The 55,482-nt window shown below is 44.5% G+C and carries 49 protein-coding genes and 3 pseudogenes; 21 read left to right on the forward strand and 31 right to left on the reverse strand.

Annotated elements, in window-relative coordinates; translation table 11 throughout:
• Positions 1-138: 138 nt before the first annotated feature.
• The 7 genes from DSM107010_RS22005 to DSM107010_RS22035 form a co-directional block, all read right to left on the reverse strand.
• Positions 139-1,458: a DUF2254 domain-containing protein gene (locus tag DSM107010_RS22005; protein ID WP_106171548.1), complete on the reverse strand. Its 1,320-nt coding sequence runs from the start codon at positions 1,456-1,458 to the stop codon at positions 139-141.
• A complete protein-coding gene (locus DSM107010_RS22010; protein WP_199755687.1) occupies positions 1,455-2,477 on the reverse strand; it encodes a mechanosensitive ion channel family protein in 1,023 nt (340 codons plus the stop codon). The genes DSM107010_RS22005 and DSM107010_RS22010 overlap by 4 nt, the downstream gene beginning before the upstream one ends.
• Positions 2,478-2,507: 30 nt before the next feature.
• Positions 2,508-3,473 (reverse strand): mechanosensitive ion channel family protein, encoded by a 966-nt coding sequence (locus tag DSM107010_RS22015; protein WP_106167033.1) that lies wholly within the window; start codon positions 3,471-3,473, stop codon positions 2,508-2,510.
• A gap of 100 nt (positions 3,474-3,573) precedes the next feature.
• Positions 3,574-4,848, reverse strand: a complete 1,275-nt coding sequence (locus DSM107010_RS22020) for a DUF389 domain-containing protein (protein WP_106167032.1) — start codon at positions 4,846-4,848, stop codon at positions 3,574-3,576.
• Positions 4,849-4,916: 68 nt separating this feature from the next.
• A complete protein-coding gene (locus DSM107010_RS22025) occupies positions 4,917-5,141 on the reverse strand; it encodes a hypothetical protein (protein ID WP_015155823.1) in 225 nt (74 codons plus the stop codon).
• Between the two features lie 231 nt (positions 5,142-5,372).
• A complete protein-coding gene (locus DSM107010_RS22030) occupies positions 5,373-6,179 on the reverse strand; it encodes an ion transporter (protein ID WP_106167030.1) in 807 nt (268 codons plus the stop codon).
• Positions 6,180-6,297: 118 nt separating this feature from the next.
• A complete protein-coding gene (locus tag DSM107010_RS22035) occupies positions 6,298-7,749 on the reverse strand; it encodes a hypothetical protein (RefSeq protein WP_106167028.1) in 1,452 nt (483 codons plus the stop codon).
• 392 nt (positions 7,750-8,141) lie between these two features.
• Between DSM107010_RS22035 and DSM107010_RS22040 the strand changes: the two genes are divergently transcribed.
• Positions 8,142-10,658 carry a glycoside hydrolase family 31 protein gene (locus DSM107010_RS22040; RefSeq protein WP_127023940.1) on the forward strand — a complete coding sequence of 839 codons (2,517 nt, stop codon included), beginning with the start codon at positions 8,142-8,144 and terminating at the stop codon, positions 10,656-10,658.
• 142 nt (positions 10,659-10,800) lie between these two features.
• Here the strand turns inward: DSM107010_RS22040 and DSM107010_RS38625 are convergent, their stop codons facing one another.
• Positions 10,801-10,941 carry a hypothetical protein gene (locus DSM107010_RS38625; RefSeq protein WP_158631838.1) on the reverse strand — a complete coding sequence of 47 codons (141 nt, stop codon included), beginning with the start codon at positions 10,939-10,941 and terminating at the stop codon, positions 10,801-10,803.
• 267 nt (positions 10,942-11,208) lie between these two features.
• Between DSM107010_RS38625 and DSM107010_RS22045 the strand changes: the two genes are divergently transcribed.
• Positions 11,209-11,802: an SH3 domain-containing protein gene (locus tag DSM107010_RS22045; protein ID WP_158631839.1), complete on the forward strand. Its 594-nt coding sequence runs from the start codon at positions 11,209-11,211 to the stop codon at positions 11,800-11,802.
• 168 nt (positions 11,803-11,970) lie between these two features.
• On the opposite strand, the gene DSM107010_RS22050 is transcribed toward DSM107010_RS22045, so the two are convergent.
• The 4 genes from DSM107010_RS22050 to DSM107010_RS22065 all read right to left on the reverse strand — a co-directional run bounded on the left by DSM107010_RS22050 (position 11,971) and on the right by DSM107010_RS22065 (position 14,467).
• Entirely contained in the window at positions 11,971-12,213 is a 243-nt protein-coding gene (locus DSM107010_RS22050; RefSeq protein WP_015155816.1) for a WGxxGxxG family protein, read from the reverse strand.
• A gap of 101 nt (positions 12,214-12,314) precedes the next feature.
• Complete coding sequence (locus tag DSM107010_RS39930; RefSeq protein WP_181245439.1) at positions 12,315-12,689, reverse strand: WGxxGxxG family protein; 375 nt, start codon at positions 12,687-12,689, stop codon at positions 12,315-12,317.
• Positions 12,690-12,980: 291 nt separating this feature from the next.
• Positions 12,981-13,901 (reverse strand): metallophosphoesterase, encoded by a 921-nt coding sequence (locus tag DSM107010_RS22060; RefSeq protein WP_106167024.1) that lies wholly within the window; start codon positions 13,899-13,901, stop codon positions 12,981-12,983.
• Positions 13,902-14,002: 101 nt separating this feature from the next.
• Positions 14,003-14,467, reverse strand: coding sequence for a hypothetical protein (locus DSM107010_RS22065; protein WP_106167023.1), 465 nt, complete (start codon positions 14,465-14,467; stop codon positions 14,003-14,005).
• A 346-nt stretch (positions 14,468-14,813) separates the two neighbouring features.
• On the opposite strand from DSM107010_RS22065, the gene DSM107010_RS22070 reads away from it, so the two are divergent.
• The 3 genes from DSM107010_RS22070 to DSM107010_RS22080 are packed head-to-tail and all read left to right on the forward strand — an operon-like array spanning position 14,814 to position 17,040.
• Complete coding sequence (locus tag DSM107010_RS22070; protein ID WP_127023943.1) at positions 14,814-15,731, forward strand: sterol desaturase family protein; 918 nt, start codon at positions 14,814-14,816, stop codon at positions 15,729-15,731.
• 47 nt (positions 15,732-15,778) lie between these two features.
• On the forward strand, positions 15,779-16,288 hold the full coding sequence (locus DSM107010_RS22075; protein ID WP_015155811.1) for a DUF6653 family protein: 510 nt from the start codon (positions 15,779-15,781) through the stop codon (positions 16,286-16,288).
• Between the two features lie 11 nt (positions 16,289-16,299).
• Positions 16,300-17,040 carry a DUF4336 domain-containing protein gene (locus DSM107010_RS22080; RefSeq protein ID WP_106167035.1) on the forward strand — a complete coding sequence of 247 codons (741 nt, stop codon included), beginning with the start codon at positions 16,300-16,302 and terminating at the stop codon, positions 17,038-17,040.
• Between the two features lie 185 nt (positions 17,041-17,225).
• On the opposite strand, the pseudogene DSM107010_RS22085 reads toward DSM107010_RS22080, so the two are convergent.
• Positions 17,226-18,410 (reverse strand): annotated as a pseudogene (locus DSM107010_RS22085) (cation:proton antiporter); the annotation flags it as partial.
• Positions 18,411-19,240: 830 nt separating this feature from the next.
• Positions 19,241-20,074 carry a M48 family metallopeptidase gene (locus tag DSM107010_RS22090; RefSeq protein WP_127023945.1) on the reverse strand — a complete coding sequence of 278 codons (834 nt, stop codon included), beginning with the start codon at positions 20,072-20,074 and terminating at the stop codon, positions 19,241-19,243.
• A gap of 828 nt (positions 20,075-20,902) precedes the next feature.
• Between DSM107010_RS22090 and DSM107010_RS22095 the strand changes: the two genes are divergently transcribed.
• Positions 20,903-21,610, forward strand: coding sequence for a general stress protein (locus DSM107010_RS22095; protein ID WP_106167923.1), 708 nt, complete (start codon positions 20,903-20,905; stop codon positions 21,608-21,610).
• A 281-nt stretch (positions 21,611-21,891) separates the two neighbouring features.
• On the opposite strand, the pseudogene DSM107010_RS43065 reads toward DSM107010_RS22095, so the two are convergent.
• The 9 genes and pseudogenes from DSM107010_RS43065 to DSM107010_RS22140 form a co-directional block, all read right to left on the reverse strand.
• Positions 21,892-22,225, reverse strand: a pseudogene (locus DSM107010_RS43065) (four-helix bundle copper-binding protein).
• 308 nt (positions 22,226-22,533) lie between these two features.
• Complete coding sequence (locus DSM107010_RS22105) at positions 22,534-23,394, reverse strand: hypothetical protein (protein ID WP_106167924.1); 861 nt, start codon at positions 23,392-23,394, stop codon at positions 22,534-22,536.
• A 128-nt stretch (positions 23,395-23,522) separates the two neighbouring features.
• Entirely contained in the window at positions 23,523-24,176 is a 654-nt protein-coding gene (locus tag DSM107010_RS22110; protein WP_106167925.1) for a hypothetical protein, read from the reverse strand.
• A 104-nt stretch (positions 24,177-24,280) separates the two neighbouring features.
• Positions 24,281-24,727, reverse strand: coding sequence for a PRC-barrel domain-containing protein (locus DSM107010_RS22115; RefSeq protein WP_106167926.1), 447 nt, complete (start codon positions 24,725-24,727; stop codon positions 24,281-24,283).
• 526 nt (positions 24,728-25,253) lie between these two features.
• The gene (locus DSM107010_RS22120; RefSeq protein WP_106167927.1) at positions 25,254-25,820 is read right to left on the reverse strand and encodes a DUF3611 family protein; all 567 of its coding nucleotides are present in this window, start codon (positions 25,818-25,820) and stop codon (positions 25,254-25,256) included.
• Positions 25,821-25,919: 99 nt separating this feature from the next.
• Complete coding sequence (locus tag DSM107010_RS22125) at positions 25,920-27,098, reverse strand: HhoA/HhoB/HtrA family serine endopeptidase (protein WP_106167928.1); 1,179 nt, start codon at positions 27,096-27,098, stop codon at positions 25,920-25,922.
• Between the two features lie 669 nt (positions 27,099-27,767).
• Positions 27,768-28,136 (reverse strand): response regulator, encoded by a 369-nt coding sequence (locus DSM107010_RS22130; protein ID WP_015155802.1) that lies wholly within the window; start codon positions 28,134-28,136, stop codon positions 27,768-27,770.
• 310 nt (positions 28,137-28,446) lie between these two features.
• Entirely contained in the window at positions 28,447-29,334 is an 888-nt protein-coding gene (locus DSM107010_RS22135) for a DUF3267 domain-containing protein (protein ID WP_106167929.1), read from the reverse strand.
• Positions 29,283-29,486 carry a hypothetical protein gene (locus tag DSM107010_RS22140; RefSeq protein WP_127023948.1) on the reverse strand — a complete coding sequence of 68 codons (204 nt, stop codon included), beginning with the start codon at positions 29,484-29,486 and terminating at the stop codon, positions 29,283-29,285. The genes DSM107010_RS22135 and DSM107010_RS22140 overlap by 52 nt, the downstream gene beginning before the upstream one ends.
• A 238-nt stretch (positions 29,487-29,724) precedes the next feature.
• Between DSM107010_RS22140 and DSM107010_RS22145 the strand changes: the two are divergent.
• From DSM107010_RS22145 to DSM107010_RS22160, 4 genes and pseudogenes are all read left to right on the forward strand, one after another.
• Positions 29,725-31,900, forward strand: a pseudogene (locus DSM107010_RS22145) (hybrid sensor histidine kinase/response regulator).
• A gap of 120 nt (positions 31,901-32,020) precedes the next feature.
• The gene (locus tag DSM107010_RS22150; protein WP_106168083.1) at positions 32,021-33,184 is read left to right on the forward strand and encodes a response regulator; all 1,164 of its coding nucleotides are present in this window, start codon (positions 32,021-32,023) and stop codon (positions 33,182-33,184) included.
• 495 nt (positions 33,185-33,679) lie between these two features.
• Complete coding sequence (locus DSM107010_RS22155) at positions 33,680-34,945, forward strand: fasciclin domain-containing protein (protein WP_127023951.1); 1,266 nt, start codon at positions 33,680-33,682, stop codon at positions 34,943-34,945.
• A 91-nt stretch (positions 34,946-35,036) separates the two neighbouring features.
• Complete coding sequence (locus tag DSM107010_RS22160) at positions 35,037-35,447, forward strand: hypothetical protein (RefSeq protein ID WP_106168085.1); 411 nt, start codon at positions 35,037-35,039, stop codon at positions 35,445-35,447.
• Here the strand turns inward: DSM107010_RS22160 and DSM107010_RS22165 are convergent.
• On the reverse strand, positions 35,417-35,773 hold the full coding sequence (locus DSM107010_RS22165; protein WP_015155795.1) for a hypothetical protein: 357 nt from the start codon (positions 35,771-35,773) through the stop codon (positions 35,417-35,419). The two genes, DSM107010_RS22160 and DSM107010_RS22165, sit on opposite strands and share 31 nt — an antisense overlap.
• Positions 35,774-35,996: 223 nt before the next feature.
• Between DSM107010_RS22165 and DSM107010_RS22170 the strand changes: the two genes are divergently transcribed.
• Positions 35,997-36,869: a DUF2382 domain-containing protein gene (locus DSM107010_RS22170; protein WP_106168086.1), complete on the forward strand. Its 873-nt coding sequence runs from the start codon at positions 35,997-35,999 to the stop codon at positions 36,867-36,869.
• A 211-nt stretch (positions 36,870-37,080) separates the two neighbouring features.
• Positions 37,081-38,103, forward strand: coding sequence for an AI-2E family transporter (locus DSM107010_RS22175; RefSeq protein ID WP_106168087.1), 1,023 nt, complete (start codon positions 37,081-37,083; stop codon positions 38,101-38,103).
• 56 nt (positions 38,104-38,159) lie between these two features.
• Here DSM107010_RS22175 and DSM107010_RS22180 read toward each other — a convergent pair whose 3' ends face one another.
• The 4 genes from DSM107010_RS22180 to DSM107010_RS38635 all read right to left on the reverse strand — a co-directional run bounded on the left by DSM107010_RS22180 (position 38,160) and on the right by DSM107010_RS38635 (position 40,716).
• A complete protein-coding gene (locus DSM107010_RS22180) occupies positions 38,160-39,038 on the reverse strand; it encodes a hypothetical protein (protein ID WP_106168088.1) in 879 nt (292 codons plus the stop codon).
• 142 nt (positions 39,039-39,180) lie between these two features.
• Positions 39,181-40,107, reverse strand: a complete 927-nt coding sequence (locus DSM107010_RS39940) for a hypothetical protein (protein WP_199755690.1) — start codon at positions 40,105-40,107, stop codon at positions 39,181-39,183.
• The gene (locus tag DSM107010_RS38630) at positions 40,074-40,253 is read right to left on the reverse strand and encodes a hypothetical protein (RefSeq protein ID WP_158631840.1); all 180 of its coding nucleotides are present in this window, start codon (positions 40,251-40,253) and stop codon (positions 40,074-40,076) included. Before DSM107010_RS38630 ends, DSM107010_RS39940 begins: the two co-directional genes overlap by 34 nt.
• 298 nt (positions 40,254-40,551) lie before the next feature.
• Positions 40,552-40,716 (reverse strand): hypothetical protein, encoded by a 165-nt coding sequence (locus DSM107010_RS38635; RefSeq protein WP_158631841.1) that lies wholly within the window; start codon positions 40,714-40,716, stop codon positions 40,552-40,554.
• A 132-nt stretch (positions 40,717-40,848) separates the two neighbouring features.
• Here DSM107010_RS38635 and DSM107010_RS22190 point away from each other — a divergent pair, with 132 nt between their 5' ends.
• Positions 40,849-41,652: a hypothetical protein gene (locus tag DSM107010_RS22190; RefSeq protein ID WP_106168089.1), complete on the forward strand. Its 804-nt coding sequence runs from the start codon at positions 40,849-40,851 to the stop codon at positions 41,650-41,652.
• Positions 41,653-41,680: 28 nt separating this feature from the next.
• Here DSM107010_RS22190 and DSM107010_RS22195 read toward each other — a convergent pair whose 3' ends face one another.
• Complete coding sequence (locus tag DSM107010_RS22195) at positions 41,681-42,484, reverse strand: DUF1206 domain-containing protein (RefSeq protein WP_106168090.1); 804 nt, start codon at positions 42,482-42,484, stop codon at positions 41,681-41,683.
• A 122-nt stretch (positions 42,485-42,606) separates the two neighbouring features.
• Between DSM107010_RS22195 and DSM107010_RS22200 the strand changes: the two genes are divergently transcribed.
• The gene (locus DSM107010_RS22200) at positions 42,607-43,329 is read left to right on the forward strand and encodes an eCIS core domain-containing protein (protein ID WP_106168091.1); all 723 of its coding nucleotides are present in this window, start codon (positions 42,607-42,609) and stop codon (positions 43,327-43,329) included.
• A gap of 28 nt (positions 43,330-43,357) precedes the next feature.
• Here DSM107010_RS22200 and DSM107010_RS22205 read toward each other — a convergent pair whose 3' ends face one another.
• Together DSM107010_RS22205 and DSM107010_RS38640 are read right to left on the reverse strand one after the other, a co-directional pair.
• Positions 43,358-44,404, reverse strand: coding sequence for an AI-2E family transporter (locus DSM107010_RS22205; protein WP_127023954.1), 1,047 nt, complete (start codon positions 44,402-44,404; stop codon positions 43,358-43,360).
• A gap of 119 nt (positions 44,405-44,523) precedes the next feature.
• Positions 44,524-44,697 (reverse strand): hypothetical protein, encoded by a 174-nt coding sequence (locus DSM107010_RS38640; RefSeq protein ID WP_158631842.1) that lies wholly within the window; start codon positions 44,695-44,697, stop codon positions 44,524-44,526.
• Positions 44,698-45,014: 317 nt separating this feature from the next.
• Between DSM107010_RS38640 and DSM107010_RS22210 the strand changes: the two genes are divergently transcribed.
• From DSM107010_RS22210 to DSM107010_RS22240, 7 genes are all read left to right on the forward strand, one after another.
• Positions 45,015-45,290, forward strand: a complete 276-nt coding sequence (locus DSM107010_RS22210) for a hypothetical protein (protein WP_041462532.1) — start codon at positions 45,015-45,017, stop codon at positions 45,288-45,290.
• 90 nt (positions 45,291-45,380) lie between these two features.
• Positions 45,381-46,187 (forward strand): hypothetical protein, encoded by an 807-nt coding sequence (locus DSM107010_RS22215; protein ID WP_106169891.1) that lies wholly within the window; start codon positions 45,381-45,383, stop codon positions 46,185-46,187.
• Positions 46,188-46,244: 57 nt separating this feature from the next.
• Positions 46,245-51,110 carry a translocation/assembly module TamB domain-containing protein gene (locus DSM107010_RS22220; RefSeq protein ID WP_127023957.1) on the forward strand — a complete coding sequence of 1,622 codons (4,866 nt, stop codon included), beginning with the start codon at positions 46,245-46,247 and terminating at the stop codon, positions 51,108-51,110.
• Between the two features lie 14 nt (positions 51,111-51,124).
• Positions 51,125-52,900, forward strand: a complete 1,776-nt coding sequence (locus DSM107010_RS22225) for an alpha/beta hydrolase (protein WP_106170155.1) — start codon at positions 51,125-51,127, stop codon at positions 52,898-52,900.
• Between the two features lie 36 nt (positions 52,901-52,936).
• Entirely contained in the window at positions 52,937-53,116 is a 180-nt protein-coding gene (locus DSM107010_RS22230; RefSeq protein ID WP_051033266.1) for a flavodoxin domain-containing protein, read from the forward strand.
• Positions 53,091-53,417, forward strand: coding sequence for an NAD(P)H-dependent oxidoreductase (locus tag DSM107010_RS22235; protein ID WP_106170158.1), 327 nt, complete (start codon positions 53,091-53,093; stop codon positions 53,415-53,417). Before DSM107010_RS22230 ends, DSM107010_RS22235 begins: the two co-directional genes overlap by 26 nt.
• A 393-nt stretch (positions 53,418-53,810) precedes the next feature.
• Positions 53,811-55,355: a DEAD/DEAH box helicase gene (locus DSM107010_RS22240; RefSeq protein WP_199755691.1), complete on the forward strand. Its 1,545-nt coding sequence runs from the start codon at positions 53,811-53,813 to the stop codon at positions 55,353-55,355.
• The last annotated feature ends 127 nt before the right edge of the window (positions 55,356-55,482 follow it).

Here is a 55,482-nt window from a genome sequence, read left to right on the forward strand (position 1 = left end):
GAGACTATTGTGTGTGTATTTTGAGCATAGGTCTCAGTTTTCTTTTTGGCTAGTTTTTCTCATCGAACTCACGTTGAGCTGGGTAGAACAATATTGCTTCTGCCAATGAGAATAATTTTGGCGATCGCCACAAGTCATCTAAAGCACTTCCAAAACTGCCTGATATCGCTGTTCAATATCTTGCTTATCCAACTCCTGAGAAACAGCTTGGTGGCTATCGTGCCGAATCATTTCGGCGTGGCGGCGTAGTGCCGCACGGTCTTTTTCATTTTGGGTATAACGCGCAATCGTAGCGATCGCTTCCAAAAGCCGAATCACTACTCCTACATCTGATTTCCCATATTGACGAATTTGGTTGAAAGCAGCATCGGTCAATCCGGCAAACGTGAACGGTTCGGCAATGACACGCAGGTTGTTATCGTCGTCGTAGCGGTAAGCAGAAGGAATCTCCCTTTGAGCTAAATGAGACAACCCAGCACTTAGTTGGTCGATACACTCAATCGCAGTTGTCGGATCGTTGATCCCAGGAGAAATGGCACGTAGGGCAATATCAACTAATTGATTCACGGGAAACTCGACATCCTGTTGTTCGGTGCGTTGTCTGCCAAACATAAAAGCATCGTTAATTCGATCGCTCAGTTTCCGATTGACCTTATCTCCTGGAAACACCATGACTAAATCGCTACCCTTGACCACAAACCTACCTGGTCGAGATTTTATTTGCAATAATAGTTGGCGATCGCAGGCAATTTGCATCAATTCTTCGTTATCAATTGCTTGGACATAACCGCTATTATTAGCTTTGACTGGATAAGCATCCCAATCGAAATTAGCTGGAATTGCATGTTCGTGCGGCTTGGGCAAACTCCGCCCTAACTTTTCGGGAAACAAGCGATCGATCGCGCCGTGAAGATCGTTACTAGCGTCCATAATGATATGGGACACTTGAATGATTGTGGCGGCATGATGGATGAAATAAATCAGTACGCCAATACTGGCAAGTCCTAACAGCAACCCGACTGTAACTGACAATTGCGGTACAAAAGAGTCGTAATCATCGCCGTCACCGCGCACAGTCCGCAGTACCAGCAAGCTGTAGACGAACGTAGCAATAAATGTCCCTAAGACAACTTGATTGCCTCTATCTTGCATAAAGTTACGCAGCACGCGAGGACTGTAGTTAGACGCAGCCAGCTGAAGCGCCACGATGGTAATTGAGAAAGCAGTAGCCGCAACAGAAATCACCGAACCAGCTACAGATGAAAGTACCTCTCGCGCCCCGTTAGCACCACCCGCGTAGATCCAGCCCCATTTTTCCAACGGTCCGTAGAAACCAGCGCGATCGAGGTTCAGCATTGTAAATGCCAGGGCGATCGCGATCGCTGCCATAATTGTGGGCAAGAACCAGTAGCTAGAGTGCAAGTTATCCCAAATTTTCCCGATTTTGACGTTTTTCATCTGTTATCGTCCGCTGCCAGATTTCGATCGCTGCCATTACCGTTTTTTGAGGCTTGGATTTGGGCTATTCGTTTAAGAGAACCGCTGATACTGCGTGGTTTTGGAACTTCGTTGCTGCCAGCGGGCCATCCTTCACGCTGACGAGTGCGATCGCCATCTGTCTCTTCGGTTTGGTCGTGGAATAAAATTTGGCGTGTCGGATAAGGCAAGTCAATGCCATTTTCTACATAAAGCTTTTGCTTAATCGCAGAAATTACCTTGTCTCGCGAATTGAGATCGTCTATTCGCCTTGGCGGTTTAATCCACCACCTGGCACGGATATTGACGCTACTTTCAGCTAATTCTAGTACCAAGACATCAGCAGCAGGATCTCGTAATACATCATCCACGCCATAAATTGCTTCTAGCATCAACCGCTTTGCTTCATTCACATCGTCACCGTAACCGATGCCGACATCGTATTCGATGCGACGAGCATCAAATGCAGTGTTAACAGTGACCGAATTTGTAAATAGTTCGGAATTGGGAATCACAATTCGGCGACCGTCGTAGGTTCTAATTGTCGTAGCGCGTGTCTCGATATTTTCCACCGTGCCTTCAAAGTCTTTGAAAACAATTTGATCCTCAATTTTGAATGGTTCGGTCAACAGAATCAGAATCCCAGCTAGGAAGTTTTGCAAAATATCGCGGAAAGCGAAACCAATTGCTACACCACTAATCCCGAGTAGCTGAACTAAATCTCCGGCTCTAAATGTGGGGACAACGATTGATAGTGCGACAAATAAGCCCAAGAGAATCACAGCTCCTTGAGCCAATCGCCCTAGTACCATACCTAAATTTCGTGCCTGCCGATGCCTGCGGGTAAGGCGTTTTACTAATAGCTTCAGCCAGCGAGCCACGAAGAAAAATATGAAAAAAACAATAGCTGCCAATATAATATTTGGCAGCATGATAATAAAGCTGTCAATCTGTCCCCCAATTTTCTGCCATGCTGCTGTTATTGCTGCTTGAATATCCATAGCTGTTTATCCTAATGCTTAAAATGTAGATTAGTGTTGCGAATTTTCTTTTGGATTACTAAAGCTATTCTCGATCTGAAGTGGAGGAAATCCGACAACGTTATAAGTCGTCGTGGCAATTCTAATTCCAGCCACATCGAAAGCTTTGAGGATATCGCGGCTAACCGCATCTTTGAGATCGCGAATTCCGTGTTCTCTGACGACAAAGCGGACGGTCATTTCTAGCCAGTTATTAGTAATGCGATAGTAAACCTTGGGTGTTAAGTCGTGGGAATGGAGAAAATAGCGATCGCGCATCACTTTTAGAGATTCTTGACTCATCTGATTAATACTTTCTGTATGACGCTCAGCACATTCTAGTAAAATTTGTTCGGCGCGATCGCGATCGGCTGTATAAGAGATCGGCACGCTAATTTCTTCCCAAAGATAGGGGAAATCTTGCGTGTAGTTGTAAACTGGTTGGTCAAAAATTTTGTCGTTGGTGATACTAACAACTCTGCCAGTAAATTGACGGCTTTTCACCCAACTTGGAGAAGTTGTATCTTGAAATGAAACTGGCTGTCCCATTTCCATGATTTTCGTGTGGATAAAACCTAGAGCAATGACATCGCCGCGCACCCCACCCATCGTAATCCGATCGCCAACGCTAAAAATATTGCTCCGCAAAATCACAAAGTAACCCGCGATCGCCGTAATCAGTTTTTGTAGGGCAAAGGCTACACCTGCTGTGACTAAACCGATAGCAGTAGCAAGTCGATTGGGGTTGTCAAACCAAATTTCCAGCAACCCTAAGATTAACAATACTGCTGTAACTAAATTTAATCCCTGCCCTGCCCAGAACCAAATCCGTCCGTTGTAGCGATCGCGAATTGATTCTCTGATAAAAGCATTCGCGACGCGACGCAGTAGCCAGAGGACAATCAGGAAGGCAAGCGTGAATAATACCTTTAGCCCGATTTCGGTATTGAAGCTAATCAATTTAAAAACTTGCTCCAACTGTTGCCTCCTGTTTCAGCTGCGATCGATAACGGATATTTCCAGCAGATGTATAGTCATAGTGTTCCACAAGTGCTTGAGGGGCTGAATAGCTCAAGTTTTAGGGTGCTTCTAAGACATTGACATCAATCAACGGTGTGACATTAAAACCTTGTTCTAATAAGCGCGTTTGGATCTGACGGGTGAGCGTATTGCGAATTTCCTCCCCTGATGCGGTGACTCCCGATCGCCGTTGGACGTAAACCACACCCAGCAGCGTATTCTGCCCTGGAACTTCCGAGCGAGTGAAACGGATATTAGCCTCAACCAAATTGGTAGTATTATTTGCTTCTACCACTTGCTGAATTTCAGCCGTAGCTCTTTGGGCGCGGGTAGAACGTTGAAATTCTGGTGGGTTGCTCAACTGCCAAGTTAATAATCCTACCAAAGCTGCCACAGTCACAGCCAGAGTAGCCGCAAACACCCATTGCTTACCCCGCCGATAGCGAGAACCTTTTGTGGACAAGCCAAAGACGCGAAACAACAGCGCCGCAGTCAAATTGATTCCTACCAGTTGCAGCAAGAGGACGAACAATCCACTCGCGACCATATCCCACCTGCCGATCGCCACAGCCATCCCCACGAGTCCGGCAGGCGGTGCAAGCGAAGCAGCGACGAGCATTCCTACTGATGCACCCGATACCAGGCTACTTCTTTGAGATTGTACGAGATTGAGCGCCCCAGCTGCGCCAGCTGCTAACGGTAGCAATACCGCCACTGAAGATTGTTCGCTCGTTTGCACCATTTGAGTTGTGGGAATCTCCTGTTGCAGAATCAGGCTGAGTGCTAGAGCAACTAAAATTGTCACGCCCAGGGCGCTAAAGTAACGGATGATGCTACGCTTGAGCAAAGTTAGATCGCCCCGTGCTGTGGCGATCGCCAAATTCATTGCTGGACCTGCAAACGGTGCAATCAGCATCGCGGCAACCAGCAGATAATTCGTATTTGTATACAAGCCAATCCAAACCACCACACCCGCAGCCGCCGCATATCCTAAAAAGCCTTTCCACGAACCGACGCTTTGTAAACCAGCCAGAAAGATTTCAATCGGGCTGCGAAGTTCTACATTTGTGACTTGCTGCGGTGCTTCTTCTGGTGGTGGCTGTAGCGCCATCACTCCCTGCGGGATCAGCGTGACGTGTAGTTGCGGCAAAGATTGCAACTCTCCCAGCAGTTCCTCAACCTTGCTATTGGAGATGTGGGCGATCGCTAAGTCAATCGCGCCATCGTTCCCAGTCGCTTCAATTAGTGTTAAATTCGCTCCGTCAAAAGCTTTGGCAGTTGCCAACACTTGTTTGCCACAGCCACGCGGAACCTGTATTAGTAACTGACGCACGTTATCCTTTTATTTAGATGCGATCGCGTAAATGTCAAAACCGTTGTAGTACTTGAATCTATTATCGTTCAGAGAGTCATTGTTTGTGCTTGTGCTGACAACCCACTACCAAAGACAGCGACACCTGTGGCTATTGGTGCTAACAATGCTAGACTCAGCGAAAGTTGCCGCGAAAAAATACTATTCATAGTGCCGATCGCCTCAGTATGTTGTGTTTGAGTAATAAAGAGCGTTGCGCGATCGCTTTGGCGATTTAGCCATTTCCTAGTGAAAATCTTGACTAAATCGCTCATAAGACACGCAACGCCAGCATTTGTTGAAACAGGAGTTATGAACAACAGTTACTCGGTTTAACTGCCTCTTTTTTTGAAGTTAGATTTAAATAGTGGAAAAGTCGGGGAGATTTCAGCGAAATTCCGAAAAAAGGAGACAGGAGAAGTATTGTCGCTGCTGTAGGAGCATTTGCAGCTATTACAGGTTTTACTAGCTCCGTGTTCAGTTCGTTCACGGATGAGTCACCAAATTTACTGTTCCGATTGCTGACGAGATAGCGCCTGAATCTCTTGACGCAAAGCTGTAATTTCGGCGTGTAGTGCGGCGATAGATTTAGCCCCGGCGATTTCTGCCTCGTCATCATCGGCATCGCGACCGATAAAAAATGTGGCGATCGCGGCTGTCAAGTAACCAAATACGGCAAAAGCATACAGCGCCAGGAAAAAGCAAAGCACTCGCCCTTCAGGAGTCTGGGGCCAGTATTCCGAACCCATCGTAGTCATGAGCATTGCCGTCCACCAGAGTGCCGAGCCGTAGTCATTTAGTCCCTCACCGTTGGGAATATTACTTTCAAACGCATACATCCCTGCTGCTCCGACTAGGGTAATTACCAACGTTGTTGCTACAACATATCCGAAACCGCGACGACCTAAACTAGCACCGATCGCCCGCATCCCCCGATTCGTGCGAGTAATGACACGTAGCAACCTAATACCACGAGCCGCTCTTGCAGTATTTAGCACCCGTAAAACGCGCACGAACTGGAACAGGCGCAATGCTGGTAGTGGTAGAGCAATAACTGTCAGCCAGTTGCGTCGAAGATAGGCAAGTTTATGTGGAGCTAGGGTAAATTCGAGAATGAAATCAAGAATAAAAATTATCCAAACAACTGTACCGATCGCTTGGAGTAACGGAGTCAAACCCCAAATTAACTCAACGACAAACAACGCCAACCACGCGAAGCCTAACAGCAGCATGGGTGTTTCCAGCCAGTCTTCTAGCTGTTGCAAAATCTCCTGTCGTTCTCGATTGAGTACGTGTTTCTCTGAGGATTTCATCTAGCAACTTTTGCTTTTTTGTTAGAGTTCATAACTTCTGTCCTTTTGTCATTGTTGTTGCAATTCAGTTGCGATCGCCTGCTGTATTTTAGGGAAAAAAGGTGCAAAACTCGTGGAATCAGTTAACCTGACAATACCGATCGATCCATTGCACTGGATAGCGCGCGCCTGCTTGCGATAAAAATTTATCGAGTTGTTGTATTGTCAGCGATTCTGGTATTGGGTAGCGTTCCTCAAGTTTCTTCAAATCGGTGTAGTGGCGAGTATACGATGCTAAATCTCCAGGATATGTCTGCTGGTTTACCCCAATAAATTGACCGCGAGTACGGGCGCGACTGAGAATAGATTGCCATTCTTCAATGGAAGCCTGACCGAGTGCTTTCAAACCATTCGAGAACAAAGTCATGTAAATTTCATCGTAGGGCTTGGCAGTATCTAAATAGTTATTGAGCCGCTCTGCCGACATGCGATCGTTAAATACCGTCCAAAATGGCACTAATCCCAGGCGTAACGCCAACCAAGGCTGAAGGTAAACGAACGATTCCACCAAGAGGCGATCGCTTGGTAGACCCCGTTCCTGATACCACCAGCGATATAAGTCAGCAACTAGCGGACTCAGATCTTGGGGAAAATCGAAAACAATCCGACGAACGCGAAAGCCGTGCTGACGGGCGAACTGCTCTACATCGTCGCGTAAAGCCCCTTCAAACCCCCACTCTGACTCTGGCAATCTACCATCTGGGGTAGGCGGTTCCCAATATCGGTGTTGAGATCCGTTCTGTTGCAGGAAGTCAGCGATCTGCTGGCTGTGCTGAAAATAATCATCTGGAGCTAATTTGCCTTTGCCACCAAATTGAAAGACATGGCGATCGCTAACTTGTGTGGACAACCAGCTATATTGACACTCAAGTAAGAATAGCGTCGCCCCTGGCTCTAAATTCTGCTGGAGAAACTGCTGGAATTGCGTGCCGAGACGAGTGCGCTTCAGCCGAAAGTAAGTGACGCGAGGAACCTTTAAGCGATCTTGGTTCGGGTCGTGCATTTGGTACACGCACAAATCGGGATTCTTTGCTAGCAGTTGTTGGGCTGGTGCTTTAGCCCACTCTAGTTCCTGTTTTGGTTCATCGGGGTCAACGGGGTGTCGCAAAGAGATGAGAAGTGTTTGCGGCAACCAGGGGATACCAAGTGCGGCACACAGATGCACGGCAGCACCATTAGAAGAACCAATGACGGCAGCAGGATAACGCCGTTGAGGATATTGGTTTACTACCCATTGGGACATGGTTTCTGCCCGCACGTCGTTTACAACGTTGGGCGAGGAGGCACTAAGCCAGCCCGACCGAGTAGACAGATTTTTCCCAAGTTCTTTAGGGAGATAGCTAACGGCATCTGTGATTGAAGCGGCAAGAGATGGTGCAAAGCCCCCCGATCGCAACTCTTTGCCATGCAAGAATTTAGCAGTTGCACGTAATGCCGTCGTTGCCGAATCAAGATCCGTAATATATTTGGGCTTGACTCCCAATGATGCCAGTTGATTAGTTATTGTTAAATAGGGTGAGGAAAATTGCATACGCCTTCCTTGTAACTTACTGGCTATTTTGTAATAACCCAATACGCTCGTTGCGCTAAGAACACTTGACTTCTCAATCGCGCAAAATTTACCTAGAAGTTGCTCGTTATTTGTAGTATCTAAGTAAATGTTCTCATTAACTATGTATAGAAGAGTAGGCTTAAAATTGAATCGCTCCTTAGATAGATGGATAATTAATTCTTTGAGGAGAAGAACGACAACAACTCAGTAATTAATCTGACAAGAATGACTCAGTAAATCGCAATCGATAGTTAAAATTCTGAGTTATATGAAGTAATTTATAGAGAGTCAAGAAAAAGAAGCCCTTTGTTTCTCTTGAAGTTCGTAATTAGGGCGAACGCAAGTTCATAAGTCCAAATTATTTTGACATCATGACATTTTTCAAACAGCTATCGCTGCAAATAAATTACGTTTTCAAGTCGCTATTTTTTCTCCAGTATATACCGCACGCATTTTTCTATTCTTTAAAACGCGATCGCCTCCAGCGCCAATATCTTCCCGATCCATCTGCCAATCCGGTTATCCAACCTGGAAAATTACTTCAGGCTCAAGCAATAGACCGAGGTGCATATTTCTATTTCAAGCAAGCTGAACTAGAAATTTCTTTTCTCACTGCCGATCTGGTACGAGTGAACTGGTTTCCCGATCTGCCACCGCTCCCCTATGCTGTTGTCGATCGCAACTGGGAGACTGTTGAAACAACCCTATCAGAAATAGGTAACGGTTGGGCGATCGCCAGTGATGCATTGAGCGTGACTGTTGGTATAGATGGCAGCCTCAAATTCTGCGATCGCACGGGGCAAATCCTCAGAATAGAATTACCACCCCAGCGACAAGGAGAAAAATGGGTGCATCGATCGCAATTGCGCTCGGAAGAACGCATTTATGGATTAGGAGAACGAGCATCATCTCTAAATTTACGCGCTACTAAGGACGAGCTACAAAAGCCTAAAACCTACCAGATGTGGAATCGAGATCCTGGTGGTAGGTATGCGCCAGGGACAGATCCAATTTATATCTGCATTCCAGTTTACTTAGGATTGCACGATCGAGGCAGTTACCTGATTTTTTATGAAAACTCGTTTCGGGCTGAATTTACATTTGCAGACATGGCGATCGCCAACTTTGCTGGTGGGTCTCTGCGTTACTACATGACGATTGGCGAACCATCACAACTAAGCGATCGCTATACCCAGTTAACAGGACGTGCGCCGCTACCCCCGCGCTGGGCATTAGGCTATCACCAATCGCGTTGGGGATACCGCACAGAAGCAAACGTGCGCCAAGAAGTCAAGGCGTTTCAAACTTACAATTTACCGTTAAGCGCCGTTCATCTCGATATTGATTGTCAAGTCGGACATCGCGCTTTTACGATCGACCCCAAACGCTTTCCCAAAATCGACAGTTTCACTCAAGAACTGGCAGAGACAGGCGTGCGATTAATTGCCATTAACAACCCTGGTATTAAGTTCAGTCGTAAAAGTAATTTATTTTTAGAGGGACAAGTCCTAAATGGCTTTTGCACGTATCCTACCGGAGAACTAGCGATCGCCTCAGTCTGGGCGGGCGCGATGGCATTCCCCGACTTTACTAACCCCAAAGTGCGGGCGTGGTGGAGCCGTCAATATGCCTATTTGCTGGATGTAGGAGTCGCGGGATTTTGGCACGACATGAACGAACCTGCGGCATTCGTTTCCTGGGGCGATCCCTCCTTACCTCAAGTCGCACAACATTGTTTGGAAGGCAGGGGGGGCGATCATCGCGAAGCGCATAATGTCTACGGGTTACTAGAAGCTGAAGCTGCCTACGAAAGCATTCGTCAATATCGACCGCAACAACGCCCCTTCATCGTATCGCGATCGGGTTGGGCGGGATTACAGCGTTATGCGTGGACTTGGACGGGGGATACCATCTCGACATGGGAAGCATTGCGCCAGACAGTAGCAACAGTCGTCGGATTGGGATTATCAGGTATTCCCTATACTGGTCCCGATATTGGCGGTTTTCAAGGCAACCCCTCAGCCGAACTCTATCTGCGTTGGTTTCAGATGGCAACGTTTTTGATGTTTTGCCGAACCCACAGTTCCACTAGCGTTGCTCCGCGTACACCTTGGACTTATGGCGAACCTTATTTAAGTATCGTCCGTAGCTTCTTACAGTTACGCTACCGATTGATGCCTTACTTTTATACCATAGCGTGGGAAGTAACCCAAAAAGGATATCCACCCGTGCGTCCTTTATTCTGGGGCGATCGCCGCGATCGCTCGCTTTGGGATATAGAAGATGCTTTTTATTTGGGTGACGCGCTGCTTGTCTGTCCAGTTGTCCAAGAAAAAGAGCAATCGCGATCGCTTTACCTACCTCAAGGATATTGGTACAACTTCTGGAACGATACGGCGATCGAAGGAGGAAAGACAATCGAACTAGATTCCCCACTCGAACAAATTCCCTTATTAGTAAAGGCAGGAAGTATTTTACCAATGGAAGAAGATCGGCAACTCATTCTTCACCTTTACCCACCTATGAAGAAAGCTGAGGGGGCAACTACCAATTCACAATTCACAATAGACGCTATCGCTACACTTCGTGAACACAATTCACAATTAACTCACCACACCCTACACCCTACACCCTACACCCTATACACTGACGCGGGAGATGGTTATGGAGAATCTCGGCGCGATCGCTTCACTCTGACTCAGTATGAAGACAGTTTAGAACTGACATGGGAGCAGCAGGGAAACTATGACTTCCCTTATCAAAGCGTACAATTGCACGTACATGGCGTGTCGTTGCAGCAAGCCTGGGTAGACGATCGCGAAACACCCGTACAGGGACAACAACTACAATGCCATTTCTTTCACAGAGTTCGATTTCGCTGCGATTGATGAACTTATTATCGTCGTGAAGTGGCGATCGCGGGTTCGTATTTCAAAGTCTCGCTGCACTTCTGGGCAATGTAGCTCAAAATCGCTCCCTAAATCACCTTTGAAGTAATGTCTGCAACGGTATAGATAACCTGTCGCGTCACTACACCCCAAGCTGACCTGGCGCTGCTTTAATCGCATCAGGCAGAAGGGGATTTTGAGCTTGAGCTAAGACTGGCACGGCTATGGCAACTAAAACGAGCAACACCAACGCTAAAGAAATTAATTTTTTGAAAAAGCGCATTCTCGCTCTCCTGCTAATAATTCGAGGTTCATAAGTTCGAGAAAGACATAAGTAGGAAATAAATTGCGTGCTTCCATTAAAAACTAAAAAGGTGGAAAACTAGGGGAGAAAATAAAGTTATTTTTTCCACGAGATCTGCACTTTTTTCGAGCAGAATATATATGGGTATAAGCAAACCGAGTAAACATCTATCTAAAGGCTTAGCTCGAGTATGTTTCATTCGGCACAAATCAAAAATCTTCAATTGTCAATTGTAGGATGGTATTTATGAGTCAAAAAAATAGCCCAAAAGAATATTCAGCATTAACAATACCTTTCTTAACAGCAGCAATTCTTGTCACTCCCATGCTTTCCGTCAGTGCGATTGAACTGCAAAATAGTACGTCTTCCAGCTCAAACAGTACATTGGCATCTATAATAGGAACTCAAATAGCTCAACAGTCGTATAGTTGTCACCAAGTCATTGCCCAAAGAGGTTTATACGTTCGAGAAAAGCCCACAGTTTATAGTAATGCAGTTGGGATCGTTGCCTACGGGCGTAACGTAGAAGTTGCAGGCGGGATTACCAACAACTGGGTTCCTATTTCTGCTCCTTTAAAGGGGTATGTCTATGCAGATTGGATCGGTCGCTGTCAAGCTAAAGCCCCACCACCCAGCAGTTGCCGTCGAGTCGTTGCCAATCGAGGAATTTCAGCTCGACAAGAACCTTCTAGTGACAGTAAAGTGGTCGGATATATCTCTAGTGGTCGGAGAGTCATACTCACAGGTAGAGGAGCAAATGGTTGGGTTCCAATTTCCATTCCTTTTAAGGGATATGTACCATCAGCTCAACTGGTTTACTGTCGGAATTTTCCTGGCTAGCTTGTTGGCGATCGCAGAGAATATCATGGCTATTAATCTACACGTAGGTAGGCAGGCTATTTAATTTAGAAGGAGATAACAAGGGCAAGAAAACTCAGCCTTTCACTCTAGGTACAAAAAGTTATCTCCTTACAGCTATTAAAACTAGCTCATGCTCTAACTTTCTTACTAGCGAGTAGTATCTCTCCGCTTCCTACCGCCTGCTAAACCTGCTAGACCAAATAGACCAATTAATCCCAACCATCCCCAGTCAAAACCGCCATCAGTATAAACCACTCTTGGCGCAACTGTGGTTGGAGGAACGGGAGTTACTGGTCTTGGCGCACAGGAATACAAAGTGAAAATTAAAACTACTGCACTCAAGATGAGGACACTAGCACTCACAATTTTAGGTAGTTTGAAACTCATCATAATTTAAGTGTTTTTTTGCTAAAAACCGATCGAATTCAGAGCTTTGATGCTGAAAGTCTTATCTGGATTTTTGAAGCTCTCAACATCAAGTAAAAATGCTATCAACGATAACCCGTGCGATCGCTTTGGTTGGGATCTCTATATGCAGTAGGTTCGCGATCGCCAATACCATTCATTGAATCGGGATCTCTATATGCAGTAGGTTCGCGATCTTCAATCCGATTTCCTAAGCGAGCGTCTCGTTCTACCACGGGTTCTCGGCGCTTGTTCTTACCCCCTAGACCAGCCAGACCAAATAAACCAATCAATCCCAGCCAGCCCCAATCAAAACCATCATCATCATCTTCATAAATGTCTTCACGCTCGACTTCAGGTGCAATAATCTGGGCGTTAGCAGGTAGATTTAGCGGTAGAATTGTGGCACTTACTGCAATTGCACTGATGCCAATAATTTTAGAAAAACTAGAAAGTCGCATCGTTCATCTTCTCCTGATGTATCTACTTTTTTATTAATTTATATACTTATCAATCTAAAATAGATCGTTCTTTAGCTACAAAGATAGTTTTGCAATCTCGTTCTAAAGAAATAGATTTGTATCAATCTTTATTTTGCAAATCTTTATAACAATATTTCAAAGGAAAAGCTCATTTAAAGAAAACTTATTATCTACTTTTTTCCATCGAATAGACATGGTGAGTCCCTGTTTCAACTTTCAACTTATTATTTACTTTAAGCTGTTTAAAGTTTAGAGTTTATGTAACAATATTCAGGTAGATTCGCGGGCTTGTGTCAGTGTGAACAGAGTGATTTCAGGTGGGCAGTTGATTCTGATTGGTATGATGCTGAAACCAATCCCTCGGTTCACGTAAAGCTGGTTTCCTGGCTTTCCATATCCATCGATCCAGCCGTCTGCATGAACCCGATCTTGCTTACTAAAAGTCAGCCAAGACCATTCTGGAGTGAATGGTAAGCGAATTTGTCCGCCGTGGGTGTGTCCTGCTACAGCCACAGGTGCAGTGTTGGCGGGAAATAGGGCAAAAGATTCGGGATTATGCATCATCACAAACCTGGGCGCTGAGTCCGGCACTTCAGCCAGTGGTGCTGCTGGTTTATCCTCATTAGCCCAATGCGATCCTACACCTACTAAATACATGCGATCGCTTTTAGCTGACGATTGGCTTTGACCTTGAGACGGTACGAGTTCTACAGCCTCATTTTTCAGCACTTGCACGCCTGCCGCTTCCAGAGATTCAGCTAATTTAGCGGCTAAAGTCACGTTTGGAGGAGCATCTTTTGCTTTCATGCCATAATCGTGATTGCCCAATACGGCGTAGGTAGGAATACCAGAGGCAGGCAGCGGACGAACAAGCTCGATCGCCCTACTAATTTCTTCGTTAGGGTTCTCGCCAGGAGAGTAAATAAAGTCGCCAATAATCAACGCGATCGCGGGTCGTTCTTTAACTATTTGCCGAACAATGCGATGAATAGTAGGAGTGTTGTCCAACCACATGCCCACCTGCCAATCACCAATAACCGCAACTTTTTGCCCTGACCAAGCAGCAGGTAAATTGGGAATTATTGCAACTTGTGGTTCTACGTCAATTAGGTATGGTTCGAGCAAACCCCAAATCAGAATTGCACTAACTAAACCTAATAAACTTAATAAAACGTACTTAATTCTTTTCATAGTTTGCTGGCAAATTCTTAATATTTTATCTCTATGCATAGGACGTAAATATTACTTTGTTTATCTCCTTTTAGGCAAACGTCACTAGTACGAACAAATATTTAATAAGTATTAATTGAAGCTATACCGTAGGTAATGTTTTGATTAAAACCAATATGCCTACCGTACACGCGATATTTGTAAACTCTGGCATTGGTTCGCGGTGCAGTATACACGTCGTCCATTGCAATTCGTAAAGTGGTGCGCGGGGGAATCGGTCGTTCAAAATTAATTCTAATTCCTCCGCCTATTTGAGACACGTCTGTATTAATGACGCGCTCGTATCGATCTGTAACGAGAATATTACCTTTAGTAAGCTCGACAACATTGGACATCGGAAGAATTTCTAGGTAGGACAAAGGCTGGTAAGCTCCAGTATTCAAAGTAATGTATTGAGTGTTACCTACTGCCCTGCTGCTGAGAATTTGAGGATAGCTAAACTGAACAGACCGAATTTGTTGTGCTTCCACAGGTGGAGCTGTTGCAGAGACGATCGCCAGACTCAATAATCCAATTGAATATTTCATAAAAATTTTCCTCCATACCAATAACTTTCTGTTTGGCATTTAACCTTATGCCAATGGGAGCAGGGCAGATTTTGCTCTAACTTTATTTCTCAGTCCAACATACCCCTGTCGCTGAGATAATTACTGAACTGTAATCCGAGCTAAACCGTAAGGGATTTGTAAAGAGTCATGCGATCTATCCAAACTCCTCAACATCAACTTTGAGCCAAATTCAATTGGTTATAGTTAGAAGATAGACAGAGATAGTGGAAAACTCGTGGAGAAAGTACGAACTCTACCTTAAGAGCGATCGCGATAAAATTACTAAGAGCGCAATTAAAGAAATTGAGCCAAAAGGCTAACGATAATGTCTTACATTCCAATCGTGACAGCCGGAGTATTTTTATTGCTTTTGCTGTTAGAAAGAATCGACCCCCTGCGCCAAGCTAAAAACTGGTGGATAGGACGCTTAGCCATCAACTTCTGCGTGACTGCCCTAGCCTTTGGCGTAAATGCAACTATGGTGCAACCTGCTGCCTCATTCATGTTGCAGTGGACGCAGCATCAGACTTTTGGACTAATTCATCTTGTGGAACTACCTGTATGGGTGCAAGGGGCGATCGCTTTTTTACTGATGGATTTAACTTTCTACTATTGGCATCGCGCTACCCATAGATTTCCCTTGCTGTGGCGGTTTCACAACGTCCACCATATCGATCCAGATTTGGATGTTTCCACGGGATTTCGCTTTCACTTTATCGAAATTGCTTTCTCTACTGGATTTCGGGTGCTTCAAGTTGCTTTGATTGGAGTATCTGCTGGAGTTTATGCGATCTACGAGTTGGTCTTCCAAGTTAATACACTCTTTCACCATAGCAATGTTAAGTTACCCCTATGGTTAGAACGCTGGCTGAACTTGGTATTAGTGACACCGCGAATGCACGGCATCCATCACTCTCAGGTACAGCAGGAAACCAAATCTAACTATTCTGTTGTTTTTCCTTGGTGGGATAGATTGCATCGCACCTTGCGCTTGAACATACCACACTCAGAAATTACCATTGGTATTCCCGCTTATTCTGACTCCCAGGACAACAAAATACAGCATCTCTTCCTGATGCCCTTCCAGCAGCAGCGCGACTACTGGCACAGTGCAGATGGAACCACTGTAGAGCGTAATCCAGCCGTTTTGGGAGAAGATATGACTCGGATGGTGGATAGCGAGGATATATCCGTGCAACAGCGCGATCGCGCTTGTAAATTACAGCTAAAATCCCAAAGGTAGAACGGAAACAATAAACTAATAGTCAAGGGTAGCAAGGAGATCTTCCCATGACTCTGGAAAGAAAAATTGCCGCAGCCTTTAACATGAGCGAAGACGCTTGGGCGCGTCATGCTAACCCTTGGAGTGTATGGACGCGGGTGACTACTGCACTACCACTTTTCATCTTGGCAGTTTGGAGTCGCGTTTGGCTGGGTTGGTTGTCGCTGATTCCGGTTGCCATAGCAGTTGTTTGGATCTGGTTAAATCCACGCATCTTTCCCAAACCGCGCTCAACTAATAATTGGGCTTCAAAAGGAGTTTTTGGCGAACGAGTCTGGTTGAACCGCGATAAAATTCCCGTACCACAGCATCATCGTCACGTACCCAACATTCTCACTAGTGTTTCTGCCTTGGGTATGGTTTTTGCAATCTGGGGTTTGGTTGTTCTCCATATTTGGTCTACTCTATTGGGAACTGCCCTGATTTACCTCGGTAAACTATGGTTTGTCGATCGCATGGTTTGGCTGTACCAAGACATGAAAGATGCAAATCCAGAGTATCAGAGCTGGTTGTATTGAACCAAGTAGATATGCAAACTTATGAACCTATAAACACCCTCAAGTCAGTCGATGAAAATATCTGGATTGTCGATGGACCGATTGCTTATATGCAAGCCTATGGCACAAACATTCCCTTCCCTACACGCATGACTGTCATCCGTTTGGCTAATGGCAACTTATTTATCCATTCACCAACGCACCTCACAGACAGCCTCAAGACAGAAATTGATGCTTTAGGCATCGTTCGGCATTTAATTTCACCAAACAAAATTCATTATGCCTCCATTGGGCGATGGGGACAAGTATATCCTCAAGCCATCAAATGGGCTTCGCCAGGTGTGAGAGAACGGTCTAAAAAGATGGGGTTTAATATTACGTTCGATCGCGAACTAGACTCAGAACCCGATCCAGCTTGGGCAAATGAGATCGACCAAGCGATCGTGCGCGGAAGTCGCTTTATGGAAGAGGTGGTTTTCTTTCACAAGCTCTCGAAAACAATAATCCTAGCTGACTTAATTGAAAACTTTGAAAAACAAAAGGCGAGCAAGTTTTTTGCATTTGTAGCAAGACTTGCTGGTTCGTTAGATCCGGACGGGAAAGCCCCTCTCGATCTGCGATTCACTTTTTGGGGTCGGAAAAAACAAGCACTTGCAGCAGTTGACAAAATGCTTGCTTGGGAACCAAATAAAGTGATTTTCGCTCACGGTCGTTGGTATCAGGAGAACGGAAAAGAAGAACTGAAACGGGCTTTTCGCTGGCTGAGAAACTGAACTAAAAATTCTTTCAAGGCGTGCTGAATCGCGATCGCTCCATTATTCAAGTATTGCAATATGGAGAATCCTAATTATGAATCGATAGATTCGGAAGCAAGACCAATCTTACCCCTATTTTCTGGTATCTTGACTTCATTTTCGCTCGCTAGTTGCGATCGCCCTTCATCTACCTGACTGATGCGGAGATTAAGCAGGCTGGCAACCCAACGAGCTGTTAGTCCTTGACAAAAAACTGTCATCATAATCGTCAAAAATACCAAAGCTTTAATCGAATCGCCGCCATTGATGCCTTGCTTCGTCAGCGCCACCGCAAACAAAGAAGCTAAAGAAACAGCCACAATTCCACGCGGAGCAATCCAACACAAAAATAACTGCTGTCGCCAGTTGAAACCTTGATTCCAAGTTGAAACCAATATATTTATCGGACGTACCACAAACATTAATACTAGAACAGTGAGGACGCTTCCCCAACCTAGAGCGAAAACACTGGCGATCGATAAATCTGCCGCTAGCAAGATAAATAAAACCGAATTAGCTAAAATACTCAACTGCTCGTTAAAGTGACGCAGCAATGGCTCAGAGGGGAGGTAAGCAGCGCGTAAAACTATACCCATGACAACGACAACCACCAGACCCGATTCGCCGCGTATTACCTGTGCCAGACTAAACAAGCCCCAAACGCTAGCTAAAACCACCAAATTTTTCAACTCTTGCGACAGAAAGCTGTCCTGCCTAAGAATCAGGCTAAGCAACCAGCCTCCAACTGCACCAATTGCTCCACCTATGCCTAAACGGACGAGCAGACTCTCAATTGAGACGAACAACTCCACGTTTCCACTTAAAACTAAATGAAGTACGATCGCTGCTAAAATTGCACCAATCGGATCGATAAAAACGCCTTCCCCTTCCAAAAGTGTCGATACCTGTCGATCTACACCTACCTGTTTGAGCAGTGGTTGAATGACCGTCGGACCCGTGACAACTACCAACGAGGCATAAAGAAAAGCAATTGACCAAGGAAACTCGCTCAGCCAGCGAGCGGCGATCGCACCACCGATTAAGGTAATTAGCACCCCTATAGTCACGAGATTACGCAGGCTACTAGAAACTTCTTTTAACTCTCGTAGCTGTAGATTTAAACCACCCTCAAATAAAATTAGCGCCACTAACATCGAAACGAGTACTTCCAGACCATCACCCAATAGCGATGGATGTAAAAAACCAAAACCGTCCGATCCCAGAAGAATCCCAAATAAGAGTAGGAAGACAATGCTAGGAATTTGAAGATAGCTGGCTATTACTTGAGCAAAGATACCAGCAACAACAGTTTCACTCAGCAAAACAGTAGTTTTTAAAGATTCTTCCATAGAAATTTGTATTAGTTACAAACAATTAGTAGTGCGATCGCATATCGTAAAAATAATTTATAACCTATGAATTAACTGTATTTGACTTATCTACTTTATTGTTTGAACAGAGCTTTGACTTTTTAAATGCAAAGTTATATTATAGACAAATTTATGTCAGGACAGGTTTAAATACCAGTTTCGATCTTTTGAAAATCACGAAGTTTCAGTAAATACTTGCGCGCTGCTACGGCATTAGTTTTGATATTCGCACCTATCTAAAGACCGAAGTTTTTTTTAACAATAAATTGTTCGTTATTAAAAGAATTGGAAATTTTCTAATAGAGTAAAAAAACGAAAGTTTCTAAAAATTAGAGCGATTAATAAATTAATCGATCGCTATAGCATCTCTCTTTTTAAGGACGAGCGATTCCTTCGGGATTATAGCAGAAGACAGACGGCTCCAGGGCAGACGGCAGAAGGAAAAACCTTGCAAGGCAAAGGGTAAAAGCTGCATTAATGTCCTGACCTTTAGTTCGAGTGCTATGAGTAGTAACAAATCAAAGGAAACATTTGCATATGGATCTCGGTCTAAACATTAAAATTGCTGCCATTACTTGGACTGGTATCGCTGAGTATAAACTTGTGTAAATTCTGCTCTCAATAGGAGTATTTGAGCTGAAAAAAAAACCAAATTAATACGATAACTAAAGAACTTGCTGCTCCATAGCTAGAGCCAATGGTGCTATTACTCAGACATTACCTCGGAAATTTATAGACTGCTACACTTATGCAAGCGGATGAAAGTTGTGATTTTTTCTATCTGAAGTAAGAGTCACAATATGGCACTACTAGTTCAATGGTTGGGTTTGTGCTTGATAGTAAGATTCATTTAAACCTTGACCGCGATTTGCTTGTTGGGAATCGATAATTTTTTCCAGTCTGGCAATGCGATCGCCTGTTGCTGGGTGAGTACTCAAAAATGTGGGAACCGATCGCTGGCTGCGTAATTTTTCGAGAAAGTTAATCATCGCCACTTGAGCGTAACCAGCTTTTCCTAAAGTCTGCACGCCTCTTGCGTCAGCTTGGAACTCATCTGAGCGACTGTTGGGACGGCGCAAAGCCAGTTCTACACCTAATTGCACCGCCGTACTTTCATCTAGTCCAGCAGCAGAAGCTAGACCGCGTGCGATCGCAGTTTCTCGCATCTGTTCGATTAAATGACGTTCGGTAATGTGACCGATTTCGTGTGCCAATACACCCGCTAGTTGGGCTTCGTTATCTGCGGCTTTGAGCAAGCCTGTGGTGACGTAAACGTAACCGCCAGCAGTCGCAAAGGCATTGATACTGTCATCCTTGACAACTTGAAATGTATAGGGAATGTCAGGGCGAGTGCTGTTTTTTGCCAACCGCTGACCGATGCGATCGATATAATTGTTGACCCGCGCATTATTATAAAGTTGAAACTGTTCGCCAATTAACTGTTGATTAATCTGCTTGCCTAGTTGAACTTCCTCTTTATCGGAAACATTGTAAAGTTGATACACTTGAGCGCCGCGAAGCAGTAATTCCCACAAAGGAGCAGCTGGCGCGCTTTGAGGCGCACCAACAACTACACCAATTGCGACTGAAGACGTAATTAACGGATAAAACCAAGGGCGATGGGAACGAGGAATGTTAGACATAATTCGATGAGTGCTTGAGCGATCGCACTCCAGCTTGAGAAACAAGATTAATTCCAGCTTGAACTAAAAAAGTGGAAAAGTTGGGGAGAACGCTAATCTTCCTGGGCTAGAGTTCTACATAAAAATCTATTTAAATAACATTCAAAATGCCAAAGAGCATCATGGCTAGACAAACGAGATAAACCCCACCCAGAGCTACCACTTCCCAAAGCTGAAAACTGTATTTCTCCGATACTAATGTCGCTCTTGGGATTCGAGTTCGGGCATTTTACGATGAAATAAATCACAGCCAAATCCCGCTCAAGTGGAGAAGTAGAATCGAAATCAAGCGAAACTTCACTTGTACTTATACCTTATTTTTTCCTGATTGAATTTATCGCTCGAACTAACTGTATGCTTTCAGATTTTTTGTTACGTATCGTGTCACAGAAAAGTGTTGCCTGAGCCTATCCCTCTCTTTTGGTAGACTCAAGCTAAACCTATGGACTGATGTAGATTTTGGCTCTAGCAAAGAGACTAGTAATAACGCGATCGGCTGCTAGTCCAGCAAAAAAAGGCTGCTGCCTAGTCTGAGCAGTTTGCAAACCTAAAGCCTAGACTGGTCAAAGAAGGATAGTCTTGACCAAGAGACTGCAAGCGAAGACAAATTGTGAGTAGCGATATTTAAACTTTAACTACTCAGATTGACAAAATTTTTAAGAATGCAAAACTTGCAGAGCCTTATCTATTTGTAGCAGAAGAATATGCTAAGGCTGTTATTTGAAGGTCTTAGGTTTATCCTAGTGTGGCGATCGCGTAGATGTATTTATTTGAGTATTAGGAGGAAAAATGGCAACTCAACAATACAAACGTGCAGTTGGGGTATTTCGCAGCCGTAGAGAAGCTGAAAACGCACTGAACGCATTAAGAGATTCAGGTTTTTCGACAGATCGAATATCCGTGTTGGCTAAAGATGCAAACCGCAACGAAGAGATTGCAGGTATTGACGTACAAGACCGCAACCAAATGAAAGATCGCGGTGATAATGAAGCTCCAGAAGGTGCTGGTATTGGTGCTGTAGCTGGTACTGCTCTAGGTGGCGTTGGTGGTTTATTAGTAGGTTTGGAAGCTTTAATCATTCCAGGCGTAGGTCCATTTCTGGCAGCTGGTACTGTAGCGACTACCTTAGCTGGTGCTGGCATTGGTGCAGCAGCAGGTGCGATTGTTGGTGCGCTGACCGGATTGGGAATTCCCGAAGAGGACGCTAAAGCTTACGACCAGCGAGTGTCTCAAGGTGATTACTTAGTGATGATCGAAGGTACGCCCTCAGAGATCGATCGCGCTGGTTCGCTGTTAAGAGATCGCGGTGTCGAAGAGTGGAACGTATACAATATGTCTGACGGCGATCGCGCTAATGTTAGTACAACTCCTGCACCGATGAATCGGCAAACAGCAACGTATAGAGAAGAGACTGTGAGCGATCGCTCCTCCATAGACATAGATAGAGATGCTCAGCCCGAAGTCGAGATTGTGGATAAGCGAGAAGAAATTCGCTAGTTTTGTGCTATAAACCCGAGCAATTCGCGGTGTGGTTTTTCAACTACCATCTCCTGTCATCTAGCTGACCCCACTTATAATTACTAACTCACCCCATGCGTGACTTTTTTCTTAGCCCCCTTTTTAAGGGGGTTGGGGGATCGAAAACTATGCCGATCGCGAAAAGATCCCCCCTAGCCCCCCTTGAAAAGGGGGGAACAAGAGAAAGTAGCACATCGCATAACTCGTAATTATTGCTTTTTAATTACGAATTACGAATTACGAATTACGAATTCATTGAATTATGCTCTTGCTGTGGCAATACCTGAAATTTTTCGATATTCTTCTACTGCATTGCGGCAAGCTTTAGCACAGTTCTAGCAGTGTGGATTATCGTGCTGTTCGCATTCGCGCTTCACAGGCTTCGCAGATATCGATGCAGGCACGGACGACATTCGGAATGAAGCGAGAACTACGACTCATAAAACCCGCGCTCGTCCAACAGATTTGAGCGCAGTCGCGGCACAGACGAGCGCATTCTGGCATAGAACCCAGATACTCATCGGCACAGTGTTCGCAGTTCCTCGCGCAGTGAATCGCAGCATCAATACTGGTTTGATATTGTTGATGAGGCAGAAAATCCTCCCGTTCAAATGCTTATTTTGTCAGTCTATAAATTGAAAAAAAATTTATATCTCTGTCTCGTGAGGTAATCACAATTTCTCTCAAATGAAAGACAACCATTTCATCTGAATTTCATTCTTCTATGCTGCGATCGCTATTTGCCTAATTTGCTACACTCTAACTTTGTTTCTTGTTTTCTGAGTGTATAAAAATCTAAATACATAAACAACGTAGAGATACACCCTTGTATCATCTACGCTGTTTCGATCTACGCTGTTTCGATCGGTCGATTTAGTAACAGCCGTCTGTCTCAAGTTAATTTATTTAGCTGCTCTGGGAATTGCTGACGGGTACACAGATTGAACGACAAGTACGGGCTTTTGGCTATATTCTGCTTCTAGCTGCCTGACAAAACCCTCGTCCCAATTGAAATCGTATTCTCTTTCGAGGTCAGCGACGACCAAGGGACGCAGTACACCTGTTACAGCAACCGTCTGATCTTCTTTAACCGCTGTGTTTGCTGTATTGCCTGTTTTAGGATTTGCCACTAATACTAGTAAGTCGGTAGCACCAAACAGTTGGTCTTCGTCCAGAGTAAAAGTAGTTGGACTGAGTATTTCCTCAACTTCACCCGTTACAGCCAGCGTTCTGCCGTAGTACTGTTTTGGATTTGAAGTAATTTCCCCTGGTTCGGGTGCAGGAGCGATCGACTGAGCAATAATTGCTGGTTTGCCCTCGTAGTCTACGTATAAGTTCGGCTCCAAGTCCAGAAAATCGTAGTCTCGATTGACATCAGCCACGACAAATTGACGTACTTCACCTGTGACTTGAACTTCTGTATTGTCAGTAGGTAGAGCTAAGGGCTGTCCTAAAGCATTAACAACTAGAATTGTTTCGTTGCCAAAAAATTCCTCGTCGCTAATTGTGAAGGTGTTGTTACCAACTTTTCTCACGGGTTCGCTTCTTACCGTTACAGTCTTACCGATGAGTTGCTTTGTGTTGTCGGTCACTTCCTCTGTAGTGACGTTTCCAGTTGGAGATGTAGGAGCATTTGTTGTTGCAGTCTCTCCTGTGGGAGCTGCTGGTCTATTTGTCTCTAATTGATTCGTGCAAGCGGGAAGAACGATCGCGGCTAGTGCTAAGGCGATCGCGCTTTTAGTATTCCAGATCTTATTTAACATTGAGAAAATCTCCTTACTCCTCTTAGTTAAGTCAAAAGTTAAAAGTCATAAGTCAAAATGTTTAGATACAGTTTTGACTGGTGCTAGATAATTTTGGGTACGAATTATCTAGTCTTTGTGGAAGCGAATTAGTTCAAGAAAACTTGACCATCTTTTTGAATTCTCAGAACACCCTGGTTGCGATCGCGAGGGTTCGCATCTTCATCCAACGCTACCTCTAAGACTCCATCCTGAGATGCAGACATGGGCATAACTTGCACGAAACCATCATCCTGACGTGTAAAAGTCACGGTTACAGGCACGGGTAATCGTAAAACAGTTTCTTCTCCACCTTGCAGAACTCGGCGTTGTGTATGCCCAACTGCTTCATAGGTGACGATCGCGTTTGTATTGTTCTTCACTCTCACCTCTACATTGCCGTCCATCGACATGATTTTAGCAACTGCCTGGGAGCGGTTTTCTGGTAGAGGCGGTGTTACAGGCGGGTTCGTTCGATCGCGCATTCTGGGGGTGTAGTAAGGATCTGCTGACCTAGCACTAGGACGGGTAACTTCAGGCGTACCTTGTCCTTGCACGATTCTAGTTGCAGCATTAGGCGGACAGCCTTCGGGAGCCAGACGTGTACTATTGAAAGGTTCTTCGTAGTAGATTCTCGGGCAAGGATTGAGTACTTGAGATCCCTGTGCCGATGCCACTAGAGGAATTGCTGGTATACCAATTAGTAAGCCACCAAAGACTGTTCCTACTATTTTTTTTGGTTGACTTCTATTTTTTTTAAGCATCTGTAACTCCGATTTTAAGTTTTTTGGGTTTTTTGATTTTATTTATTGGCAATCTGCATTAGCTAAAAGAAGCGATCGCCTTTGCTACTTTTTAACAAAACAACTCATGATGGCTCATTTAAAGTTGCTGTAGTATTGAGTACCATTGGATCGATTGGTGCGATCGGTGCGGGTTGAATTGAAGGTTTGTTATGTGCAGGGCGATAAGCATTGCTAACGCGAGTTTCATAGTCGCGATCGAGCTTCAAATCGTCGTTGAATTGGGGTAAATTCTCGGCTTGCTCTTTTGTTAATCCTTCAACATCTACTCTGCTTTCTATCGCACTAACTCGCGCTCTTTCTATTGGGAGTAAAACTTCTTTGCCAAAAATCCAAAAGCCAAGATCGACAATCAGATACCGAAATTTTCCCGTGTCTTCATCAACTAAAATATCTTTGACCGTGCCAACTTTTTCGTCTTCATTTGCATATACAGCAAATCCAATAACAGCACAATCTCTCATTCTGTTTATCATCTGTGGATAGATATCTTTCAGTTTTAGTAAAGCCATTTTTTCAACTAACGTTGCCGTTTGGGCGATCGAATAGACTGCGCGTATGCATAACTACCAGCCTCATTCAAGTGGGAGAGCCTGCCAGAGAAACGATCGTTTGCAATTAGAGTTGATTGTCCTAGGAAGTCAAGAGAAAAAGTTGAGCGCCCAACTAGGGGGTGTAAGTTCAATTGTTTGAACTGGTGTAGAATTCAACCGTTTTGATTGAACCTATTTTTAGGTTAGATTCAAAAAGTGGAAAACTGGTGGAGAAACCTAATTTCTCCACCAGTTACTACTTTAGATAGACTTTAACTAAACCAATTGGAGTAATTGACAAGAGGGAGTAGGGATAGGGGAGCAGGGAGCAGAGTTGTACAAAAAATGCGCGTTGTGAGTTACAAGCGCATCTTAAAAAAACAATTATGTTGAGATGCGTTGCACGAAACAGTTGGAAATCAATATTTCAATTCTATACTTAAAAAGTATGGGTTCCCCCTACTCCCTACTCCCTGCTCCCTTTGACTTTTAACTTTTGACTTGCTTAGTCTATCCATTCGAGTAGTCCTAAAGATGTAAGACTACCAACTAAGTGAGTCCCAATAAGATTGACATTCGCTAAGATGACAAGAATATCGAGAGAACGAATGACATTTCCCTGCTGGTACACAGCTACACCTTGGGGTACAGCTAAAGCTTGTGAGAGTATTGAGATAGCGCTGACTTCCGATGCGATAAATGCTAACAACATGCCAATGAAGCTCGCAATCAAGCCAATTTTCAAAACTTGAATTACCTCTTCTTTTCTCGGATGCAATTCGCGCTCTGGTGACTGCAAGCGTCTAGCTAAAACACGACCTCGAAATGCCCAAAATATTCTAAAGACTGCGAGTAATACGCCAACGACGGCTAGAAAGATACTTAAACCAATAGCTGCATTCTCTGTTGCTACGCTGAGGCTGCGACTAAAGACTGCAAATGTTAAAGCAATACCGGAAGTACTAGCTAAAGCCAACTGTATCCAGAAGCTAAAGCGGCTAACAACGCGGAAAGTTGCTGCAAATCTTTGTTTCGTTGGGGTTGGCAGCGAAGTTTGGAGCAGTTCAGACATGATTTTCTCCTATTAGGTGATGCCAAATTAATTTAGAAAAATCTTCAACACAAAATAATTGCCTAGAAGTAGAGTTGTCTATTTACAATCAAAGAGCTTCTATCTGGAGGGAGATGGTAACTGTTCTGGTTTCAAAGTTAGCTGTTGAGTCGAGCCATTACGGTTGACTGTAATCTGTAGCGATTTGCCTAAATTTGTTGCTTCTACAGCATCTTGTACAGAGTCAGCAGTTTGAACTTCAGTTGAGTTAATTTGAGTAATAATGTCACCAGGACGCAAACCAGCACGAGCTGCGGGAGAGTTGGGAGCAACTTGTACAATTAAAACTCCCCGATCGCGCTCGACTTTAAAACCAGGGTTACTCTGGTTAATTTCCTGCTGAATTTCCGGTGTTAATTCAATTAGTCGCACGCCAATATATGGATGTTCGACTCGACCAGTTGTAATTAACTGCTCGGCAATTCTTTGTGCCGTATTAATCGGAATGGCAAAACCTAAACCTTGCGCTCCGCCAATAATAGCAGTATTCACGCCTACAACTTCGCCTTGAGCATTGAGCAAAGGTCCGCCAGAATTACCAGGATTAATTGCCGTATCAGTTTGCAAAAAGTCAAGTCGTTTGTCGTTGACACCAATATCTGAACCACTGCGTCCTGTGGCGCTGATAATTCCTTGAGTTACGGTGTTATCTAGACCTAAAGGATTACCAATGGCGATCGCCCATTGTCCAACAGTAATATTATCGGAATTAGCCAGCTCAACTGTAGGTAAATTTGTCCCCTCAATATCAACAACTGCTACGTCTGTAACTGGGTCTGCACCCACAACTTTTCCAGCAAAGCGGCGACCATCTCTTAGCACGACTGATACTTTATCCGCACCTTCTACCACATGGGCATTAGTTAGAATGCGACCATCTTGGCTAATAATAAATCCCGAACCGATACCGCGTTGAACTTTCTCTTGAGGCGGAAAGAAGTTTTCCCCAAAAAATCGCTCAATCAAAGGATTGCTATATACTGCTGTGGGTACTTCTACTGTACGGGTAGCATCGATTCGTACAACTGCGGGTCCTACATCTTTGACAACTTCAGCAACAAAGTTAGGATTGTTTTGTAAATTAGCTGTCGGTTGGGTAGGTGAAGGTTGGACTTGGACTTCTCTATTTCCTAAAGATTCGCATCCCGCAGAACTACCAATTATAAGTATGCCTAAATATAAAATTGGTTGCTGGAAAATTTGTTTACTTGTCTCCCCACGCCGTTTTTTCAATTCCATGACCGTAAGCCTATTAATTCTGACTAGCTTTAACTCGCTCTGAATTGGAAGATAGAGCTAACTTCAACTTAGATGGCAATGGTGGAAAACTCGTGGAGAAATGCGATCGCTTCTGCCCGCTCGTATTTGCAATTTTCTTGCCTCTTCAACAGAATCGAGGAAGCAAGAACTAAACATTAACTAGGCTGCGACTCCTGGCACTAACTTCACCTTCAGCGTTCTGGCTTTGGCTAACGCTTGAGACGGAGCATTACATCGATCCAACAGCTCTCTTAGCGAATTAATTTGAAGCCAATACCGAGCTTGTCACTACTAAAGCACGAGCGATCGTTTCGGCAGCAGATCGGAAAATATCTCAGCCGATACTAAATTTTCCGATGATGTTTCTAGCCAAAAACTGAGTTTTTATAGACTGCATCACACTTGCGATCGGTCACTATGCTAGCGATGCAGCTCTCCTTTTCTTCTCATCCTCTAGAAGGATATGGAACTGATTTAATATGTAAATTATATTACGATAAATGACGATCGTTCTCGTGATATTAAACATGTAAGTGTGATGTCGATCGAATTCAAAATCTCAACAAACAACAAATAATATATTTCTAATTTTTTAGATTGCTATTGCTATTTATAGATTTGGTTAGGTTCGCACTCAATGTTTTTATTTTAAGTCAAAGCCGCTTCCACTTGTTCGGCAAGCTTTAGAGGATTAAACGGTTTGTTGAGTACACCTCTAACACCTAATTGAGTAAATTTCTGCTCGACAAAGCGCCCTCTAGCCGTTAGTAAAATAACAGGAATGTTGCTAGTTATTGTATTAGATTGCAGTTTTTTTAAAGTAGATAAGCCATCTTCATCTGGCATCATGACATCCAAGAGAATTGCATCTGGTTGGTTATCTTGAGCTAAGTTTAAGCCTTCCCGACCTGAATGAGCGGTTATTACCTGCCATCCCCCCATAATTTCTAAGCAGGTTTGAACTAATTTTAGAATATCGTCTTCGTCATCAATAACTAAAATTCGTTTGCTTGTCACTATTTTCTTCTCCTTCTCAATTTCAAGCATCCTGCGACTTGATTAAGCGTTGTGTTAATGTTGTTGCTGGCTATTTTTGCCTGAAAAAGTTTTGATTTATTGAAATAGAATAATACAAAAATTGAAATATCGATTTATTATGTCATGTCTCGGACTCCGACTCTCGACATAACTATCATTATTGAAGTTAAGCTTCAAACCCTTTTAGCGCATTTCTTCTTCCCTACTCCCTACTCCCTATAATATTAAGGATCAAAAGTGGAAAAGTGGTGGAGAGTTAAAACGTTTGAACAGAATGGTTGTATGAGCTTTAGCGATCGCCCATTGATTTAAACAACACTCCGACTAAACTCAGTACGGTAGCGATCGCTATCCATAACCACGGGTTAAACGAGATCCCAAATCCTTTCGCACTATTCTCCCAATTCAAAAGCTGTAACGAATCCGTGCCAACCATGAATGAAGGCACGTTCAAAAGATCGAATAAGATAGGCAAGAGAAAACTTACGAAAACAATTAGTTCAAGCACTAAAACGGTCAAATCTAGCCATTTTCGGAATGTAGATTTAAACTTGTCGCGTTGTCGAAAAGGCAAGGAACGTGTATCGACATCAGCAGGCGCATAAATTGCTACTCCTGTCTTACGGTCTTCCACTGTAACCGATCGCGGACAGCGCAGCAGTAGCGTTGCAATCCAAATATCGCCACTCGCGCCAGCAGTATTGAGAATGGCTATCCAGCCTAACCAAGGTGCTTGAGGTAAAACGGCTAGTAGAAGTATAGCCGCTGCGTTAACGATAAATAAAGGAGTTAGCGAAATCACTAAAAAAGCGTTGCGGGAAAAACGCCTTCTCGGTGCAGTCGTGTAAGCGTAGGGAAGAAAATATTCGATTCCTACTCCAGATCGCGGTTTACCGCCAAAGGCAATGAAAGCCAAACCGTGTATAAGTTCGTGGAGAATAAACGTACCGAGAGGAATTGCTACAAAATAAACTAAAAACAACATAATTTGCCATGCTTGTTCAGAATAGACTGCGGCATCAAAAATCCACAATCGCTTGTATCCGTGAATAACTTGGTAAAAGGTACTAATAGCTGCTGCCGTGACGACAAACAAGATGATACTCAAACTACTCCAACGCAAGGCTAGTGCTGGAGTGAGGCGGAAAATATGAATTGGGCGATCGCCTGAAAACATCTGCCGCTAGATAGAGGTTGAATTTGCCTCATCTGGCACGACAGAAGTACAGGCAGTGCGAACCAGTCAGATGCACCAACACAAAAGCAATTATTCAAAGGATAGCGATCGCCACCTTGATGAATGTTGCTGAGTTGTTGATTTAGAGTCATACAGACAGTAAGTGCTGCTGACTCTAAAGTTAGTGCCTGCAATGAGCAGGAGTGTGTGTGAGATATACTACCTATACAACTGTCGAACTTCAGAAAAGGCGTAGGTCTTACGAACCTTACGATTCCTAAGCTAAAGCGCAAAAGTGGAAAAGTCGGGCAGATAAAGATGAAAAAGAAATTACCTGTCATGAATCAACTTGTTGCGCCAACATAGAAAAGCTAGCCCAAACCGCAGAATATGCTCAGTTCGATCCGTCACCTTAAGGGCTACGGTGTTGCTGTTGTTGCCGTCGCCATTGCTTTTCTCTTAACACAACTAGTATGGGGGTTGATCCAACCTCACCTTTATCCGCTATTCCTAGCTGCGGTAATGGTAAGTTCTTGGTATGGTGGTATTGGACCAGGATTGCTGGCGACTGTTTTAGCTGCCGTACTATGCAACCACTTCTTTGTCCCCCCACTTTATTCGTCGTTACCTGGTCGAGATGGAATTGTCGGGCTGATTCAATTTGGACTAGTAGCAGGATTCATTAGCTTTCTCAACTCCAGGCTGCGCTCGACTCAGCACCGAGCCGAACGTAATGCGCGAGAAGCAGAACAAAATTATGAGGTTTTTACGTCAAAGTCAAGAAAATCTCCGCCGCAGTGAAGAACGCTACCGCATATTAGTAGAAGGAGTCACCGAATATGCCATTTTCATGCTAGACCCAAACGGAATCTTTGCAAGTTGGAATGTCGGTTCGGAGCGGATGCTAGGCTACTCTGAGGCAGAAATTATCGGTCAACCTTTTGCACGGATTTTTACATCAGAAGCAATACAGCAAGGCTTACCCGCACAAGTGCTGCAAATGGCGATCGCTGAAGGCTTTTCTAGAGAGAATCGCTGGCACATTCGTAAGGATGGGACGTACATTTGGACTCATTGCATCATCACCGTCTTGCGAAATGAAAATGGAAATCTGCGGGGTTTTGCCAAAATCATGCAAGATATTACTCAGCGCAAGCTAGCTGAAGAAGAACGAGAGGAATTGCTAGTACGCGAACAAGCTGCCCGCGCTGAGGCAGAAGCAGCCAATCGCGCCAAGGATGATTTTTTGGCTGTGGTTTCCCACGAGTTACGTACCCCGATGACAGCGATCGTGGGTTGGGCTGGGATGTTGCGGTCGGGTATGCTAGATGATAATCGAGCGGCTCTAGCAGTGGAAACAATCGAGCGCAATGCTAACTTGCAAATGCAACTGATTGAAGACCTGCTCGATATTTCCCGCATTGTCAGAGGAGATATTTCACTCAATTTTGCTAGAGTCGATCTCGCTAGAGTCATCACCGCAGCAATTGAAGTCGTACAGCCAGCCGCAAATGAGAAAGCAATAGATTTGGAGTTTGTGCGGGAGTCGGCGAAGAGAGCTGAGGGAGCTGAGGAGGCTGAGGAAGCTGAGGGAGAGACTAGTCACTCACCACTCACCACTCACCACTCACCACTTATCTGGGGTGACTCAGAACGCTTGCAACAAGTGGTGTGGAATCTACTTTCCAATGCAATTAAATTTACTCCTGAAGGCGGAAGAGTTGAGGTGCGGCTAGAAAAAGTCAAAAGCTTGCCCTCGAACGAAGTGAAGGGTCAAAAGCTTGCCCTCGAACGAAGTGAAGGGTTAAATGTCAAAAATCTTGCCCAAGACCAACTACCAATTACCAATTACCAATTACCAGTTACCAACTTTGCTCAAATCCAAGTCATCGACACAGGTGTAGGGATCGATCGCGACTTTCTACCATATGTTTTCGATCGCTTTCGTCAGGCAGATAGTACTAGTGCGAGATCGAATAAAGGCTTGGGCTTGGGTTTGGCGATCGCCCGCCACCTAGTAGAACTCCACAATGGCACAATTCGAGTCGATAGTTCAGGCAGAGGACAAGGGACTACATTTACAATCGAACTCCCCGTTTCAGAAAGAGTATCTAGAGCAGGGGAAACAGGAGAAGAAAATCCTTCAGCCCCTAGCCTCCAACCCCCAGCCCCTTCCCTACGTGGCTTGCGAGTATTGGTTGTGGATGATGAAGCTGATGCGCGACAGTGGATTACAGTCGTACTGGAAGAGTCAGGCGCAGAAGTCATTGCTGTTGCTTCAGTGGGCAAGGCACTAGAGGTAATAGAACAACACAGACCAGACGTACTCATCAGCGATATTGGAATGCCAGGGGAAGATGGCTACACGCTGATCCGGAAAATTAGAGAATTGGAACCCCAAATGGGCGGAACTATTCCCGCCGTAGCTTTGACGGGATATGCCAGGCAAGAAGATTACACCAAGGCTCTAGCAGAAGGTTTTCAGCTTCACGTCGCTAAACCAATTAGGGCGGCTGAGTTAGTGGCTGTGGTTACGAGCTTGGCTAAAATGGCTGGAAAACTTTAAGAAGGGTGTGGGGTGTGGGGTGTGGGGTGTGGGGTGTAGGGCATCCCTATCAATAAAATTGAGGAGATTTAATGTAGTATTCTATCTGTCTAAAGATTAAGCTGGCGTTACTTTTGATAGATGTTTGATGCAGCTAAAAAAGTCTTTAGTGGAGTTAGAGAGTCTACTGTTATCACGAACAATTTATCTAGAGGTAGGCGATCGCCAATGAAAATTCTGGTGGTTGAGGACGATAATTCCATAGCTCAAGCTGTTGCCGCAACGCTATCACAACAGCAGCGTTGTCTTGTCGATATTGCTGCTGACGGTCAAGAGGGTTGGGAACTAGCAACAGCATTCAGTTACGATTTAATTTTGCTTGATGTGATGTTGCCCAAATTAGATGGTATGAGTTTATGTCGGCAACTGAGGCAAAAAGGCGATCGCATACCGATTTTAATGCTGACGGCAAAAGATACCAGCTCTGATAAAGTTGTGGGTTTAGATGCTGGTGCGGATGATTACGTCGTCAAACCGTTTGATTTTCCCGAATTAATTGCTCGCGTTCGCGCTTTATTGCGTCGAGGTAGTACCGCTTTACCACCAGTATTAGAATGGGGCGATCTGCGGCTCGATCCAAGTAGTTGCGAGGCGACATACGGGCAGCAAATTTTACATTTAACCCCTAGAGAATACGCGCTGTTAGAGTTGTTTCTCCGCAGCCCTCGGCGCACGTTTAGCCGCAGCGCGATCGTCGATCGCCTGTGGAATTTAGAAGACCCACCGCAAGAAAATACAATCAAGTCTTACATCAAAAGCTTGCGCCACAAACTTAAAACCGCAGGTGCGCCCAGCGATTTGATTGAAACAGTTTACGGTCTGGGATATCGCCTCAAACCTCTAGAGTCGGAAACATCTCATCCAGAATCAACTGCGTCGAATTTGGATGAGATGCAACAAGAAATTCTATCGGTAGTCGTTAAGTTTAGGGAAGTTTTTACAGTAGGAATTGGCGATCGCCTTGCAGTGTTAGAACAAGCGGTGGAAGCTTTATGTCGCGGTACGCTCGACAATGGAATACAAAAACAGGCTGTGCGAGAAGCTCACAAACTTGCAGGTGCTTTAGGTAGTTTTGGTTTTGCTCAAGCTTCGCAATTAGCTCAAGAGATCGAGTCTTTATTAGAAGATAAAAACGGCGATCGCTTTACTTATTGTCTGCGTCTGTGTCAACTCTTAGAAGAGTTAGAGGAGCAAATAAAGCAAGCTCCCGATAAAGCAAACTTGGATCGATTATTTCTTAACTAACGCATCTCTTCTTCACTCACAAAACTTTTCATTGCTATGGCAATCCTAGATAAATTGTGAAATCGATTGCCCATGTAGAGACGTTACATGTAACGTCTCTACATGGAAACGTTCACTGCGATCGCCTAGAAGTTAATTGCAAATAAATACGATTCGGTGTGAGATATTCATTTAATTTTATAAATCGATATCTAAAGCGAGACAAACCTAACGCTATATAGATAACAGTATATAACTTTTGATACTTGTTTTTGTTTCAAGCTCGATAAAGTTTGTGCCGCTCGGTAAGTTACGTAGTAGCAGTTAAAGACAACTTCAATTTCTCCACCAGTTTTCCACTATTACAACTTAACCTCAAGAAGATAGCTATTTCAACACTTGATTCAACTGATTCAACAGTTGATGCGATCTAGGTCGCTCGTGGATTATTTAAGTTGATTTTAAATTTATCAAACATAATCCAAATTTAACTAAAATACCGCAAAAAAGGATTCCATGAAGAGTTTATTTCGTCGCTCGTCTGCTTTAAGTGCCGCCTTGCTAGCTTTCGGAGTGTCAGTTGGTGTCGTTAGTCCAATCGCAATTTCTCAATCTGCCTTCGCACAAGATTCTGCAACTCCTGCTTCTCCATCCCCCACTCAAAGCGCAACGACTAACTTTTCTGATGTTGGGGCTGACTACTGGGCGCAACCATTTATTCAAGCCCTAGCAGCTAGAAACATCATTACTGGTTTTCCCAACGGCACTTTCAGACCAGAACAACCCGTGCAGCGGGCTGAATTTGCTGCCATGATTCAAAAAGCTTTTAATCAAAATCGCGTGCGGCAGTTAGCTGAACCTGGATTTAAAGATGTCCCACCTGACTACTGGGCGGCGGCGGCGATTGAGGAAGCATACGAAACAGGGTTTATGGGAGGCGTACCTGGAGGAGCTTTTCAGCCAGCAGAAGACATTACTAAGTTACAGGCGATAATTGCTTTAGCAGATGGCTTGAATTTGAAAGCCGACCGTTCTCTCCAAAATGTTATCAGTACTTCTTATTTAGATGCTGAAGCAGTTCCAGCTTATGCTACAGGTGAAGTCGCCGCCGCAACCCAAGCTAACCTGGTTGTCAACTATCCCAATATTAGACAACTCAATCCCCAACAACCTCTGACACGGGCAGAAGCCGCAGCTCACTTGTATCAAGCTTTGGTACGGCTTGGACAGGTGCAACCTCTAGCTAGTAATGTGGCAGCAACTCAATATATTGTGGGTCGCAATAGTAATGTGAGTCAAACCACCCCAAATACTCAAACTCCTCAAACTTCTGGTACGACAGCTGCAAATAACTTGGTTGCAGTAGCAACATCAAACCAATCTTTTTCTACGTTAACTTCTTTACTTAAAGCTACAGGACTAGCAGAAAGCTTGCAAAAACGAGGACCGTATACAGTTTTTGCTCCTACTAACGAGGCATTTGCAGCTCTCCCTCAAGGAATTTTGAAAAAGTTGCAACAGCCAGAAAATAGTGAAGTCCTGATGCAAATTTTGATGTATCACTTGGTTCCAGGGCAACAAACTGCTAAACAACTCTCGGCAGGAGAATTGGAAACGCTTGCCGATAGACCTATAAATATTCAAATCGATCCAAATGGAAATCAAATTTCAGTCAATGATGCCAGAGTAATTCAACCAAATATCCAAGCCAGCAATGGAATTATTCATGCAGTAAATGAAGTTCTCTTACCACCAAATTTGGATCTGAGTCAGTTGCAGTAATTCCCTGTTGTCCTTGTGCTTAGTATGCAATGTTTTGTGGGGTAGGCATCTCGTCTGCCCTGACACTTCTTAACATCGGGGAGCAAATTGTATGAATGCCAAAGATTTGATGGAAAATACACTCGTTCAGAAAAACCTTCACTCGGAAACTGTAAACCCAAAAAGTTTGCAGGGAACAAATATAATCGCAGAAAAACCAGAGGGGAGACAACTAAATAGAGAAAAAGTAGATTTAGTAAATGCGGTTGAATATATAGGAATTGTTTTACCTGTTTACTTGGCAATAGCAACAGGAGTGCTAATTATTTTTCAGATCTCGCGTAAAAGAAAACAAAACCTGGCTAGCGATTTCTTGAATCGTCTCCATCAAGTTCCTTGTATAAACTGTCATTTTTATAGCATGAATCCGCATCTCAAGTGTGCTGTAAATCCATCTGTAGTTCTCACTAGACGAGCTATCGACTGCCCAGATTATCGTCCTCGTAACGATACATCTGCATAGCGATCGACAGGAGAAAACCCACAGACTAAAGGAATAATCCGCTTTTTATCGTCGGCGCTTAAATCCATATAAGCCTGAGCAATAATCGCATCAGTGAGGGAGTAATAATAGCAGCGTCCTTCGTCAGACAAATAGTAGTTTGGCTCCTCGTTTTCCCATTCCGACCATGTTTTAGAGACTGGCAAACCAAAAATTACGCATTTTTCAACTCGTGCTTTGTCCATTTCTCGTAACAAAGCCTGAAAGCCGTCAGTTTGTTGAATAAAATTAACGCCATGTAGGTGAGCGTCGAAGATAGCGTACTTACAGCTATAAGAACTGGACATATGGTAATAATGCTGGTAATTTTGGAATAAATCAAATTGATTTCGGCAAATAAACGCAATCTATCTATCATTATTTCTGATAAAAAATCCAAATTTTGTTTTTTCATCTTCATCTAAATCATTTGAATTTTTAAAAGTGCAAATCTCTCTTTAGAAAGATGGATATCTTAGTCGAACTTCTATCCTGATATTAAGTCAAATTGAATTAGGAAATAAATACCAAATGGTTCTTTACAAATTAGAAGATTTTGATACAAACTACCAAGATGCTTTTGATGGAAACGATATCAAAGGTTATGAAGTCTATTCCGATCTAGACAATGAAAAAGTTGGTACTGTCAAAAACATACTCGTTGAAGAATCAGGACGTTTCCGGTATCTGGTGGTTGACACTGGTTTTTGGATTTTTGGCAAGCAAGTCTTACTACCAGTAGGACGGATTCGGATTGACACTGGCGATCGCCGTGTCTATGCTGTCGGCTTTACCAAAGAACAAGCGGAAGCACTGCCTGAGTTCAGCGACGATTTGAAGGTTGATTACGACTATGAAGAACAAGTGCGGGGAGTGTATCGCGATCGCGCAGATACGGCAACACCTTTAGAGACATCTGCTGCATCCATGCCTTATGTAGCTGGGGCGGCTTACGATCGCAATACCTACAACTACGAGCAAGAACCAGACCTATACAATATGGGCGATCGCAACCAAGATACACTCAAACTGTATGAAGAACGGCTAGTTGCTAACAAAACCCGCAGAAAAGCTGGAGAAGTATCGATTGGCAAACACGTTGAAGCCGAAACGCAAATAGTTTCAGTTCCCGTCGAAAAAGAGCGCGTAGTCGTCGAGCGAACCACTCCTGACAATGCTGGCAAGCCTGTTTCTCCTGGTGAAGCCACTTTCCGTGAAGGAGAAGTTGCCCATGTGGATCTCTATGAAGAGAAACCTGATATTCGCAAAGAAGCAGTCTTGCGCGAAGAAGTCAGAATCAGGAAAGAAGTAGAGCAGGAGATGGTTAGCACCCAAGAACAGGTGCGTAGAGAAGAGTTAGATATAGATAGCGAAGGTCGTCCAATTGTGGATAAAGATCGCTAACAGGTGCAGAAAAAAGTGACCAGTGACCAGTAAATATGACTTTCTGTTGTGGGAGTCAGAAACCGCCACCTCATGATTGGTGGCGAGTTTCATTCAACGTGGGTATGCGCGATTCCACATTAAAGAGCGATCGCCGATCTAAGAGATGCTCGTATAGGTTGGAATCAGCGAGAGCCAACCGTTCAAAAAAGCAATCTATGGAGGCAGTATTGTGCGCTTAGGTCAATGGCTCGGCTTATTTGCCCTGGCGATCTCTCTTTATATTCTTTGGCAAATTCGGCAAGTTGTTTTACTGTTGTTTGCATCTGTAGTCTTAGCAACAGTTTTAAATCGCGTTGTACGACGAATCCAGCGATACCGCATTCAGCGTGGGATTGCGATCGCGATTACTATTACAGTCTTATTAGCACTAATTATTGGCTTTTTTGCGTTCATCGTGCCGCGTATTGTCGATCAGTTACAACAATTACTGGGTGTACTGCCCCAAACATCAGAAAGAATAGCGGCTTGGTTGAATTGGCTGCAATCGACGATTCCAGGAGCAATTTTTGAACAGCTCCGTGTATTAGAAAATATTCCCCAACAGCTTCAAGCATGGATAACGCAGCTATTAGGTAACTTCTTTGTCATTCTAAATAACTCGCTTACCGTTGTTTTGAGCTTTTTATTGTTTCTGGTACTGACCGTCATGCTATTGGTGAACCCTTCCCAATATCGAAGAGTTTTCATTCTAGCTTTTCCTAACTTTTATCGACGACGAATTGACGAAATTTTGTCTGAATCTGAAGCATCCTTAGTTGGGTGGATTAAAGGAACTCTCATAGCAATGGTCGTCATTGGTTTAGTATCTTTTATCGGGCTGACAATTTTGGGAGTACCCCTGCCTTTAGTCAATGCTGCTTTAGCCGGATTATTAGAGTTTATCCCCAATGTGGGACCAACTTTGAGCGTTGTTCCACCAGCTCTGCTCGCCCTGCTTGATGCTCCTTGGAAGGCAGGGGCAGTTATATTACTTTATATTGCAATTCAGCAGTTTGAAAGCTTAGTTTTAGTTCCCTTAATTATGAAACACGAGGTGAATCTAATGCCTGTGTTTACCATATTATCAGTAGTAATTTTTGCCAGTTTATTCGGATTTTTAGGGTTATTTCTTGCTATTCCGCTATTGATTGTAGTTCAAATTTGGCTCAAAGAAGTTTTGGTCAAAGATGTGATGAATAAATGGGGAAAATAATTAGGAAAAATTACCCGATTGGGTGCGAGCGAGATTACTCCCACTCGCCATCTATACTATTCGTCCACTGCCGATGGATACACGTTATCGACAATCAATACAGGTCTGTCGGCGTAGTCAGCTTCCAGTTGTTTTCGTATACCAGCATCTAAAGTAAAGCCGTATTCCCGTTCTATGTCAGCAATAACCAGCCGATCTAGCACCCCAGTCGCAACTACTCTCTCACCTTGAGTCACTCTTGGTCTAGCAGCCTGTTTCGGATATGGATTCAAAACCAGCAAATTGTTCTCTAGTACAAAAGCATTAGGGCTATAGACACGCTGGACGTTACCTGGTACGGCAAGCCGTCTGTTGTAATAAGGGCTGGGGTTGCTAGTAATCTCCTCTGGTTCTGGTGCTGGGGCAACTGAGCGGGCAATAATTACCGGATCGTTCTCGTATTGGGCATACGTGGCGCGATCGAATTGCACGTTGTATCTTTTGGCAATCTCAGCCAGCGAAAAACTCCGCACTACGCCCGTTGCTTGCACTTCTATGTCATTAGAAGGGAGATCTAGCGGATTGCCAGAAAGATTTACGATCAAAATCGGCTCAACACCAAGAAACTCTTCGTCAGCAATTGTAAAAGTGTTGTTACCAATTTTCTCCAGAAATCTACCTCTAACAGTCACCCTTTTACCAACCAACGCTTTGAATTTATCAGCTAACTCTTCGGAAGTAACGTTGCGTCGCTCTTGTGGCGTTCTTCTATCCGCCTGAGCAATGATATTGTTTTTGTTGATGGTTCGCGTGACTTCTTGGGCATTGAGATAACCTATAGGTAAAGAGATCGCGATCGCGGCTAGGGCAAATGCTCCTTTAGCACTCCACAACCGCAACGAACCGCCCTTAGTCGAACGAGAACTCACTCTTTCGTTATTTAGTTTTTTAAACACAATTTTCTCCTACTTACTCTCTACCGATCGACGGTAAGATTAAATAGTGGAAAAATCGGGGAAAATGGCGATCGCTGGCAAAATTACGCCTGAAGAAGTAGTTAGCTTGACTTCCTGTTTTCCGGTCTGAATAATTCAAGTGTTAAAACTGAAAACCTAATAAATTCCAGTAGGCAAGAAAGGGAATAAAGACCAAAGCAGCGAGGGTAATTAAGGAATAATGAGATCGCTTTACCAAAGACCAGTAATTATTTTTCCAAGCCCAAGCGGTAAAGATAAACAATCCTAGTGTCAAAAAAGTGGTGAGTAGGGGAATGCAAAGAAATGCGATCGCTACAGCAGGCACGCCATATACTAGCCGCCAAAAGCCATACAGCCAAATTGATAGAGGAAAGCCAATCAGAAAAACTAAGTTTAAAGTACCGATTAAACCTGCTAATCTCCAAGCCCAACGCAATTGCTTTACTTGAAACCGTTTGCCACGCAAACGTTGAATTAAAGGCTTAATCGGATAAACGAAGATAGCTGATAGAAACAGGACTGTACAAAATCCTAAAATCCCTAGCTGCACCCAACTTGTTTCATACCAAGGTATATGCTCGTAGGCTCCAATTTTAGCCCACAGAGGATTAAATGCATACCTAATCCACCCGCTTTCATCCGGCTCAAAGGCTGTGAAAGCATCATCATTGACTCGTTGGAATAGCAATGGTTCGATGGGAGCTAATTGGATCTTTGGAGCATTACCAATGAAGAACAAACCAGGAGTGCTAACGAGTAGAGTCCCGTTGTCACCCTGCTTGATATTAATATGTTCAAACGGTGCAGTGAGCTTGGCGAAGGTATGGCGAGGATATTCCAAATCTCGGTAAGTTCCAGTGAATCGTTCTAGCTGCTCTGCGCTTAGAGCCAGAGGTTTCTTGGGTGATGTTTGCTGTGGAGCGGGAAAATAGCGATCGAAAAACTGAGTCAATAGCTTGCCATTTATCCCACTAAAGCTATTGGTAGCAATAAAAATACCAATATTGCGATCGCTCAGTAGGGTAAGAGAGCTAGAATACCCTCGCAAACTGCAACTTGTATATCGGCTGGTGTGTTTCGCGCCGAAGCCGGAAGCCCCGATAGCGAGAGAAATAGGATAATGACAAGTACCCAAGAAGCTAATTTACGGGCAAACTTGCGTTTGGCGATCGCCTTTCTTCTCTGTGGCAACATTTCTAGCTCACTGATTCAATCTTTTACCGTATGGCAACTTGAACTCATGTATAAGAGCTGTCATCGGTCATGAGCAATTCACAAATGACCGATGACCAATGACTAAGGGAGGAGATAGTTTCGCTCCAGAATTTTCTTCTTAACATCAATGGTTGTACTGGCTTTGAAGTCAGAATAGATCTAAATAGTGGAAAACTGGTGGAGAGAGCGGCAACTTTATACAGTGACCCTCTACCAGTGACCAGTTATCAGTTACCCTCGGTTTATCTGCTGCGATCGCTGGTCTTTGTAAAAGGAGTCACCGATCTAATAGCTCTTGTTGAGGCTTTTCAGTCTCTATTTCATTTTGTTGGAATTGCTGAGAAGCGTAATTGATTATTGCGCCGAGCGCGAAGAAACCAAAGAGTAGTGCAATTGCCAAAAAGACCTTAATGATGATATTGCTGGGGCGCGGTTCTGTCATGGCTACAGTTACCGAATCAAAAATAGCTCGATGTATCTTGTCTAACTTTGGATGAAACTTCTTCATCCCTAAGACAGAAGTAGATCGAGTAGTCTATAAAGCGATAATTTTGAGAAAAAATTTTGGATAACGATGAATAAACTTAGTCACAATTGCTTCCCTAAGTGCGAGTTCGCCTGCGATCGCAATTTAATGCAAGCTTTGTGGAATCATAGAGCAATTGCCTTGTTGCTGTTGCTTTTAGTGGGTTTGACTGCCTGCTCTATGACTAACTCGGATGGTTCCAAGAAGGGCACAAAGATAAGCGAAATTACCGAGCGACCTAACAGTCAACTCATAGGTAAAACCGTAACTGTAAGCGGAGAAATTGAAAAAGTCATCAGTCCGAAGGCATTTATTATTGAAGGCGATCGCTTCTTTAATGACCCAGAGTTACTAGTTGTAAATCTCAGTGGTTCCCCCATAGTTAATGATAGTAATATCCAAGTAACAGGCACGGTTCGCCAGTTTTCTAAATCGGAAATTGAGAAACAGTTTAATTTGAAATTAACTCAGGAGTTGGCAGCAGAATTTAGGGGTAAGCCTGTACTTATTGCTATAGCACTAACCCTTACACCAGAGCCAGGTGAAGTTGCCGAGGAGCCAGCCCCATTTATTGATAAGAACGTCACCATCAGCGGCAAAGTAGCAGAAGTTATTACTCCAAATGCATTCACGCTGGATGACGAAGAGTTAATTGGTGGTAAAGAGTTATTAGTTGTTGGTGCTACTGGTGGTATTGATGCAGGTAAGACCGTGCGAGTGACTGGAAAGATTCGCAACTTCGTTGCAGCAGAGATTGAACAAGACTTGGATATTAAGCTACAACCTGAGCTAAAAGCAAGATATGAGGGTAGAGCTGCGGCGATCGCTCGGTCAATCCAAATATTAGAATAAGTTGGCAGGCAAAGAAATGCGATCGCCATCAAATCCTAATCCGTCGATAGCGTGACAGTATCAGCAAGTGGATGGCATATGCGACAAGACCAATCGCAATAATACCTAAAAGCCATCGACCAAAGGGTTCTTCTGCCAGCGTTTGCAGCGCCCCACCCAGCCCTTGAACTTCATCTGGGTCGGACTGAACGGCGGCTTGAATCAGCAGCAGACCGATAACACCGAAAGCAACGCCACGGGCAGTCACGCCAAATCTACCGATGCCCATCGCCCATTTTACCCCAGCGGTACTCATTTGAGTTAATTGCAGCCGTTGGCGGAATCGCTTGGTAAAGGCTAGATATGTAAAGGAAACGCCTATACCTAGCACAATCGCTCCCACTATCCCCACTAACCATTGACCGAAAGGTTGTGCTAGCAAGCGTGCCGTCCAATCTTGTCTCCAACTACTACTATGACTTCCCGCACCAGCAACAATCTGCATGGCAGTCACGGCTAAACCTGCATAACTCGCGCCGCTAATCGCATAGCCTATGCGGGGGATAACTCTGTTTGCCTGACTGCCTCGATGTTCGGGATCTACAAACGCTTGAACGAAACGCCAAACTGCATAACTCGTTAAACCTACAGCCACTATCGTCAGCAAAAATTTTCCCAATGGCTGCGCCACGATTATTTGGAGAGCATCACTCGTCCCAGCCGCTTCGCCACCGATGCCAAGCGCCACAGGCATCGCTAGCAAGCCGACGATGAAGTAAACCACTCCTTTAACCGCATAGCCAAACCGTGCAATCCGCTCAATCCACGAGTTATCAGTAATGAGCTTTTGCATACTTTGCCGTACTACCCATCGTCAATACCTACCATTCTCCACGAGTTTTGCACTATTTATAGCTATTCTCAAGAGCAAAACTATTCTATAGCAATCTAGCCGATTCAAAAGATAGGCGCGTTATGGCTGTCATTTGTCATCGGTCATTAGTCATTTTAATTACTATCATGAAAAGAAGGAAGATTATTTGCTTGAGTTTTATTAGTGTTTTTTTATTCTTAACTATATTAGTTTTTCAGAGCTACAAACTTCAAGTATTTCAGTTCAAACGCTGTCATTGGCTCGATCTATCTTGCTATCCACATTTTCGAGAATCTACAACAGTAATTGCTGAAGAATTATGGGGTCAAGCAGGTGTAGTAGCATATCAAGCAGCGGCTCGGTGGATGTATGCTAATAATGGCAGCAGTCAAGAATTAGACGATATACAGAAACAGTATTTACGCCCCTATTTTGGAGATTTAGTCGATCGCGTGGCGATCGCCTACAATGCTAAACTGATGGACGGCTGGTTGTACGCTGATTTCAAAATAGATATCGGACAAGTTGATGCTGTTGCTCAAACTTATTGTCAGCGGATTTATCTAGAAGGCTCGTACAAACCTAGAGATTCTCGTCAACTGGCGTTATTAGCTCACGAACTCGTACACTCTAGGCAATGCGAACAATTAGGTGGTACAAGTCAGTTTGGCTATCATTATTTCAAGGAGTATAAAAAGGCAGGTCAGAATTACGCAAATAATATCATGGAAATTATGGCGAATAATTTTGAAAATCGATTTGCTGGATGGGTTTCTCAGCAGTTAGCAAGCGAGCGAATAGAACCAGAGCAAAAAGTGAATTAATCTGAAACTACGTAACCCGCAGTTAAACTTATAATTCTGCCTGCATTTCTTCAATTTCAAAAAAACTAGCGAGTATGCCTGTAATTGGAATTGCCAAAAAAACTCCTAATATTCCTGCAACTCTAGCCCCAACCAGGATAGCAAACAGAACAATTACTGGATTAAGATTGACTGAATCTTGCATGACTTTAGGAGCAATCAAGTTATTTTGAATCTGCTGAAGTACAAAGCAAACTCCTAAAACTTTTAAAGCTAGCCAAACACTTTGAGATAAGACAGCTAAAGAAACTATACTAATTCCCAATATCGCTCCAATTCCAGGTATGAGATTGGTAAGTCCGATCGCGAGTGACAATATCAATGGAAATGGTATTTCTAATACTAGAAATACCATAAAAGTAGTAAATGATAAAAATAAAACTAGTAAGAACTGACCTTTAATAAAAGCTAGAAACTTACGTTCAACTAGATTAGAAAAACGGCTGTGCGAGCTTACAGGTAAAAGACTGAGGACAAAAAGCCAAAGCCTCTGACCGTATAACAACATAAAAAAAGTCACAGCAGCCATGAGAATAAGAGTCAAAAAATTAGTAAAAAACACTTGTGAATGTATGAAAAGATACGTCAAACTTCTAGTATAAAACGATGCGATTTCTTCTTGTAGTTGCTGCTGAATAACATTTAAGTCTATCTGCATATCCCAACGCTGCATAAATCTTTCTAATCGCTCTACTGATGGCAAAAGAGAATTTAAAAACAAAATTATGCTTTGAATCAGTTGTTGGGCTTGAGAAAAAACAGATAAGCTGACTATAACTATCAAACCAGTAATACTCGTAAAGCTGAGTAAGAAAACAGAAATAACTGCTAGAATTCGAGGTAAGAAACGACTGAGCCAACGAACAGGATAGCTAAGTAAAAAAGCTAAAATTGCCGCAAATGCAAAAATAAAAATGACAGTTTTAAAGTAAGATAAAAGCTGTAATAAAGCCCAACCGGAAGCAAATAATAGTAAAAAGCGAACTAACGCCGAATTATTAGTTTGACTCCACAAAATTTTTCTCGGCTCCCTCATATACTATTTAGGAATGGCGATCGCGCATCCTGTTTTGTGCTTCCTTTCAATTCAGGATAGATTTCAATCGTGGAAAAGTGGTGGAGAACTCGGTAATTCGATCTGAATACAAAAAACCTTTAAAGTCGTTCGCTACTTTGAGCAAGGCTAGCAATAGCTGCAATCAATTCATTTGGCTCGACTGGCTTAGTTAGATATAGTTGAAGCTGCCACCACAGCCATTGTGTTAGTAGCAGTGCTACTGCGGTGGCTAGTATAGAAATACCATAACGCTGTAGTTGGGAGCGTTTCAAGTTCAACCTCTTTTACAGTGACTAGTTATCAGTGGCTCTTGACCAAAGTAAACACTCGTGGCGCGGAAAATGCTATGCGATCGCCCGTGACAACTGACATCTCTTAACTGGTAACTGGTAACTGGTAACTGGTAACTGGTAACTGATTTAATCTTCTTTCTACCCAAGTTTTCCACCCCCCGCAGCTTTATCAACGTGTAGAACAGTTTAAAGAGCAGCAGAGTTTAAACTCTATTGCTGAGGCGATAAATCTCATCCTAGAAGATTACTTTGGATTAGATTCTTGTCAAACTACCACGAACAAACCCCTCACGATTATGGTGGAGAACTTAAGGGGTGAAGTCAGCGACTTGAAAAGTCAGGTTTCACAACTACAGCAAAATTCAAAGCTAGATGCAACAGACCAATCTACAAACAACAACCAAAGCGATTTATTGGATAGACAGCAATTGGCTGAACGATTAGGAGTTGACCAGACGGCGATCGCGCAACACGAAACTGATGGTAAAGAGTTTGTGGAATGGTCGAAAAGCAAAGATCCAGAGCAAATTTCTTGGAAATACGCGGGGGCTAATCTGTTTCGGCGAGTTTGAAGTTAGTGTTTTTGAGTTTTCCACTAGTTTTCCACTATTGGGGCTTATCGTCAAAACATTGGTTCTCATCAATACCAAAAGGAGATTCCCATGATAAACAAAGTTAATAACAACACAACTTCTCATCGCGATCGCATCACTCAAGTTTTCGGCAAAACTCCAGCAGCGATCGCCCTAGCACTGTTTGCTTTAGTGCTTCCTGCTTGTACTGGCACAAACTCCGACTCAGCAGGTCGCGAAGCTGCTACTACCACTAGCGAAGTTGCAGATCGATCGAATTCTAATCTCATCGGCAAGACTGTAACTATCAGCGGCGACATTCAAAGGCAAGTCAGCCCCCAAGCTTTCACGATTCAAAGCGATGAGTTTGTTAACGGTCAAGAGGTGTTGGTTGTCAATGCCAATAAAGTCCCAATTGTCGAAGGAACTCTAACACGGGTGACGGGTACAGTTCGAGATTTGACTATAGTTGACGTAGAAAAAGAGTACGGCTTCGATCTAGACCCTGGTTTGGAAGCTCAAATTAGAGAACAACCCGTTATCGTTGCTACGCAGGTGGCTCTCAATCCCAATCTAGAAAAAATTACCGAAAACCCAGTCCCGTTCTTAGGTCGCACAGTCGCAATTGAAGGAGATGTTGAGAGAGTCATCAGTCCAACTGCATTTATGGTTGACAACAATGAAGTGCTTGGGGACGATGACATACTGATTGTTAGTGCCGCGCCAGCCAAGAATATTACCGAAGGTAGCCGTGTCCAAGTTACGGGAAATGTCCGCAAGCTGACCACAAGAGATTTAGAGCGGGAATTTAACTTAGGTCCAGCTAAGGAGTATGAAGTCTACGTCCAGAAACAGCCCGCAATTGTTGCTGAGAGAACTCAAGTTGTGGGGCAGTAAATTTGCCACGCTGAAAAACAGCATCACGTTTCAATCCAGTCCCATTCAGGTATAAAGATGACGCACTCCCCTCGTCGCCCACCAGAAGCAATTTCTCGTCGGCGTTTGTGGCTCCTCATACTGAGCCGCAGCAGTCTTGCTGTAGGAGCGTTTGTACTCGTAGCAATTGCAGGGGGCGTATCGTGGGGTTGGATCTTTGTCAACCGAAGGTTAGTACCTGTAGTTGAAAGGAATTTAGAGCAGATCCTCGGAAGACCTGTAGACATAGGGGTAGTAGAGAGATTTTCCCTCAACAGCTTGCGATTTAGTTCGGCAGCACTCCCAGCAACTCCCAGCGATCCCGACCGATTAGTAGCAGAAGCAGTAGAAGTCCAGTTCGATCTTTTGCCACTCTTATTTAACCGGAGACTGGAATTAGACGTGACGTTGGTTCAGCCAGATGTATACGTCGAACAAGCAAAAAACGGGCAGTGGGTTTCAACTCAAATTAAAACTCCAGAAGGCGGAGCTGGATTCATTCAAACTGAGTTGGAGACAATTCGGGTACGAGATGCCGATCTTGTCCTAGTGCCAAATCCAGCCCCAGGTAGACCTAAAGGTGCAGTGGCGATGCTCCAGAGGAGCCGCTTCGCTAACGCCGATGTGAGCGGAGTCGCCCGCTTTCTAGACCAAAATGAACGAATTCAGTTCGAGTTAACTGGTCAACCGAAAACAGGGGGCAAACTGGCACTATCTGGAGAAACTCGCCCTGCGGCATTACAACAAACAACTCTTAATATCGAGGCAGAGAATTTACTCGCCACCGAGATTAGTCGGTTAATCGATCTACCCATTAACCTACAAGCAGGTCGGGTTGATGGTGACTTAAGAGTGCAGTTACAACCCGAAGGACAACAACCTGCGATCGCAGGGACGGCTAGCCTGAGTAACGTCACTGCCAAAATTGAAAACGTGCCAAATCTATTTACGAATACCCAAGGGAAACTTTTATTTAAACCGGATCGGACGATCGCCTTGCAAAACGTGACAACCCGCTATGGCAAAATTCCAGTTCAAATCGGCGGGTCGCTCAATACTCTTAAAGGTTATAACTTATCAGGTCAGGTGAAAGCAGTTAGCGCAAATAATCTGCTAAACACGCTGAATGTTGAATCTCCCTTTCCGACAAAGGGAACTCTCAGAGCAGATATTCAGTTGCGGGGTGCGATCGCCAAACCCGTTTTAAGCGGAACCGTCAGCACGATTAAAACTGCCCAAATCGATCGCATTCCATTTAAAGATATTAGCGGTCGCTTTCAGTTGACAACAGCAGGAGCAACACCAGAAATTACCTTTGCCAATATTCAAGCAACTCCCGCAGTTGGGGGAAAAATTACAGGCAAGGGTCAAATCCAGTTAGGGACTCAACCTCAAGTCGCATTTAATTTCCAGGGTCAAAACGTACCAGGGAATGCTATAGCCAAGCTTTACGACACTACACCCCCAATTCAAATTGGCGATGTAGCAGGAACGGCAAAAATTTCTGGTTCCCCTGGCAATATCCGTACTGTAGCGCAAGTGCAAGCACCTGAAGCTACCTATCCTGGTACGGCTCAAGTCATCGTTACTAACGAGGGAAATACGCTGATTCGAGATGCTGTTTTCCAGGTTGCAGGTGGTAAGGTAACGGCAAACGGTCAAATTAATCGCGATCGCGCCTTTCAAGCGGTTGTGAATGCCAGTGGAGTGCAGCTTAAGTCCTTCTCACCTCAGTTGCGGGGACAATTTAGTGCCAATAAAGTGCGCGTCACCGGAAATTCGTTCGATCTCGCCGAGATTCAAGCCCAAGGACAAGTAGGCTTTTCTCAAGGTTTAGCCGTTATCGAGCAACCCTTAACAGCTCAAGTTAGGTGGAATGGCGAGCGAATTATCGTTCAAAAAGCAACTGCATCAGGGCTGAATGCCAGTGGAACGGTTGACGTGCGTTTACCAGAACAAGCAGCGCCAGAAATTGCTGGGTTTAACTTAGACGTGCGGGCGCGAGATTACGACTTGCAAGAGTTTGGTTTGGATATCCCTGGTAACGTAACGCTAGCAGGACAAGCAGATTTTACCGGAAAAGTTACAGGTACTCCCGATGCTCCCAATGCGGTTGGAAATCTAGGGTTGCAAAACTTGCGCGTCAACGGTTTAGCCTTCGATCCGGTATTGACTGGCAAATTAAATTATCAGGCAGGACAGCAGACTCAACTAGATGTTAGTGGTAAACAAGATAGAATTGCCTTTACCTTGGATAAGAATAATCGCCCCGTTTCATTTTTCGTGCGGCGAAATCAGGCAGTAGCTAGGGGTGCAACCCAAGGCGAAAACTTAGTTGTTAACGTGCAAGACTTTCCCGTAGCCGTACTGCGAAACGTGATTCCAGGCGATCGCCTCAAGCAAATTGGTGCGATCGGGGGAGATTTATCGGGCAAGTTAGTTATTGATTTAGCTGAAAATATCACTGAGTCTACTGTAGTAGGAGATTTAGCAATTGCGCGACCCAGAACGGGCAGGTTTACAGCCGACCGAGTGCAAGCCCGCTTTCGTTATGATGCAGGGGCTTTCTCTTTAACCCAAGGCGAGTTGCAACAAGGTGAAAGCCGCATTTCCGTGAGTGGAAATTTAGCAGCACAAGGAGACAGACGATTTCAGTTTCAAACGAATTTCGATCGCGCCAGAGTTGAAAACGTTTTGCAAGCACTGAGCGTTTTCGGTTTTGAAGACTTAGCAGGTGGCTTGTTACCCGAAGATCTCCCTGGAGCAGAGGCATTACCAACGGTATCTGTAGGTATACCAGAAAAATCCTTACTCGCCCAACTGCGACTGTTTTCGGAAATTAGAGCTTTAATTGCACAACAGCAACAGCAAGAAAGAGCTTCAGCCACATTACCACCACTTTCAGCCTTAAACGGTACAATTAGCGGCGAAATTGCCGTAACAGGGGCATTACCTCCAGGTTTACAGCCATCGCTTGATGTTGACTTTGAATTACGCGCTCAAGATTGGCAATGGGGAACTTACAAAGTCGATGAAGCAATTGCCAGAGGGACTTTTGAAGATGGCGTTTTGACGCTGCTACCCTTGCGGCTCGATCTCGGTGACGGACTGATTGCATTTACCGGACAACTAGGGGAGGAACTTTCGGGACAATTGCGAGTCGTCAGCGTACCCGTAGCAACCTTACAGCCTTTTTTGGATCGCTTACCACAAGCATTACCATTTGATGTCACCGGACAGTTGAATGCCCTCGTCACCCTAGCAGGTAGTCTAGAAAACCCTCAAGCGATCGGTGAGGTATCGCTGGTAGAAGCAAGCTTGAATCAACAACCGATTCAGACAGCCCAGCTGAGCTTTGACTATAATGATGCGCGGTTGAGTTTTGCCAGCGATGTATTGATAACAGGGACTCAACCAGTTGAAATTACAGGCAGTATTCCCGTAGCGTTACCGTTTGCCTCCGTCCAGCCCGATAGTAACCAAATCAGCATCCAAGCAAACGTACAAGATCGAGGTTTGGCATTATTGAATTTATTGACCGAGCAAGTTGCTTGGGTTAACGGTCAGGGACAAGTCAATGTCGAAGTGCAGGGAACTTTAGATCGACCTGTGATAACGGGGGAAGCTGTGGTGAAGAATGCCACTTTGAAAGCTGAGGCTTTGCCCGAACCACTGAGAAACGTCACGGGGACGGTAGAATTTAATGGCGATCGCATTGTGGTTCCAGGCATTACAGGGCAGTACAATTCAGGCAAAGTTACTGCTGAAGGAACTCTACCGATTTTTGCCACCCAACAGGCACAGCCAGCAACCAATCCCCTCACGGTATCGCTCAACGACCTAGAGGTAGATATCGAAGGACGCTATGAAGGCGGAGTTAGCGGCAATGTCGTTATTACAGGCACAGCTCTATCTCCCAATATTGGCGGTAAGATTCGCTTGGCGAACGGTCAAGTCTCTTTGGGAGGAACTGAAGAGACTCCTACTGCCGCAGCAGGTACGCCCGCAGCAGGTACGGCTACAAGTAGCACAGCGACAAATCGCAACACCCCAGAGGAATCTCCGATTGAATTTACCAATTTGCAATTGATTCTCGGTGATGACGTGCGGATCGTCCGTCAACCCCTACTCAGCTTTGAGGCAGAAGGCGACCTGGCGATTAATGGCACTTTAACGAATCCTCGTCCTCAAGGAGTGGTGCGTCTGACGGGGGGACAAGTCAACTTATTTACGACTCAGTTTAATTTAGCGCGGGGCAAAGAACAGACGGCACGCTTCACGCCCAAAGGAGGACTAGACCCCATCCTTGATGTCACTCTAGTGGCAACCGTACCGGAGACAACGGGCATTGGGCGAGTTCCCACTTCACCTTTTTCTGGCGAGATCCGCGACGTTGGGGCTACCAGCTTCGGCACTTTCCGCACCGTGCGCGTGCAAGCAGCAGTAGAGGGACCCGCGAGTGAATTGGCGGATAATCTAGAACTGACCAGCGAACCGAATCGCAGCGAAGCAGAGATCGTCGCACTCTTAGGCGGTTCCTTTGTCAATACCTTGGGTAGAGGAGATCCTACCCTAGGGCTTGCCACAATAGCGGGATCTGCCCTACTGTCCAACTTCCAAGACAATATTACCGAGATTGGCGAGGCTTTAGGTATTGATGAATTACGCCTGTTTCCTACCATCGTCACCGATCCAACAGAAAACGTTTCTGTCCTCGGTTTAGCAGCAGAGGCAGTGTTTGCCATCACCAACGATTTCTCTGTCTCCCTCTCACGAGTATTTGCTGCTAATGACCCCCTGCGTTACAACCTAATTTATCGCCTCAACGACCAAATTTTGGTACGTGGCTCCACCAATTTGAGCGGTGAGAGTCGGCTGCTAGTGGAGTACGAAACCAGATTTTAGTTTATGTCTTAACTGTGTTGCAAAAACTTCTCAGCTCAAAACTCTATAAATCTTTGGGAATTGCACTTTCGTTATTGTTATTTCCAGCTACGGGAGTTCAAACCGCAGTCGCAGCCGATCGCATTTATGCGACATACGGCGCTTTTGAAAGCTCGGTGGCGATCGAAGATTTGGCAGAGTTTGCCAAAACGGGCAAAATTCAGGGCGGACTGATCGATTACGCCCGCAGGCTCACCCCCGCACAACTAGCGCGGCTACGAAGCATACTAACTGCACCAGTGGATCTCACTCCAGTGGCAATTTCTCAATTTCTTTACTCTTCGATTGGCGAAACTTTATTACAACGCCTGGGACAGATCGTTCAAACTGAAGCCAGACTTCCAGGGTTTTATGCCATTCGCTCGGCGCTCATCTTAGCCGCAGCAGAAAATCGCCAAGGCTTCACCCTACTCGATGTCTTGCGTCAGTTTCCTACAAATGGAATTCGAGTCAATCTAGGGCAAAGTTTAGAGATTGTAGAAGAATTACAAGCTGTCATCAATCGCACAAACGAAGCGATCGCTCTGGTACAAAGACAATCGGCTGCCGCTGCCATTAACCAACAGCCAGCCAATTTCTCCCAGTTGCCAGACTTGCGCCAACGAGGAAGTTTTACTTGGACGAAACGCACCTTAGAGCTTTACGATCCCAGCCGCGATCGCGCCTTTATTGCCGATCTTTATTTACCCAGGGAGCAGGGACGAGTTGGGAGCAGGGACGAGCTGGGGGAAGAGAGGACAAGGGGACAAGGGAGACAAGGGGGACAAGAAAGTAATTACCAACAACCAACAACACTCAACCAACAACTCTTTACCAATTACCAATTACCAATTACCAACCACCGACGCTTCCCAGTCATTGTCATCTCCCACGGTTTAGGTTCAGACCGCAATACTTTTAGATATCTCGCCCAGCAGTTAGCTAGTTATGGTTTTGCCGTTGCCGTTCCCGAACATCCCAATAGCAATGCCGAACAATTGCGATCGCTCCTGAATGGTCGCGCTACTGCCGTGACACCTCCAAGGGAGTTTATCAATCGTCCTCTGGATGTATCTTATTTGCTCGATGTTTTGGCGCAACTGAATCGCACCGATCCATCTTTTGCCCTGAATTTACAACAAGTTGGAGTTGTCGGTCATTCCTACGGCGGCTATACAGCATTAGCTTTAGCAGGTGCTAAGTTGAATTTCGACCAATTGCAACAAGACTGTCAGAATTTGGACGAGACTTTTAATTTGTCTCTACTACTTCAGTGTCGGACGCTAGAATTACCGCGCACGCAGTATAATTTACGCGATAAAAGAATTAAGGCGGCGATCGCGATTAATCCGATTGGTAGCTCCCTTTTTGGTAAAGCTGGGTTGAGTCAAATAAAAATTCCGGTGACGATCGCTAGTAGCAGCGAGGATAAAGTTGCACCTGCTTTACCAGAACAAATTTTACCCTTTACATGGCTGACTGCTCGGAATAAATATCTTCTCTTACTCGCAGGTGGAACCCACTTTTCTGCTGCCGATAAATCCGATCCAGGTAGCGAACCTTTACCCATTCCCGAATCAGTCATCGGTCCAGATCCCGCCTTGGCTCGTGGCTATCTGGGAGCTTGGAGCGTGGCTTTTTTTGAAACTTACATTGCTACTTCTCAGCAGTACCGTCCCTATCTGAGTGCTGATTATGCTCGGTTTATTAGTCAACCACCTTTAACTTTGAGTTTAGTGCAATCTCTACCTTTAGATAACCTGACCCAATAACTAGACAGAAAAATTGAAGCGATCGATTTTGGAGGAATGATGAAAATTTTGGTTGTTTACTACTCAATGTACGGTCATACCTTAAAACTGGCGCAAGCTGTTGCCGAAGGAGCCAGCAAAATCCCTGGAGCTGAAGTGATGTTACGTCGCGTTCAGGAATTTGAAGCGGTCGATCAAATCATCGACCAAGATGCTACGTCGCGTTCAGGAATTTGAAGCGGTCGATCAAATCATCAACCAAAACGAAGCGGCTCGTCAAGTACGAGAGCAACAGCAGGACATTCCTATTTGTACCGTTGACGATCTGCGATCGGCAGATGGAGTCATTTTTGGCTCTCCGACGCGCTACGGCAATATGACGGCACAAATGAAACAACTAATCGATTCTACCTCTAGCTTATGGCTAAACGGTGAGATGGAAGGCAAACCAGCAGGCTTGTTTACCTCAACCGCCTCCACTCATGGAGGTCAGGAAACAACGCTGCTGACGATGATGGTTCCCTTATTATATCTATAGGAACTAGTTACTACATTAAATAATACTATTTTAGTAGCTTTATAGTACAAATGTATTAATAAGAACTGCTCAGCACATCAAATTTTAACGATTTTCATTCCAGAGAAAGACCCTGCGCCAACCTCTGGGACTTGCAGCCGCAATTGTTAGAAAGACTGCTTTTAAACCGATCGCAATAAGGTTAGCTAGCGCCAGCAGTCAGTAACCTAAGCAGCGAGAGCGAGTCGAGTCCTCGATCGCATTCTAGCTAGCGCCAAAGATCCGTATTTATCCCGTGTATGAAAAGACTTGTTCGATCCTAAGCTCAAAGAATTTGAGGCTTTTGGGGGCGATTTTGCCGCCAAAATCTTCTATGCAATGCCTTTTCCCAGCAAATAAGGAAAATGATTCGACATGGTTCGACTAGAAGAATTGACGAAGGGTACTCAAGTTGAGGGCATCCTGCCAAACAATCTCGTCACCATTGTCGATGCTCAGTGGCATGGCTCTGATGTTGTCGAGCTGACGTATAAAGATGCTAGCGGTTCTTTAGGACATGAATTGGTATTTCGCGATCGCGAACCAACCCTGGAACTTGTTACGGAAGGAACCCCTTGGAGTTTTACTGCCGATGGCGCTAACTTTCGTTTGGTATCAGAAGCATACCGCATTCGCCTTGCCCATCTATTCGACCCGCTGCTAGCCGTACACACATCGCTAGTTGAGCCACTACCCCACCAAATTACAGCCGTCTATGGGGAAATGCTAACCCGCCAACCCCTGCGCTTCTTATTGGCAGACGATCCTGGCGCGGGTAAGACAATTATGGCGGGATTGCTAATGCGGGAATTGCTAATTCGAGGCGACTTGCATCGCTGCCTTGTCGTCTGTCCTGGCAGTCTAGCAGCTCAGTGGCAGGACGAGCTGTACCAAAAGTTTCACCTGCCCTTTGAAATTCTCACCAACGATCGGATTGAAGCGGCGCGGACGGGAAATGCTTTTGCAGAGATGCCGCTATTAATCGTGCGCCTGGACAAACTTAGCCGTAATGACGACCTACAAGCCAAATTAGCCCAAACGGACTGGGATTTGGTCGTCTGCGACGAAGCTCATAAAATGTCGGCTTCGTTCTTTGGCGGTGAAATTAGAGAAACGAAACGCTACAAACTCGGCAAGCTGCTGTCAAGTTTAACTCGACATTTTTTATTAATGTCGGCAACACCCCACAACGGTAAAGAAGAAGACTTTCAGCTGTTCATGGCGTTGCTAGATGGAGACAGATTTGAGGGACGATTTCGGGATGGAGTTCACGTCTCGGATACTTCCGACTTGATGCGGCGATTAGTTAAAGAAGATCTACTGAAATTTGACGGCAAACCGCTATTTCCAGAACGGAAAGCCTACGCTGTAGAATACAAACTTTCGGATTTGGAAGCGGTACTTTATAAACGAGTCACCGAGTACGTGCGCGAAGAATTCAACCGTGCTGATGCTTTAGGCAATGAAGGGCGTAAAGGCACTGTAGGTTTTGCTTTGACGATTTTGCAGCGCCGTCTTGCTTCATCGCCAGAGGCAATTTATCAATCGCTTACCCGCCGCCGAGAACGGTTGCAAAAACGGTTGCGCGAAGAAGAATTGTTGAAGCGAGGCAGTAGCGCTAGTATAGAACTTGGGCAAGTTCTCGATTTAGAAGATATAGAAGACGATCTGGAGGATGTCCCCAGCGAAGAACGGGAAGCGAAAGAAGAGGAAGTTGCCGATCTTGCCACCGCTTCGCGGACAATAGCCGAATTACAAGTAGAAATTAGTCTTTTACAAGAATTAGAGCAGCTAGCACTACAAGTGCGGCGTAGTGGCACGGATAAGAAATGGGAAGAACTATCAAAAATTATTTTAGATTTTAGATTGCAGATTTTAGATTATGAACTCGAAGATCCTAATCAAAAATCTAAAATCTAAAATCTAAAATCCCGAAAGTTGGTAATTTTTACCGAGCATCGAGATACCTTGAATTACGTGAGTTCGATGAGAAAAACTAGCCAAAAAGAAAACTGAGACCTATGCTCAAAATACACACACAATAGTC

The sequence above is a fragment of the Chroococcidiopsis cubana SAG 39.79 genome, assembly GCF_003991895.1.
GTDB lineage: Bacteria > Cyanobacteriota > Cyanobacteriia > Cyanobacteriales > Chroococcidiopsidaceae > Chroococcidiopsis > Chroococcidiopsis thermalis.

Coding starts and splice junctions, on each gene's coding strand:
- DSM107010_RS22235 (WP_106170158.1), top strand. CDS start 53,091: ATGCTACGTCGCGTTCAGGAATTTGAAGCGGTCGATCAAATCATCAAC.
- DSM107010_RS22135 (WP_106167929.1), bottom strand. CDS start 29,334: ATGTTTTCAGGCGATCGCCCAATTCATATTTTCCGCCTCACTCCAGCA.
- DSM107010_RS22140 (WP_127023948.1), bottom strand. CDS start 29,486: ATGACTCTAAATCAACAACTCAGCAACATTCATCAAGGTGGCGATCGC.
- DSM107010_RS22220 (WP_127023957.1), top strand. CDS start 46,245: ATGACGCACTCCCCTCGTCGCCCACCAGAAGCAATTTCTCGTCGGCGT.
- DSM107010_RS22200 (WP_106168091.1), top strand. CDS start 42,607: ATGGCTGTCATTTGTCATCGGTCATTAGTCATTTTAATTACTATCATG.
- DSM107010_RS22195 (WP_106168090.1), bottom strand. CDS start 42,484: ATGCAAAAGCTCATTACTGATAACTCGTGGATTGAGCGGATTGCACGG.
- DSM107010_RS22065 (WP_106167023.1), bottom strand. CDS start 14,467: ATGAAATATTCAATTGGATTATTGAGTCTGGCGATCGTCTCTGCAACA.
- DSM107010_RS22165 (WP_015155795.1), bottom strand. CDS start 35,773: ATGTCCAGTTCTTATAGCTGTAAGTACGCTATCTTCGACGCTCACCTA.
- DSM107010_RS22075 (WP_015155811.1), top strand. CDS start 15,779: ATGACTCTGGAAAGAAAAATTGCCGCAGCCTTTAACATGAGCGAAGAC.
- DSM107010_RS22190 (WP_106168089.1), top strand. CDS start 40,849: ATGAATAAACTTAGTCACAATTGCTTCCCTAAGTGCGAGTTCGCCTGC.
- DSM107010_RS22155 (WP_127023951.1), top strand. CDS start 33,680: ATGAAGAGTTTATTTCGTCGCTCGTCTGCTTTAAGTGCCGCCTTGCTA.
- DSM107010_RS22110 (WP_106167925.1), bottom strand. CDS start 24,176: ATGCTTAAAAAAAATAGAAGTCAACCAAAAAAAATAGTAGGAACAGTC.
- DSM107010_RS22170 (WP_106168086.1), top strand. CDS start 35,997: ATGGTTCTTTACAAATTAGAAGATTTTGATACAAACTACCAAGATGCT.
- DSM107010_RS22040 (WP_127023940.1), top strand. CDS start 8,142: ATGACATTTTTCAAACAGCTATCGCTGCAAATAAATTACGTTTTCAAG.
- DSM107010_RS22010 (WP_199755687.1), bottom strand. CDS start 2,477: ATGGATATTCAAGCAGCAATAACAGCAGCATGGCAGAAAATTGGGGGA.
- DSM107010_RS22160 (WP_106168085.1), top strand. CDS start 35,037: ATGAATGCCAAAGATTTGATGGAAAATACACTCGTTCAGAAAAACCTT.
- DSM107010_RS22030 (WP_106167030.1), bottom strand. CDS start 6,179: ATGAAATCCTCAGAGAAACACGTACTCAATCGAGAACGACAGGAGATT.
- DSM107010_RS22215 (WP_106169891.1), top strand. CDS start 45,381: ATGATAAACAAAGTTAATAACAACACAACTTCTCATCGCGATCGCATC.
- DSM107010_RS22125 (WP_106167928.1), bottom strand. CDS start 27,098: ATGGAATTGAAAAAACGGCGTGGGGAGACAAGTAAACAAATTTTCCAG.
- DSM107010_RS22070 (WP_127023943.1), top strand. CDS start 14,814: ATGTCTTACATTCCAATCGTGACAGCCGGAGTATTTTTATTGCTTTTG.
- DSM107010_RS22205 (WP_127023954.1), bottom strand. CDS start 44,404: ATGAGGGAGCCGAGAAAAATTTTGTGGAGTCAAACTAATAATTCGGCG.
- DSM107010_RS22105 (WP_106167924.1), bottom strand. CDS start 23,394: ATGTTAAATAAGATCTGGAATACTAAAAGCGCGATCGCCTTAGCACTA.
- DSM107010_RS22035 (WP_106167028.1), bottom strand. CDS start 7,749: ATGCAATTTTCCTCACCCTATTTAACAATAACTAATCAACTGGCATCA.
- DSM107010_RS22080 (WP_106167035.1), top strand. CDS start 16,300: ATGCAAACTTATGAACCTATAAACACCCTCAAGTCAGTCGATGAAAAT.
- DSM107010_RS39930 (WP_181245439.1), bottom strand. CDS start 12,689: ATGCGACTTTCTAGTTTTTCTAAAATTATTGGCATCAGTGCAATTGCA.
- DSM107010_RS22115 (WP_106167926.1), bottom strand. CDS start 24,727: ATGGCTTTACTAAAACTGAAAGATATCTATCCACAGATGATAAACAGA.
- DSM107010_RS22230 (WP_051033266.1), top strand. CDS start 52,937: ATGATGAAAATTTTGGTTGTTTACTACTCAATGTACGGTCATACCTTA.
- DSM107010_RS22025 (WP_015155823.1), bottom strand. CDS start 5,141: ATGAGCGATTTAGTCAAGATTTTCACTAGGAAATGGCTAAATCGCCAA.
- DSM107010_RS38625 (WP_158631838.1), bottom strand. CDS start 10,941: ATGCGCTTTTTCAAAAAATTAATTTCTTTAGCGTTGGTGTTGCTCGTT.
- DSM107010_RS38630 (WP_158631840.1), bottom strand. CDS start 40,253: ATGTTGCCACAGAGAAGAAAGGCGATCGCCAAACGCAAGTTTGCCCGT.
- DSM107010_RS22095 (WP_106167923.1), top strand. CDS start 20,903: ATGGCAACTCAACAATACAAACGTGCAGTTGGGGTATTTCGCAGCCGT.
- DSM107010_RS22050 (WP_015155816.1), bottom strand. CDS start 12,213: ATGATGAGTTTCAAACTACCTAAAATTGTGAGTGCTAGTGTCCTCATC.
- DSM107010_RS22005 (WP_106171548.1), bottom strand. CDS start 1,458: ATGAAAAACGTCAAAATCGGGAAAATTTGGGATAACTTGCACTCTAGC.
- DSM107010_RS22060 (WP_106167024.1), bottom strand. CDS start 13,901: ATGAAAAGAATTAAGTACGTTTTATTAAGTTTATTAGGTTTAGTTAGT.
- DSM107010_RS22090 (WP_127023945.1), bottom strand. CDS start 20,074: ATGTCTAACATTCCTCGTTCCCATCGCCCTTGGTTTTATCCGTTAATT.
- DSM107010_RS22045 (WP_158631839.1), top strand. CDS start 11,209: ATGAGTCAAAAAAATAGCCCAAAAGAATATTCAGCATTAACAATACCT.
- DSM107010_RS22240 (WP_199755691.1), top strand. CDS start 53,811: ATGGTTCGACTAGAAGAATTGACGAAGGGTACTCAAGTTGAGGGCATC.
- DSM107010_RS22210 (WP_041462532.1), top strand. CDS start 45,015: ATGGTGGAGAACTTAAGGGGTGAAGTCAGCGACTTGAAAAGTCAGGTT.
- DSM107010_RS22150 (WP_106168083.1), top strand. CDS start 32,021: ATGTTTGATGCAGCTAAAAAAGTCTTTAGTGGAGTTAGAGAGTCTACT.
- DSM107010_RS22120 (WP_106167927.1), bottom strand. CDS start 25,820: ATGTCTGAACTGCTCCAAACTTCGCTGCCAACCCCAACGAAACAAAGA.
- DSM107010_RS38635 (WP_158631841.1), bottom strand. CDS start 40,716: ATGACAGAACCGCGCCCCAGCAATATCATCATTAAGGTCTTTTTGGCA.